Origin of the sequence: Psychrobacter celer, from assembly GCF_016107555.1 — a bacterium.
Taxonomy (GTDB): Bacteria; Pseudomonadota; Gammaproteobacteria; order Pseudomonadales; family Moraxellaceae; genus Psychrobacter; species Psychrobacter celer.
This window is the reverse complement of the sequence record NZ_JABASU010000001.1, coordinates 288,357-346,027: the sequence shown is the minus strand read 5'-3', so window position 1 is coordinate 346,027 and position 57,671 is coordinate 288,357. Positions and strand designations below refer to the sequence as shown.

Below are 57,671 nucleotides of genomic sequence, written 5' to 3'. Positions count from 1 at the left end.
CCGAATACATTGATCAAGACAACTTGTATCAATACGGTACCGTGTGCCGCATCGTCAGCACCATGCCGCATGATAGCGATGAAAACTGCATCAAGGTGCTGATCGAAGGCCAATATCGTGCCCGCGTCGATGCTATAGAAAACCATGCAGACAGCCAAGACGACGTCTTGATGGCGACTTTTGAGCGTGCTGATCTCGATGTCAGTATGGATGAGAGCCAGCAAAAAAATACCATTCAAGCCTTAACCACGTTGTTTGAAGGCTATGCTGATGCTCGTCTGCGTAATGCGCGTGAGCTAACTCGCGTGGCCAAACGCATCGATGATTTGCTTGAACTGGTCTATTTCATCTCAACCCGCGTGTCAATGGATCTTGAGGTTAAGCAATCGTTTTTAGAAGAAGACGATATCAAAACCCATATCAATACCTTGACCGAATATCTCGTCAAGCAAAGCGCGGAACAAAACATCGAGCAAGATATTCAAGATGCCGTGCGTCAGCAAATGGAAGACAATCAGCGCGAGTACTTCTTAAACGAGAAGATGAAAGCCATAAAGAACGAGCTGTCAGAGATGAATGATGGCGCGTTCGATGGTGAAGATGATGTCGCTGAGCTAGAGCAGCGTCTAGAAGATGCTGACTTGCCAGAAGATGTGCGCAAAAAAGCAGAGCAAGAGCTGAAAAAGCTAAAAATGATGCCGCCTGCATCGAGTGAATCATCAGTGGTGCGCAACTATATTGAGTGGATTTTGGACACGCCGTGGAATGCGACGACCAAAGTTTCGATTAATTTAGACAAAGCCAAAACCGTCTTAGACGAAGATCATTACGGCTTGCAAGATGTCAAAGATCGCATCTTAGAATATCTCGCCGTACAATCACGAGTGAAAAAACTTCGTGGTCCGATTCTTTGTTTAGTCGGTCCTCCGGGTGTTGGTAAAACCTCGTTGGGTGAGTCGATTGCGCGCGCAACGGGTCGTAAGTTTGTACGTATGGCGCTTGGCGGCGTCCGTGATGAGGCGGAAATCCGTGGTCATCGCCGTACTTATATCGGTGCGATGCCGGGTAAAATCGTGCAGTCACTGGCGAAAGTAGAAGTCAAAAACCCGCTATTCTTACTAGATGAAATTGATAAAATGGCGCAAGACTTCCGTGGTGATCCAGCTTCAGCCTTGCTTGAAGTGCTAGATCCATCACAGAACGATACCTTTAACGACCATTATCTCGATATGGACTTAGATTTATCGCAAGTGATGTTTATCTGTACTGCCAACAGCATGGATATCCCGCCTGCCCTGCTTGACCGGATGGAAGTCATTCGTCTGCCGGGCTATACCGAAGAAGAAAAGGTCAATATTGCGCAGAAATACCTTGTACCAAAAGCGATTAAAAATAATGGCCTTAAAGAAGGTGAAATTGAGATTGTAGAAGCAGCACTGCACAGCATCGTGCGTAGCTATACGCGTGAAGCGGGTGTACGTAACCTTGAACGCGAAGTCAATAAGATCTGCCGCAAAGTGGTACGCGGTTCGGTCGAAAATCATGGCGCCCGCGCACCGAAAAAAGCAGAGCGTGAGCTGGTGGTGGTCGATGACAAAAACATCGATGATTATCTAGGCGTCCATCAGTACGACTACGGTCTGGCAGAAGAAGAGCCTGAAATCGGCCGCGTGACTGGTCTTGCGTGGACACAAGTGGGCGGTGAGCTACTTACTATCGAAGCGGTGGCGATGAAAGGCAAAGGTGAGCTGAGCTTTACAGGCTCACTCGGCGATGTGATGAAAGAATCGATCCGTGCGGCCATGAGTGTGGTGCGGGCGCGTGGCGACAGTCTAGGTATCGACTACGAAACCGTCAAAACCACTGATATCCACGTCCATATGCCAGAAGGCGCGACGCCAAAAGATGGGCCATCGGCTGGTGGTGCGCTAACCACAGCGCTAGTCTCTGCCTTAACTGGCATTGCCATTCGTCCAGATATTGCGATGACAGGCGAGATTACCTTGCGCGGCAAAATCCTACGTATCGGCGGTCTCAAAGAAAAGCTGCTGGCTGCGCATCGCGGTGGCATCAAGCATGTCTTGATTCCAGAAAGTAATGAGCGTGATTTGGCCGATATCCCTGATAAGGTCAAAGAAGGCTTGACTATTCAGCCAGTGGCGACAATTGATGAGATATTAAAAGTAGCGCTGGTCAGTATGCCAGTGCCACTCAAGCCTGCCAAAGTAACGGTCGATAAAACCTCTGGTAAAGCGCTGCATAACTAATCTGATTCGTTACTAATCCCATCTTACAAATTAAAGAGCCGCTCATCGTCATGATGGGCGGCTTTTTTGCCTCATGCTTTTTAAACCCATACGATACTTACATTTATTAACTGATTGTTGCGCATTTGATGAATAACTATACCTAATGCTTGGCTATACTGATTGCGACATTAAGCAATGCTTGAGCAATTAAGCAGTGTTTGAGGACAGTTTTTGAGTACAGTGTTTAAGTACTCAGAAAACATGAGTACTTTGAGAAAACAGTAGACATTCATCACAACGAATAAATATAAATGGAGAGAATAATGAATAAGTTAATGCTTAGTGGTGCGCTATTATGTGGTTCGGCTCTTGCCATGACTGGCTGTCAAACGGTCGAAGGTCAAATGAAAACAGGCAATCCTGTCAATCAGCCAGCACTAAAATCTACCATCAAAGCCGTCGCTGGTAATCAAAACGAGGTCGGACAAGTATTCTTACGTCCAGTAGATGGCGGCGTACAGGTATATGGTAAGCTGATGAACTTGCAGCCTGGTAAGACCGTATCGCTTCATATCCACGAGACAGGCAGCTGTGCCAATATGGGTAAAGCGGCAGGCGGTCACTTTAATCCAGACAACAAACCGCACTCAAACCCTGATGACATGAATGGCCATGCAGGCGACCTGCCCAACTTGACAGCAAACGAAGATGGTGTCGCTACCATCAACTACGTCAACAAAAAAATCTCTGCGGCAGAAGCTGGCAAATACAGTGTCAACCGCTTAGCCTTTATCGTGCATAGTGGGGTTGATGATTATACCAGTCAGCCTGCGGGTAATGCAGGTGACCGTGTGGCATGTGGTATCATCGAAAAGACCTAATCGCAGTAGTTCGGTCGTAAAACATAGCTGTTTGCTAATAAAAAACCTCTTAGATCATCTAAGAGGTTTTTTTATAGGCATTAACATCGCAAGGTATGATCGAATCCAAATAAATCAGATACGCGACTATTAGGTCGCTCACTGTATCGGTATCGAAGATTGGCTATCGTTTGGACTGGTATTGATTACTCCTCAACCCACTCGCCATTGCGCCAGTACACACCCCAACGCGTGGCTTTGCCGTTTTTTTCAGAGCCGATGTATTGCTCTTTTTTCTTACGTGACCAGCGCAGTATCGTTGGATTGCCATCTGGATCTTCATCTGGCCCGTCAAACAGATACTGGAATTTATCTTCCATCTTATCCTTGATAGGTCGCAGCTCAGCCAGCTTGGGCGCACGAGTTTCGCGCACTTTTGGAAACTTTGAGGCGGCGAGGAACATGCCTGCAGCGCCTTCACGCAAGATAAAATAGTCATCATGCTTGGTTGATTTGAGCTCTGGCAGATGAATCGGATCCATACGCGGCGGTGCAGCTTCACCGGTTTTTAGCACTTTGCGGGTGTTGTCGCACTGCTGACAGGCAAAGTAAGGGCCAAAGCGTCCGGTCTTTAGCTCCATTTGTCCATCGCACTTATCACAATCAATGGTTGGCGCATCTGAGCCTGGGACTTCAAACTTACCTTCTTCTAAGATATAACCGTCGCAGTCAGGATTGTTACCGCAGATATGCAGTTTCAGGCCGCCATCGACGATATAGCCGTTCATCGCTGTACCACATTTGGGGCAGCGTTTTTTCTCCATCAGGTCTTTGACTTCCGCCACTTCATCGGCCGCGTCGCTTTCATCAAGATTGGCAAAAGCTTCGACTGGCATCAAGTTTTTGGTGCCTTTGCAGCGCTCTTTTGGCGGTAAGTTATAACCGGTGCAGCCTAAGAACACCCCCGTCGAGCCGGTACGCAGCTGCATTGGACGCGAGCATATATCGCAGTGCACGTCTGGCACATCGGTCGGGTCATTGGGGCGCATGCCGTCTTTTTCTTTGGCGCGCTCGAGCGTCTTTTTAAAGTCGCCATAAAAGTTATCTAGCACATCTTTCCAGTCTTGATCGCCTTCTGCGACGTGATCTAGTTTGTCCTCTAACGCGGCAGTAAAGGTATAGTCCATTAAGTCTGGGAAGCTTGCGGTCAATCTATCGGTGACGATATCGCCCATTTTTTCGGCAAACAAGCGCTTGTTTTCAAGCTTGACATAGCCGCGGTCTTGAATGGTGGAGATGATAGAGGCATATGTCGATGGACGGCCGATGCCTTTTTTCTCCAGCTCTTTGACAAGGCTGGCCTCAGTATAGCGCGGTGGTGGCTTGGTAAAGTGCTGGCTTGGGTCGAGCTTATCTAGGGTCAACTGATCGCCTTTTTTGACATCAGGCAGTAGCGTATCGTCAGTCTTGGCAGGCGGCATGACTTTTGTATAGCCATCAAACACCATGGTACGGCCGCGGGCTTTTAGCTCGACATCGCTTGCCGCCACAAATAAATTCACCGATAGATACTTTGCTGGCAGCATCTGACAGGCGACGAACTGACGCCAAATCAGCTCGTACAGACGTATGGCATCGCGCTCAACGCCTTTGAGCTGGGTGGATTTCATATGGACATTAGATGGGCGAATCGCCTCATGCGCCTCTTGTGCACCTTGTTTGTTGCCATAGAAATTTGGTTTTTCTGGCACATATTTATCGCCATAGCTGTCTTCGATATAGCCACGCACAGCTGCCAAAGCATCACCAGACAAAAAAGTCGAGTCGGTACGCATATAGGTAATGTGCCCCGCCTCATACAGGCGCTGCGCCAAAATCATGGTCTTCTTCACTGAAAACCCTAAGCGTGTGCTGGCCGCTTGCTGCAAGGTCGAGGTGATAAACGGCGCACTCGGACGCGACTGCGTGGGTTTTTCTTCACGTTCTTTGACGATAAAATCGCTGGTTTTGAGTACGGCTAAGACTTTATCGGTCTGCTCTTTATTGACCAGCTTAAGCGTTTTACCGCCTTGTTTGGTCGCCTCTAGGCGAATCGAGCTTTGCTCAGCATCTGTCGGTTTTTTGGCATTACTAGCAGTAACGTGGGTATCGGCATGAATTTGCCAGTATTCCTCTGGAATAAAAGCGCGAATCTCATGCTCACGCTCGACCACCAAGCGCATCGCAACCGACTGCACACGGCCCGCCGACAGACCACGTGCGATTTTTTGCCATAGCAGCGGCGATACCATAAAGCCGACGACACGGTCTAAAAAGCGCCGCGCTTGCTGGGCATTGACACGGTCGATATCGAGCTTTGATGGCTCTTTAAACGCATTTTGAATGGCGGATTTGGTAATCTCATTAAAAACCACACGCTGGTATTTGCTATCAGGGCCGCCGATGACTTCTTTTAGATGCCAAGCGATGGCTTCCCCTTCTCTATCCATATCCGTGGCCAGATAAATTTTGTCAGCGTCTTTGGCCAGTGCTTTTAGCTCTTTGATGACTTTGGTTTTGTTTGGCAGCACTTCATAGACGGCCGCCCAGTCATGCTCTGGATCGACACCCATACGGCGCACCAGTGCTTGCTGCGCTTTTTCTTCTTTGCTCAGCGTCTCATCTTTTTTGGCAGCGGTTGTCTTTTTTGCACTTTTACTGGCACTAACGGGCAAATCACGGACATGACCGATACTTGAGCGTACGATAAAGTCATCACCAAGATATTTATTAATGGTTTTTGCTTTGGCGGGTGACTCGACAATCACCAACGACTTGCCTTTTTTTGGGTTATCGGTCGTGGATGCTGGAGTTTTTTTGGTTGTGGTTTTTGCCATATGTGACGACACCATAATATAAGTAGATGAAAAGTAGGTTTAAATTCAGCAGCATGGCAATTTATAGTAGCTAAGTATATTCGCTCAGCGATTTATTGTAGTAATGGCTGCCAATAAAAACGGTTATGAAACAAACACTAACCATAATACAAAGCGCAGGTTATAAGGACGTTACACTGCTAAGTATTAAGCTGTCAACTGCAAATGACTGAGAGTTTGCCAAAAGTGCTTGCATATTGCTATTAAATGGAGACGAAAAATTGCTTTACCAGCTTTAGGGATTTTTTTGCATTTGTCGCGCCCATTTGTCTAGGTTTGCCTTTAGGACTAATAGATCAGTCTCAATCATTTTTTGTTGATAGGCGGGGTTGGTTGCTGGACGCACATAGGCGATATCTTCCCAGTAAATCACGATGCTATTGGCTTTGGTCAACAGTCCTTTGATAAAAGGCTCGATGCTCGCAGGCAAGTCCAGCGGCGCTCTGTCCAAAGCAAAGTTGGCCGGTTTGATGACAGGCTTGCTATGAGTCGAGCGAATCGCACTTGGCACCACAAGCTTGCTGTCATCTACACTTGTATCGACAAAGCTCCTATCTGGTCGCCACTGTCCATCAATCACTTGATAGCGCGCATGGGGCAGCTGGATATCGTCCAGTATGAGGCAGTACTGCCCAAGCATGCCGCGGCCATACTCGTTGTCACGGCCTTTGATCCAATCAGGGCAACTGACCAGCTTTGGGTTGAGCTGCAAGCGGCGCGCAGTCATGCGCAGCTTATCCAAACGCTGATCGATACCGTTAGGCTTGAGCGCCATCATACTCCCTAACACAAATAGTACAATGATAACGCCGATCAATATTCCCATGATGGTGTGGCCTTTTGACTGAAAACAATGATATGAAAAATATAACGCTCACGACTGGCGGCTAAAAAGCGCGCGGATAGACACTTATAATGCGTATCAACGCCTAAAAATCAAGCAAGTCATACACAGTAGCCGCAAACGCTTGTAGCTCGCCTCCGTGCTATCACTCTTATGGATTCACTGGTATATCAATTACTTATCGATATATAAAAACACCAATACTCACAAGATACAAAAAGCTGGCGGCTCTAAAAGGTGCTATGATAAACCATAATTTTAAACGCGCGCAGGTTTATTATGAATTATCTTCTTCAGCAAAACTCATCGAGCACCGCGTCACGCCGCAAAGTCGCCACGCTAGCAAGCGATATACAAACCAGCCGACACGGTATACAAAAAAGCCGAGCAGGCCTGAGCTTGGCGATGATAGGTACGGCCGTGCTACTATTATCAGGCTGCGCCACGACCCAGAGCCTAACGCCGCAGCAGTGCCAAGCCAGCAACTGGCAGGAGGTCGGCTACGCAGATGGTATCCGTGGCCGTTCAGGAGCGTACTTTGGACACTATACCAATCAATGCGCAAGCGTCGGCGGTGCGATGCCCAATCGCATCCAATGGGAGCAAGGGCGCCAGCAAGGCCTAAAAACCTACTGCACCGAGCTCAACGCCTATAAGCTGGGCCGTGAAGGCTACGACTGGCAGCCTGTTTGTCCGTTGGAAGGCATTGAAAAGCTAGAAGAGGCCTACTCGCAAGGGCGCTACTATTATATTCGTCAGCGCGACCTCGACTATCTGCGCACGCCTTATCCATTCGGCTATGGATTTGGACGCTTTGACTATGGTTATCGTCCTTTTGGTTACGCTTGGTAATAGGGTCTACCAAACCCAAAATACAAAATAAAGGAAACCTCGCAAGGTTACCCGAGCGAGGCTGGAGAAAGCATTTATTATTTTGATTTTTCTTATTGTTGTTTTGGTGGTTTTTCTGTCGATCGGCGCCCTGCTACTTTTTACCAATCTGCTGCTATAACTGCCCGCTTACTCGCACTTTATACTGCCTACTTTATATAGGCTACTCATTGACAAAGGCTATCTTGGTCAGTCCTGCTTGGCTAGCGGCGGCCAGTACTTGTGCCACGGTATCATACTTGCTGTCTTTGTCAGCACGTAGCTGTACCGAAGGATCCTCGCCTGTTGCACTTTGCTCTTGTAGCTTTGCCTCTAGCGCGTCCATACTAATCGGATCGCTGTCCCAAAATATGCCCGCGTCTTTATCAATACTGATTTGAATGGCTTTTGGTGGCGGCTCAGTGACTGCTGCGCTGGTTTTTGGCAAGTCCAATGGTACCGTTGGATTGAGCACCGTCGCCGTCAATAAAAATATAATCATCAAGACCAGCATGATATCAATCAGCGGAATGAGGTTCATCTCATTCATACTCTGACTATCATCATCACCCAGTTGAAATGCCATAACTATCCTCAATACGTTTGGTTATTGATGCACCGTTTGTACTCGTTTGGCGCCCTGCTGCCCATTTATGTCCCAACAGCGACTAGCCCTGCGATGGCGCTGAGTTGCGATAGTGAGCGGTGTGCTGTGCGTCTTTTTGAGTGTCCTGCTGATCTTTTGCCACCTGTGCGGCGGGTACGGTACTTGGACGGTTATTGGTCGCTACCTGCTTAGCAGATGTCGCCAACAAATCATGGGCGCGGTCATTGGCATGGTACATCACTCGGCGATTGATACGCACCGAGAGGTTATAAAACACCACCGCTGGGATGGCAACCGCGATGCCAAGGCCTGTCATAATCAGCGCCTCACCGACAGGCCCTGCCACTTGTCCGAGTCCTGCCTGTCCGGTCATGCCGATATTGTGCAGCGCATGAAAGATGCCCCATACCGTCCCAAATAGCCCGATAAAGGGCGCAATCGCAGCGGTCGTGCCAAGGATAGGCAGGCCGCGCTCGCTGGCAAAGCGGTAGCGGCCGATATGCTTGAGCAATGTCTGCTCGGTGACTAGGCGACGCTGCGCGGCATCACAGCCGGCCAGCTCAGGCTGCTTAGCGGTAATCTGCTGACTCAAATCGTCCGCGACAGTAGCGGCCAGTTTTCGGCTTTGTAGTACGCGAATAATCCCCGTCACCCAAGAGACGACAGACAAGATAAGTAGCAAAAAAAACAAGGTTTTGGTCACCATGTCGCTGATTTGCCAGTAGTGCATAAAGTCCATGCCAGACTCCTTAATGTTTAATATCATCCTATGATAGCGCGGCGTATATCACAGCTCGCCTTATCATAAAGAATCATAAAATTATAAATATCTTTTAAAATTAATGAGATGAATTCAATAAAATGCGCGCTAAGGTACAGCGTAGCTAACTGTTAGTGTTACATTGCCCACCACGGGCACGCCGTTTTGTGTAAAGGGTGTAAACTTGCCAGAGCGAACTTGACGCTGCGCTGCTTTATCCACACTTGGATTGCCGGACGGCTGCGACACTCGTACACTATCAATGCCGCCTTGCTTGTTGACCCTCAACACCAACACCACATTAAACGTATCACCTGATTGAGCATTTCGAGCAGCACGCTTAGGAAAGCTCAATCTCGGCGGCGATGCCCAATCAGCATTACTGGCAGTAAAGTTCACTGGCGTATTGCTTGCTGCAGCTTTTGCTTTGGCTTGTGCCGCAGCCTCAGCAGCTTCTTTAGCCGCTTGCTCTTTAGCCGCTTTCTCTGCTGCCAATCTCTCAGCCTCTTGCGCTGCTGCTCTATCACGGGCTTCTTGCTCGGCCTTCTGCTGTTCTTGCTCTCTTATACGACGCTCCTCGGCTCTGCGATGCTCCTCAGCTATGCGTTGTTCATCAGCCGCTTGGGTATCGACTTTAGGCTCAGCTGCCGGTATTTTTGGCGCTTCTGTTTTAATGATATCAGGCTGCTTTTCTATTACTTTTTTAGGCGGCGTTGCTTTCTTCGGTGGCGTTGCTTTAGGCGGTTTTTCTTTGATAACCGGCTCTTTGATCGGTTTTGGTTGAGCCTTGAAGGTAGGCGCGGCTTTAGGTTTTGGCGGCGCTGGCTGCACTTTTGGCGCCTCTTGCTCTTCCACGGCGACAGGCTCTTTTTGCGGCAATGTCACAAGCTCTATCTCAATGGGCGGCGTTTGGATTTTTGCTTCTACTGGTTTTTCAGGCGCTTTCATCGCCACTAGCGCAGCGACAGTCAAGGCATGAAGGCCGACGACGACCACGGCAGCGGCGAGCGTCTGTTTGGGAGATGGCGCGTCTAAAATCGTTGAACTCATAACACTCTAATATTCAGTGACCGAGGTAGAATGATGTAGATGATAGTGCAAACGATAATTATTATCAATAATAAATTGTGTTAATTTTATTAGGCCAAGCCTAAATCAGTCGCACCCGATAAAATAACGTGCTTGTTTTATTTGTAATTGGCAATACGTTAATAAAAACCATTATCATTTATATTGATAATAAGTCTCAATTAATTTATCATGACCGATTATCTATCCGATAAGACCGCTTGAGTACACTTAACTTACAATATCAACATCAACGAGCGCTTGGATAGTGAATGTACGAATGATAATAATACCGCTGAGCATCGTCCTGCCTATCACCCTATGTGATACATCCTGGAAGACCAGCTCTTTTTTTTATATGAGCCGTGTGGTGACTATGATGGTTTTCAGACCGTCGTTGATGTTTTACAAGCTGATTACTTTGTCTATACACCGCTCACCCAGCTGATTTACCGAGTTATTTATGTCTACTACTGTATTATCCAACCGCCTCTCTAGCACTTTTTTTAAACGTCCCTTATGGACGGCGATGGCCACCGCCCTTGCCGCGACGATCAGCGTGGCAGGCTGCAGCTCTCCTGAGTCCAACGACTCAGAGCCTGCGGACGCTCAGACCGAAAACCCAACCGCTGACCATGCCGAAAACGTCGCCAATAACGATGCTGTCTCGACGCATACCGTTACTGTCGATACCGCCAGAGGGGATATCGATCTGGCAATGAATCCATCGCCATTGGTCGTCTATGACATGACCTTGCTACAGGATTTGGCGGCGCTGGATGTGGCTGTCGATGGGGCGCCAAGTGACCTGCCTTTAGACAACTTGCATTCAGAGACGCAGCCTGATCCTGAAGAGGTGGGTACTTTATTTGAGCCTGATCTTGAGGCCCTAAACGCCATGCAGCCACAAGCGATTTTAGTCGGTTCGCGTATGGCGGAAAAATACGATGAGCTCGCAAACATCGCGCCAACCTTAGATATGACTATCGATACGGCTAATATCTATGAGTCCAGCAAACAGCGCCTGCATGATTTAGGTGCACTATTTGGTAAAAGCGCGGAAGCGGCCAAATTACAAAACGATATCGACAGCCTAATCACAGAGGCCAAAGCTGTCACCAAAGACAGTGGCACCGGTCTGGTGGTGATGGTCAATGGCAATAAAATGTCTGTCTATGGCGCTGACTCACGCTATGGCTTTATTCATAATGTCGTCAATGTGCCGATCGCTGACGATCAAATCAAAGACGGTCGTCATGGTCAGCCGATCTCTTTTGAATATCTACAAAAGACCAACCCTGATTGGCTATTCGTCGTCGATCGTAGCGCCGCTATCGGTGAAGACAGCGTGGGTGCCAAAGCAGTCTTAGACAATCCGCTGGTCGCCCAAACCACCGCGTGGCAAAAAGACCAAGTGGTTTATCTAAGTCCAGATTCTTATCTCGCCTTTGGTGGTTATTATCAATGGATACAAGATCTGACCACGATAAAAAATGCGTTTGCAAGCGCAAAATAAACGCGGCAACCATACCAGCTATTTTTTGACCTATTATTTAATGAGCCAGTAGCCGTTATGTCGTTATTTTCATCGCGTGCCCAGGCCCGCGCCAATAGTCTTGAGGCCAGTCCCGCTTTGTCCACATCATCACCTTGGCAAAGCGGCAGCAAGGCTCTGAGCCACACGCGTCGGCATGCGGCCCTACCGCCATGGCTTATCAACACAGCCAGCCTCATCATGATGGGGCTTTTGGTGTTATTAAGCTTGTCCATTGGGGTGGCGGATTTTTCATGGTCTGGTATTTTTCATAGCCTCATCAACCATAGCGCCAACTCAGACAGCTCGCTGATGTTGGTGAGCCGGTTGCCGCGTACTATCGCTATCATTCTCACTGGTATCGCCATGGCGGTGGCAGGGATGATCATGCAAGTGGTGCTAAAAAACCGCTTTGTTGAGCCATCAATGGTAGGGGCCACCCAAAGCGCAGCACTGGGATTGCTGGTCGTTAGCCTGCTGTTCCCTGCCAGTGCGCTACTGGTCAAAATGGGTGTCGCTACTGTCTCAGCTGTGTTTGGCATGATGTTATTTATGCTCCTTATCCGCCGCATACCGCCGACAGATTATTTGATGATTCCGCTCATCGGTATCGTCTTTGGCGGTATCATCGAGGCGGTGACGACCTTTATTGCCTATCAGACCGAGACGTTACAGATGCTCAGTGTCTGGCAATTTGGTGACTTCTCTGGCGTTTTGGCAGGGCGTTATGAGCTGCTATGGCTAACGGGCGCGCTGTGCGTGCTGGCTTATATCATCGCTGATAAGCTAACCATCGTTGGGCTAGGCGATAATATCGCGCTAAACTTAGGCATTAGTAAGCGGCAGGTCACTTGGCTTGGCGTCGGTATGGTGGCGATGATGAGCGCGGTTGTGGTGGTCACAGTCGGGATGATTCCCTTTATTGGCTTAGTGGTGCCCAACATTGTTAGCCGTATTATGGGCGATAAGCTGCGCCGTAGCTTGCCAGCTGTCGCGCTACTGGGTGCATCGGCAGTATTGCTCTGCGATATCATCGGGCGCTCTATCCGCTACCCCTTTGAAGTGCCGGTCGCCACGGTGTTTGGTGTGGTCGGCACGGTGCTGTTTTTATGGTTGTTATTGCGCGCGCCTGCTGAGCGATAAGGCGTTTTGTAAGTAATAAGGCACCTCATAACAATGTAACGCATAATAACGCATCTGGCCATCAAGCAGCTGACTCACCACCATCGACCCTTTTCTTTATTTACTCGTCCTGTTGTCTGCTTAGATAAGCGTGGCGTTGTTACTATTACAGGTAGCATAGTAGGATTTACGTATGTTTTCATCGTCTAAGCATGGCTCTATAACTGGCCGCTCTACAAAGACTGACTCAGCGAAGCGTCGTTTAGAAAATAATAATTTAAATAACGAGCACCACGCAGCCCCCTCTAGCCAGAATCGCTTGGCTCAGCTTTGGGCATGGATCAGCAACCATCCAAAATCGATTGCCGCTGTTATTTTGCTGGTCTCGATGACGCTATTTTTGACGCTCAATGTCAATGGTCATTGGGATTTTGCCCTACCACTAAGAGGTAAAAAACTGCTGGCGCTCATGGTGGTCGGCTATGCGATTGGCGTATCGACTCTGCTCTTTCAAACCTTAACACACAATCCTATTTTGACCCCTTCTCTACTGGGCTTTGACTCGCTTTATGTTCTACTCCAAAGCTTATTGGTGTTTTTTTTGGGGGCGATGAGCTTTACCAGCATCAATCCTATTGCCAAATTCACCCTTGAGATTGTCCTGATGTTTGGCGCGTCGTTATTATTGTTTCGAGTGCTGTTTTCAAAAAGCAGTCAGGATTTGACGCGGCTGATACTGGTGGGTGTTATCTTTGGGGTGTTGTTTCGCAGCTTATCAGCACTGATTGCGCGCCTGATTAACCCCGATGATTTTGTCGTGGTACAGTCGGCCAGTTACGCGCAGTTTAATACCGTCAACCCGCAGCTATTGGGGATTAGCTTCATTATTTGCACCATTAGTGCGCTGTGTATTTGGCGCTGGCGCTATCAATGCGATGTCTTGATGCTCGGTAAGGCGCAAGCGATTAATTTGGGCATTAATTATCAACGCCTCGCATTTGGGCTATTGACGGTCATTGCGGTATTGGTTGCGACGGCGACAGCACTGGTCGGGCCGGTGACTTTTTTTGGCTTACTAGTCTGCGCCTTGACCAATCGTATCGCACGGCATATGTATCATAGCGAGCGTTTGATATTGGTCAGTTTGGTGGCGATGATTTGTTTGGTCCTCGGTCAGACGCTGTTTGAGCAAGTATTGGGTATGGCGGGAGTGTTATCCGTGGTGATTGAACTGGCGGGCGGCTTGGTGTTTTTGCTACTGATATTTATGACCCAGCGACGTTGATGACATGTCATATTGACCTATATAAAAATCATAAACTATTTAAAACTGATTAAAATTTATCTAAAAAATAAGAATTATTATGATTAAACTCGATAATATCTCCCACCATATCGGCAAACAACAAATCCTGCATGACATCAGCTTGTCCTTACCAAGCGCCCAAGTGATTGCCCTAATCGGCCCCAACGGCGCGGGCAAATCCACCTTATTTTCGGTCATGGCGAGGCTACAACCGCTACAGTCTGGGAAGGTGATGTTTGGTGAGCATGATATTGTCAGCTGCCCTGCGCGCACTTTGGCTAAGACAGTGGCGATGCTCGGGCAAGACAACCAAGTGCAAGGTCGCCTGCGCGTGCATGAGCTGCTGATGTTTGGCCGCTACCCGTATCATCAAGGACAGCCAAGCGCACAGGACCAGCAAAAAGTACAAGAAGTGATCGCGCGTTTTGAGCTTGAGCCATTAGCCGAGCGTTTTTTATCGACGCTCTCTGGTGGTCAGCGGCAACGCGTGCTGATTGCGATGATTGTCTGCCAAGACACGCCGTATCTACTGCTCGATGAGCCGCTAAACAATCTGGATATGTACCATGCAGGGCGTCTGATGCGTGAGCTGCGCGAGCTTAGTTGCAGTCAGCAAAAAACCGTGGTCATCGTCCTACATGATATCAACCAAGCCGCGCAGTTTGCCGATACTGTGGTCATGATGAAAACTGGCCAAGTGATGGCGGTTGGGCAGCCTGTCGATGTCATCACTAAAGATACCATGAAAGACTTATATAACGTCGATGTGACGGTACTTAACCATCAAGGTCGGCCAGTGATTGTCGATACATTGTTATAGTTAAGCAGGACTGTGGCTACGTCTCCTTATAACCCTAATGCAGCATCTTCGCGTTTGACGATTTTATGCTCATCTTCATTGCTATCAAGTTTCCAGTAGCTAGAGATATAAAGATGACTCTTAGCCACTTCTTTTTGTTTGAAGTACTGGCGCAGCGCTCGCATACTATTGAACTCGCACGCCGCCCACACTGCCACCTCACCAGCCGGCCAGCCTAGCGTCTTAATACGCTCAAGAATGGGGTAATGACTGCTGCTTGCTTCGGCATTGATTACCCACTCAAGCATTATATTCTTCGGCTTTTGTAGCGGCTGGATATCATCCTCACTCAGCACCTCGATGACGGCATAGCCCTCGGCATCCTCGGGCAGCTGTGCTAAGTTTACCGTGATGGCGGGCAGCGCGGTCATGTCTCCCGCCAATAAAAACCAATCCGCCTCGTGATTGATAAGCTTTTTGGCACCAGGCCCACCGATCAAAATAGTATCACCGATTTGTGTGGTTTTGGCCCAATGTGAGGCAGGGCCTTCAGCGCCTTTGTAATTGAGACCATGCAACACAAAATCGACATCGATTTCATCGTCACGTTGCTGGATAATGGTATAAGTGCGCATGATGGGCTTTTTTCCTGCCTCCCCTGCAAACATCAATTTGATATAGGCGCTTTCTTGCTCGATTGGGAAGTCTTGCATGCCCGCTCCACCAAGTGTAATGCGGCGCATGTTTGGGGTGATATCGGCAATGCCTTTTACTTCTAATAATCTTGGATTAGGTTTGGTCATTTTTTATCCTTTTAGCTGTCTAGTTAACCCACTTTAAAAATGATACAGTGCTACTGGGATGAATTTTGTGCAGCCTCTGTGTAAGCAGCACGCAAAGAAAATTTATACCAGTAGCACAGTCATACAACCATCTTGGTGAGGTCTAAAATTACGATAAGAAAAGCCAGCTCTCCTCGTCAGACAGCTGGCTTTTTATTTTTCATCAGTCACACTACGATTATGCAGTCAGAGCTGATAGATTTTAGAGTTAACGACTTTTAGAATTGATAGGTCAAAGAGGTTTTGATATTACGACCCATCTCAAAATCTGTAGCCGTAGCATCAGCCGTATTTAAGCGCGATGCGTGACTGGCATAAGTCTCATCAAATAAGTTATAAACCCCAACGGTGGCTTTGACATTCTCAAGCTGACGGGGCGCATAATTCATATAGATATCGTGCACATCATAGCTTGGCTTAGTCTCACCTTGATTATCAGTAATAGATGCTACATAAGTACTGCGCCAGCCTAAATCAACCATATCATTAGCTGCATAATCTAAGTTCACCATGTAGCGATCGCCTGAGTCAGCACCACTGCCACTTACTGATGGGATACTATTGCCTGTCTTATCGCCTTCGCTACGAGCACGTGAGTAGCTCAGCCCCATACCAAAGTCACGAGTAGTGTAGTTAGCAGCCAGCTCAACACCATCTATTTTATAGTCTTCATCACTGTTGAACATACCTTGACAGTCACCGCCTATCGCGCCGGTCTCACAGTCAATCCCAAATCTACCAGGGCGACTACCTGTACGCATAAACTGCTGATAGTTCTCGATATTGGATCTAAAGTATTTTGCACTCAATTGTAGCGCATCATCAGCAATGGTTAGATCGCGTAGCGTGGTGGTCACACCTACCTCAGAGTTATAGCCTTCTTCTGGCTTGAGATCATCATTGACATAAATACCCTCGCCATTGCTGTTAAAGACAGTTTGGCCTAAATCTGGACCATTAAACAGCTGGGTATAGCTGGCAAACACTTGGGTACGCGGCGCAACCTCGTAGCTTGCAGCAAACGCGCCAACCACATTGTCATAAGTAGAACCGCCCGCCACAAATTCAGGAGACTCATAGCGGTCGTAGCGTACACCTGGTGTCAGCGTTAGTTTGCCCATTTGCCATTGGTCTTCTAGATAGACTGAGGTGTTATTGGCATCATCATTCGCAGTTGCAGAACCATCACGTGCCATCTCAGATTCTTTTTCGTAGTGCTCAGCGCCTGCGATTAGCTTATGACGACCGCTATTTGTGTCAATAACACTGGTATTTTCAATCTTAACACCTGTGGTTTTTACTTTTGCATCAAAATCAAAGTTGCCTACGTCTTTAGAATCACGCAGAATCTGCGTTTCTGTTTGATAAACAGTGGTATCAACGTCAATGAGTGAGTTTGCTGGATTAAAGTTATGATCGAGCGTATAAGTATCGCGCTTTATTTCTTGTGGGATGACATCAGGACCACGACTGTTAGGAAAACTTGGAAAATCTGGTCGATAAGGGAAAACACCTTCTTTTTCGGTACGGCTAAAGCTTGCACCGACACGATGATCGTCACCAATATACGCGCCTGCTTTTAATAAGATGTTTTCGCTCTCACTGTCCTCATAAAGCTCACGGCCGTCGCCATCTTCGCCAGAGTCGGTATCGCGCTTGCCATAATAAGCCAATAGGTCAATATTGTCTGTTGGCGCACCATACACAGTCGCTGACGTAAGTAGCTCATCATTATTACTGGCATAACCTGCCTTTAGTTTTGCGCCGATCTTTTGACCGGGCTTTAATAAATCTGCAGCATCGACCGTTTCAAACGCGACCGCGCCGCCTAAGGCATCGTTACCCAGCGTGACTGAGTTATTACCGACCGCTACCTCAGCTTGTTTTAGCAAGTCAGGATCAAGAGTGACATCGCCCATATGATAAAAGAGGGCACCCTCTTGACGCGCGCCATCGACGGTGACTTTAAGATTGGTATCGTCAAGACCACGCACTCTGATACGCTGATTCACCGTTGAAGTACCACCGACCTCGACTCCAGGTATCACATCTAAAAAATCGCTTAAGTGGCTTGCCTGCGCTGCGGGCGTATAGTTGTCGATATAGACTGAGTCTTCTTGTACATTTTCACGTGCTGAGGTGTTTGCCGTTACCGTAATCGTTTGTAGCGTCGTGCTAGGCATCGCCTCTGCAGCATTAGCCGCCTGCGTCCACAATATGGCTACCACGCCCATAGATAATACGGTTAATTGATTGGATGAGATTGGTAACTTTACTTCACGCATAACACACTCACTTTGATGACGATCAATATTAAATTTTAGCTGTGACTGTAGCCTGTCCGGCATTTATCAATGCATTGCTATATCGCCACATTGATAAACACCAAGACGCTACAGCATGGCTCACATACGAATAACATTACGAGTATTAATGATAATTATTAGCATTTAAATAATGACAGGCATCATAACCAAGTATTAACAATTTGGCAATAATGAATGTGAGAAATTAAGCGTTTTAATGATAATTTGTAAAGGCCGTCGAAAAACCTAAGGGAGGAGGATGTCGGTTGACGTATCAACATCATAAACCAATATCATAAAAAGATAGTCGGATACCTTGTTTTTCTTGTACTACTGTACTAGAATACTGAAACAAGAGCCATTGTTCTGTTATTTATTATCTGACTGATTATTATAAGACGACATACTATGAGCACCAACCCTTATCACAGCTTATTACAGCATTTGGCAAACTGTCCTGATAGTGCGGATATCGAGGCGTTGTTTCGCGCGCTGCTGACAGAAAAAGAGCAGCAAGAGATTGCCAATCGTATACGCATCTTTGATTTGCTGGCGCGCGGCGTGACCCAGCGTGAGATATCTGAGCAATTAGGGGTTGGTATCGCCACTGTCTCGCGCGGCGCTAAAGCGATGCAGGCGCATGACGTCAGCGCTTTATTGGCGACGCATAGAGAAAATGCGTAAGCGATTAGCCATTATATCAATTTTACTTAGTATTAATTTTACTTAGTATTAATTTTACTTAGTATTAATTTTGCTTAGTATTAATTCTGCCTATCTCTATCTGACACCTATCTAACTCACTTTGGACATCACTATGACACCTACCCTACAGCACAATCCGCCTGCGGCGATTGAGATTCCCAGCAAACCGAAACGCATCAAACTCACCCAAGATATCGATTTTTTTGCGTTATTTAAACGTATTGAGCGTGCTTTTGAGACCTGCTATCTGCTTGAATCACTGGGCGAAGATGGGCATATGGCGCGCCACCATGCCATTGGTTTTGACCCTGTGATGACCATTGCCGCTATTGACCGCACGACTTTGGCAATTACTGATAATCAAACCGCCAAAACCCAGCACTATCAAACGGACAACCCTTATGAGCTTCTACGCAGCATCACCCCGCAGCACGTCATCGCTCGTGATCAGACAGGCGGACTGGTCGGCTACTTAGGTTATGACAGTGTCAATTTTTTTGAGCCAAGTCTCAATGCAAAGGCAAGCGACGATTTTGAACCCTTTAAATTTGGCGTCTATCTCGATGGCCTAACGCTTGATAAAATGACCGGTGAGATTTTTTATTTTTATTACCCGACTGCTCAGCAAGACAATCGTATCGAGCAAATCAAAGCCTTACTTGATGAGCCAACGCCTAGCTATGAGCCGCCCTCGGTTGAGTTTTTGGCTGATGGCATGAGCCAAGATGAGCATGCGCGCGCCGTCATGCAAGTCAAAGAAGACATCATCTCTGGGCGTATCTTTCAGTGCGAGGTGGGTTTTAAATCCAAATATCGTATCGCCGGTGATAAGATGCCGATTTATGAAAAGCTGCGCGCGGTCAACCCGTCACCGCACATGTACTTTATGAAATTTGCTGAGCAGTGCATCATTGGTGCCTCCCCCGAGCTGCTGTTTCGCCTGCGACAAGGTGAGATGGAAACCTATCCACTGGCTGGCACCGCCAAACGCGGCGTCGATGTCGCAGAAGACCGTCAACTTGCCCGCGCGTTGCTAAATGATGCCAAAGAGATCGCCGAGCACAATATGCTGGTCGACTTACATCGTAACGATATCGGCCGTGTCGCGCGCTTTGGTACGGTAAAGGTGCGCAGCCTGATGGACATCAAACGCTTCTCACATGTGCAGCACATTTCCTCTGAAATCGTTGGGATTTTGCACCCTGATGAAGATATGTTTAGCGCGCTTGCCAGCAACTTCCCTGCCGGTACTTTATCAGGTGCGCCAAAAGTCGAGGCAATCAAAGTCATCAACGAGCTAGAGCCTGATGGCCGCGGTGCGTATGGCGGCGCGCTTGGCTCGTTTAATTTTAATGGCGATTGTATTTTTGCCATTCCTATTCGTAGTCTATTTATCAATGGTGAGTCCGCCTACGCGCAAACCTGCGGCGGCAATGTCTACGACTCCAACCCTGCTGATGAATACTTAGAAATCCAGCGTAAGCTCTCTGCCATGAAAGTGGTGTTAGACAGCTTTATGACCGCCTAAACCCCTCTCTACTTCAGCAAAGAGTGATGACTTATGAATGTTTTGATTATCGACAACTACGACTCGTTTACCTTTAACTTATATCAATATATCGGCGAGATCTTGCAAACCATGGAGGATGATAAAGACGGCGCTAGCGCTGCAAACGTCATCGTCAAACGCAACAACGAGATCACCTTGGCTGACATACAAGCGATGAATCTGGACCGCATTATCATCTCACCTGGCCCAGGCGCACCTGATGATCCTGCTTACTTTGGTATTTGTGCAGAAGTCATCAAAATCATGGGAAAAACCACGCCGATATTGGGCGTCTGCCTAGGCATGCAAGGTATCGCCCACGTATTCGGCGGCGATGTGATACGAGCTCGCGTACCGATGCATGGCAAAGTCTCTGCCATTCGCCATGACGATGCAGGTGTTTATCAAGGCTTGCCGCAAGAGGTAGAAATCATGCGCTATCACTCGCTTATGGTAAAGGCGGATACGCTACCTGACTGCTTAACCGTCACTGCTGTCGTTGCCAATGACGCCCATCATCACTTGAGCCTGACAGAGGCGGCGCTCGCAGGCGATGAGATAATGGGACTTGCCCACACCGACTATCCGATTCAGGGCGTGCAATTTCATCCAGAGTCATTTGCCACAGAAGGCGCCAAACGCTTGCTAAGCAATTTTTTACTGCAAGTTTAAATCATGCAGCCCAAGTAAATCGACTTTTAAGTTTAGTGGACTTGTGTTAGTCCTTCATTAACGCTTTAATGTTAGACTGAAAACAACAAACAAAAGGCAGCCTTTAACAAGGTTGTCTTTTGTTATTTCAGCATAGTAATGAGTGATGAGCAATAGGCAACGAGCACCAAGTCAAAAAAAGCGCCATTAGCTTAAAGACTGATACAGCTTATTGTTTGAATTTTCTAGAAAGTAAAATAGAGAGCGATATGGCACACACCGAGAGCGCGATGACAGCGCGGCAGTCATGGATAGGCACCATTCAAATCATTAGCGCTGCGGTCTGTTGGGGCACGCTTGGGATATTTTCCACCTATCTAAACCAGAGCGGCTTTAGTGGCTGGCAGATTACTATTTTGCGCATCGTGAGCGCCGCTTTTTTGGTGCTGGTCATGCTACCAACGCTCTGGCCCCATTTGATTAAGCTACGTCCAAAGCAGTGGCTGGGGCTGGCGCTGCAGTCCTTGATAGGCGTGCTTGGTATGTCGCTCTGTTATTTTTTTGCCGTCATCTATGTCGGCGCTGGCCCTGCGGTTGCTTTGCTATATACCGCACCAGTGTTTAGCCTACTGTTTTCTGCGGTGTTATTGCAGGAGCCTATCACTCGTCAGTCAGCGCTACTGGCACTCATGGCGGTGTTTGGTGTGGGTTTGACGATGCTGGGTGATGAGGCAAAAGTCAACTGGGGTATCGCGCTTGGGCTGCTATCTGGCGTGTGTTATTCGCTCTACGGTGTCCTTGGCAAACGCGCAATGCATTATGCCCACCCTGCACCGTTGGTGTTTTTTACCTCAATTATCATCAGTGCTGGCGTACTGCTGTTGTTGCCTGAGACGTATCGTACTTACGGGCAGTTATCTACCTTACCGCTGGCCACCTGGGGCTACGCACTGGGGCTTTCCTTGATTGGTACGGTGGTGCCATTTGCGCTGTATATGAAAGCATTAGAGAAACTGCCTGCCACGCGCGCATCGGTCTTTACTATCTTTGAGCCATTGACCGCCATTGCTTTGGCGCTACTGCTCCTGCATCAAGCGCTTTCATGGATACAATATGTGGGCGTGGTGCTAATTTTACTGGCAGCTTTATTAAATGCTATGTTAAATGGTACGACTACGCGCGTACCACGCTGGCTCAGACGGCAACCAAAACCTTTTTAGCAAAACAAAAGCCCCAGTGAAAAAATAGCTTAAAAACAAATAAAGCCCCAACCATGATGTCATCGTTGGGGCTATTTTTTGCATAAAGGCTTATTTAAAAGTAGTGAATTTGCGCCAGACAGTATCTATTGCGCCCCATTACTGCTCGATACGCTGCAAAAACGCTTGCGTACGCGGGTGAGTGGATAGCTCAAACAGCTGCTTGGCGCTGCCCTCTTCAACCACATGGCCATCCTCAATTAATACCACATGATCGGCGACATCGCGCGCAAAGTTTATCTCATGGGTCACCACCACCATCGTCCAGCCCTCACTTGCCAGTTGCTTCATGGTCTCAAGCACATCTTGTACCAGCTCCGGATCAAGCGCTGAGGTTGGCTCATCGAATAATAACAGCGACGGCTCAATGGCCAAAGCGCGGGCAATGCCGATGCGCTGCTGCTGACCACCTGATAGCTGAAACGGATACAGATCGGCTTTGTCCGCAAGCCCCACCTTATCAAGCAAGGCCAGCGCCTGCGTACGCGCTTGGGCTTTGCTTTGCCCTTGTACCACCGTCGGCCCAAGCATTAGGTTCTCTATCGCTGTTTTATGCGGAAATAAATTGTAAGACTGAAACACCATGCCCGACTTACGCTGCAAGGCCAATAGCTTTTTTTTATTTGGCTTAGCGCTAAAATCTACACTTAAACTATTATCATCAAAAGCAATAATGCCTTGATCGGGTATCTCCAGCGCATTTAAGCAGCGCAAAAACGTGGTTTTTCCCGACCCTGACGGCCCAAGTATCACCACCACCTTGCCTTTTTCGATGGTCAAGTCGATGCCCTTTAGCACTTGATTGTCACCAAAGGCTTTGTGAATATTACTGACTTGAATCATAGAGGTTTCCGCTGACAAATAAAGAATAATAACAAAACACGAGTAAACAAATAGCTACTACCATACTTGGCTCGTCGCTTAAGTGAAATGGCGGCAGTGGTCAATAATTGTCGGTTATTTGGCCACATAACGATCGAGTCTGGTCTCAAGTTTGCCTTGGATAAAGGTCAAAAACAGACAAATGGCCCAATAAATAAAAGCCGCTTCGGTATAGACCAGCATAAACTCATAGTTGCGGGCGGTAATGATCTGCGCTTGCTTAAACAGCTCTGTGACCAATACCAGCGACGCCAATGACGTGTCCTTGACCAGACTGATAAAGGTATTGGACAACGGCGGTACCGATACCCGTAACGCTTGCGGCAAAATGACATGGCGAAAAGTCTGCAGATACGTCAAACCGACCGTCGAGCCTGCTTCCCACTGGCCTTTTGGAATCGACAAAATCGAGGCACGTACCGTCTCTGAGGCATAAGCACCGATATTGAGCGAAAACGCAATAATCGCTGAGGGAAAGGGGTCAAGCTTGACCCCCACACTTGGCAGACCATAAAAGATAATAAACAGCTGCACCAGCATCGGCGTGCCACGAATCGCCGACACATAAATACGTGCAAGTCTATAAATCACCTCATGAAACCAGCCTGTCCGCGGTACGATACGAATCAGCGCCACGACCAGCGCAATCATCATACCGATGGCAAACGAAATCAAAGCCAGCGGTATCGAATAATAGATACCGCCTTTGAGCATCGGCCAAAACGAGTCGATAACGATTTGCGCCCGATCAGGACTCATAAAGGGCAGCAGTGCCAATAAATCGGTTAACGCTGAGGTAAGAGACGCTAGCATTATTTTTGTTGACTTATATCAGCACCAAAGAATTCTTCGCTAAGCTTGGTCAGCGTGCCGTCGGCATGCAACTCGCTCATGGCTTCATTTAACTTCGTCACGACAGCGTCATTGCCTTTTAATAGTACCAAACCTGAACCGCGCTGCTCGTCGGCCGGAGCAACCAGCTTGATCTCAAGGCCACTATCTGGGAATTTTTTTAGATAATCAAGTACGGCCAAATTGTCATTCATGGTAAAGTCAGCGCGGTCTTGCTTGACCAACTGAATCGCTTGCGCCATACCATCGACAGGGACGATTTCGGCTTGATAGCGTTCGGCCAGCTCACCATAGTTACTGCTTAACGACTGGGCGCTACGTAGACCTTTTAGGTTATCCCACGAGCCATAACGATTGTCATCGGTGGGCGCTAGTACCACAGCGCCAGACCAGCTATAAGGCTGCGCGAGGTCGTACTTTGCTTGGCGCTCAGGCGTCGTTAGGCTGACTTGGTTGGCTACCATATCAAAACGCTTCGAGTCGAGACCAGCTAGCATCGCATCCCACTGGGTTTCTTTAAACTCAACATCGACGCCGAGCTTATCCGCCACCGCACGGGTGACTTCCACGTCGTAGCCGGTCAGCTTGCCGCTTTCATCGTGATAGGTAAACGGCGGATAGGTACCCTCAGTACCCACATTGATCGTGCCGCCATCGTTGATGCGTTGCAGCATATCAGAGCCACCGCTCGCGGCGTTATCAGTCGCATTGCTATCGGCGTCATTGGTAGTAGACTGACCACAAGCAGCGAGCAGGACTGTGCTGGCGGCGAGGGCTAAAAGAGTACGACGTTTCATAAGGCGTCCTTATAAGATGAATGAATAAGTCTAAAAGTGTCTAGCAAAAATATAGGGTACCCATGCTGTAGGCCAAAGCTGTATAAGAAAACAGTATGATAAAACCATGCAGGCAAACACCTTTACAAACAAATCGTATTTGGACAGTGTCCGCACAGCGCGCATCGGCTTTAGCTGCCCGATTTGAGGACTGCAGATAAGTTTTTCAATACTGCATTGGCTACTTTCTGCATTTTCTTATCACAGCCTGTCCCTATCTTTTAAACAAAGGGTTTAAAACAAAAAAACTCCATTGTTTCTATACTAGCGCACTTAGGTAAGAATAAACGTACAAAAACAGTGAGCAACAGCCAGCTCTGTCCGTTTATGGTCACAGCTCGCCTGAGAACTGATAGCGCTCCCCTGCGTGCCACATTTTGACAAAGGTCAACACCTTCCCTGCTGAATAGGTCTGACGGCTCAGCACCAATGTGGGAGACTGCGGGGCAATCTGTAGCAGCGCGGCGATCTCATCTGGTGCTGCTAGCGCCTGAATGGTATAGCTACCGCGCTCCAGTGGACTTTTGGCAATCAAGTACTCACTGGTGTTGATAATGCTAAAGTCTTGTTCGATAAACTCAGGCAGCTTTTTTGCATCGACCCAGCGCTCTTCAAACTGTATGGGCTGAGCATCCGCAAAATGAATGATTTTTACTTCGTATAAGACCGCCGCACTACTATCCGCCGAGCTCCTCTCGCCTGTGATTGCCGCACTGTCGATAGCAAACTTACGGCGCAGCTCATCATCTAGCATACTTGCGGTGATCACACGTTTGCTCACCACCTGCGCTTGATAATCGCGGTTAGCCGAGCGCAAGTCTTGGGCGATATTGCGCACCTCTACAAAGGTATGATTAAACTGCTGCTGGGCGACAAAGGTCCCTGAGCCTTGCCGGCGCTCCAGCACCCGCTCCTCGCTCAGCTCTTTTAGCGCGCGGTTGACCGTCATGCGCGATACATCAAACTCCTCAGCCAGCGCCATCTCTGTAGAGATGGCCTCACCTGCTTGCCACTTCCCTGAGTGAATATTGTCCAAGATTGCGTTTTTGATCCGCTGATAAGCGGGAACTTGTTTTGTCATGTCCGTGTTTTACCGTCAGTTTTAGCAAAATAATAGCCTCATAATACCATGACCATCCGTCGCCGCGGCAGCCCTCATCCATTCATCACTATCTGCGTTGGATCACCGACCACAGAAGACAAAGAAAAGCCGGTACTAAGACAGACGTACGCCAAAGATCTTACCCCATACAAAAAATGCTTGCATGAAAAATAAATCTTTGATAATTTGTATATACAACTTATTAGGTACTTTCAATATTATCGCTAAATGCCGCGCAAATAGACCACGTAAATACACGGCGTAAATAAGCGACGCACACTCAAAAGGATCTGTTCATGACTACTGCCAAGGAAACCACCACAAACAACACCCTTAAGGCAAACACCTTTACCCGCCGTGATGACAGCCGTGAAGTCGCTGCGCCCACTGGCAGTACGCTACATTGTAAAAGTTGGCTGACCGAAGCGCCTTATCGTATGATTCAAAATAATCTACATCCTGACGTGGCCGAAAACCCAAAGAGCCTAGTCGTCTATGGCGGTATCGGACGCGCTGCCCGTAATTGGGAGAGCTATGATCAAATCCTCGCCTCTCTTAAAGAGTTAGAAGACGATGAGACCTTACTCGTACAATCTGGCAAACCCGTTGGCGTCTTTCAAACTCATGAAAATGCACCGCGCGTGCTCATTGCCAACTCTAACCTTGTCCCGCGCTGGGCAACGTGGGAGCATTTTAACGAGCTGGATCGTAAAGACTTGTTTATGTATGGGCAGATGACCGCTGGGAGCTGGATTTATATCGGCACCCAAGGCATCGTCCAAGGCACTTATGAGACCTTTGTCGAGGCAGGCCGCCAGCATTATGATGGCGATTGGAGCGGACGCTGGATATTGACCGCTGGTCTTGGCGGTATGGGCGGCGCGCAGCCATTGGCCGCAAGCTTTGCTGGTGCGACTTCTTTGAACATCGAATGTCAGCAATCCAGCATCGATTTTCGTTTGCGCACCGGTTACGTCGATAAGCAAGCGGACGATCTCGATCATGCTTATGAGCTGATCAAGCAGCATACCGCCGCTGGTGAAGCCGTCTCTATCGCCCTACTTGGTAACGCCGCCGATATCTTGCCTGAGATGGTCAAGCGCGCCAATGCAGGTGAAATCAAACCTGATCTAGTCACTGATCAAACCTCTGCTCATGACTTAATCAATGGCTATTTGCCAAGTGGCTGGAGCGTTGATGAGTGGAAAGCAGCACAAGAAAACCCAGAGCAACACGCGGCGTTGAGCAAAGCTGCTGCCGTCTCTTGTGCCGTACACGTACAGGCCATGCTGGATCTACAAGACATGGGTATCCCTGCCACTGATTATGGTAATAACATCCGCCAAGTGGCCTTTGATGAAGGGGTAAAAGACGCCTTTAATTTCCCAGGTTTTGTCCCCGCTTATGTACGACCACTGTTTTGTCAAGGTAAAGGGCCGTTTCGTTGGGTGGCGCTATCAGGCGACCCAGAAGATATCTACAAAACTGATCAAAAAATCAAAGAGCTGTTCCCTGAAAACGCCCATGTGCATCGCTGGCTGGATATGGCAAAAGAGCGTATTCAATTTCAAGGTCTACCTGCCCGCATTTGCTGGTTAGGTCTGGGCGAGCGTGATAAAGCAGGCTTGGCATTTAACGAGATGGTCAAAAACGGTGAGCTCAAAGGCCCCATCGTCATCGGCCGTGACCATTTGGATACAGGCTCTGTCGCCAGCCCAAACCGTGAAACTGAGAGCATGAAAGACGGCTCAGATGCGGTGTCGGATTGGGCGCTATTAAATGGTATGCTCAATGTCGCAGGCGGCGCCACTTGGGTATCATTGCATCATGGCGGCGGCGTGGGCATGGGCTACTCGCAGCACTCTGGCATGGTCATCGTCGCCGATGGTACAGAGAGCGCAGCCAAGCGCTTGGCGCGCGTACTGGTCAATGATTGCGGCTCAGGGGTGATGCGTCATGCCGATGCCGGCTACGAGCTGGCGATCAAAACCGCCAAGGACTATGGTTTACATCTGCCGATGATTAAATAGCTTGCTACTGTCCTTATATGCTCGGATGATATAAGGACATCATCAACACTTTATCAAGGACGATAATATGTCTGAACGTGATATTTTGCCTCCAGGCAGCTCTGTGCCTAGAACGCCTCTAGACAGTCCAGCACCTGCTAGCCTACGGTCTGAAAAGCTGCTATCTAAACCCATCGCACTAATACAGCTAATCGTATGTAGCGCTATTGGCTTGGTGATGTTTTTTGTACCCTTTACCATCGGTGACAAAAGCACGATTTTGTTTGATCATGGGGCCACTTATCTGGTCACTCAGCAACACACTTTATCTGTGACCTTGTTGTTTTTGCTGATGATATTTGGTGTTGGCAAGCCATTCATAGACGGTTCATGGCGCAAGAACCTCACCCACAAGACCCTGACCGTGTTTAAGATAATCGGTTTGGTTTTGGCGGTGATGTATATGACTGGCACCGCCCCTGCCTATATGATGGAAGCTGATATGCTGCCATTTTTGTTTGAAAAGCTGGCATTACCCGTGGGTATGATTGTACCTATTGGGGCATTAATCTTGGCTTTTTTGGTGGGTTTTGGTTTGCTTGAGATGGTCGGTGTGCTGATGCAGCCGATTATGAAACCGATTTGGAGAACGCCTGGCTCATCAGCTATTGATGCCGTTGCGTCTTTTGTGGGTAGTTACTCTATTGGTTTATTGATTACCAATCGTGTGTACCTACAAAAACAATACTCAGCGCGTGAAGCCGTCATTATTGCGACTGGGTTTTCTACGGTATCGGCAGCGTTTATGGTGATTGTTGCCAAAACCTTAAACTTGATGGAGTTTTGGAATATATTTTTTTGGTCAACACTGGTGATTACCTTTATCGTCACCGCTATTACCGCTCGTATTCCGCCCGTCAGCCTTTTTGACAATGACGTTGAACGCCCGCCACTCGATCATACCCGTGGCAAACGGCTGGCCGCCGCTTTTGATTTAGGCTTAGCGACGTCGCGTCAGGCAACTGACCTAAAACAGATTTTATGGTCCAATTTTCGCGATGGTCTTATGATGGCTGCTGCCATTGTGCCCTCGATTATTGCTGTCGGGCTGACCGGTCTTTTGTTAGCCAAATACACCCCGGTGTTTGATGTATTGGGTCTGCTTTTGTATCCATTTACGTGGCTCGGCGGCTTGCCAGAGCCTTTAGTGGCTGCTAAAGGTATGTCTGCTGGGCTCGCTGAAATGTTTTTGCCAGCCCTACTACTCAGTGAGGCAGATATCCTAACACGCTACGTCGCTGGGGTGATATCGATTAGCAGCGTGCTGTTTTTTTCTGCCATGATTCCGTGTGTACTCGCAACAGAAATTCCATTATCGGTTGGCAAAATGATCGTCATATGGTTTGAGCGTGTGGCCCTTAGCATCCTACTCGCAGCCGCGTTCGGACATTTTGCTATGTATGTAGGCTGGATGGCTTAAATCGCGTCATCTGCCAGCATCAGCGCCGAGCCGATACCATTAAGTAAATCAGAACACTAAAGCATATTATTCATATTTTTTTTAACTTTGGGACTCTCCTATGACCGCTATCAAAACCCTGACTCTCCATCCACGTAAGCTAAGCTTTGAGATGCTACGTGATATCTATAATCACCCTGTCCACCTCACCTTACCCGCCAGCGCTTATGAGGCAATCGATGCCTCACATGACGATGTACGTACCATCATCGCACGTGATAAGAGCGCTTATGGTATCAATACTGGTTTTGGTCTATTAGCCAAGACCCGTATCAGTGATGACCAGCTTGAGTTGCTTCAACGCAACCTGATCGTCTCGCACTCAGTCGGTACTGGTGAGGCACTGCCAGACAACGTGGTCAGGCTAATTATGGTGATGAAAGTAGCCAGCCTTGCTCAAGGCGTCTCTGGCGTCCGCCGCGAGGTCGTCGATAGCTTACTTGGCTTAATTAATCATCAAATTACCCCAAACATTCCGGCCAAAGGCTCCGTTGGGGCTTCTGGTGACCTTGCGCCTTTATCGCATATGACGCTGGCGATGATGGGCGAAGGTGACGTCTACGTTGACGGCAAAAAAGTCCCTGCCACTGAGGCACTAGCGCAGCATGGTCTTAAGCCTATCACCCTAGCGGCCAAAGAAGGCCTTGCCCTAATCAATGGTACACAGGTCTCAACGGCACTGGCATTGCGCGGTTATTTCTTAGCAAGAGATTTACTTGAGACCGCCACCATCGTCGGCTCCATGTCTATCGATGCTGCCAAAGGCTCGGATGCGCCATTTGATGCCCGTATTCATGAGGTGCGTGGTCATCACGGTCAGATAGAGATCGCCAAAGCGCATCGTCAGCTGATTAAAGGCAGTGCTATTCGTGCTTCGCACAATGACGAGCAAGATGATCGCGTGCAGGATCCGTACTGCTTACGCTGCCAGCCACAAGTGATGGGCGCTTGCCTTGATATCATCAACCAAGCAGGCAAGACGTTATTAATAGAATCCAATGCAGTAACGGATAATCCCCTTATTTTTAACAATGAAGATGGTCCAGTGGCTATCTCAGGGGGTAACTTCCATGCCGAGCCAGTGGCCTTTGCCGCAGATATGCTCGCTTTAGCAATCGCTGAGATTGGTTCTATGTCTGAGCGCCGTGTGGCGTTATTGATTGATGCAACCTTATCAGGTGGCCTGCCACCATTTTTGGTAGAAAATGCGGGGGTAAACTCCGGCTTTATGATCGCTCACGTGACGGCCGCAGCGCTGGCTTCAGAAAATAAGTCTATGGCTCACCCAGGCAGTGTCGATAGCATCCCAACCTCTGCCAACCAAGAAGACCATGTGTCGATGGCCACCTATAGCGCCCGCCGCCTATATGAGATGGCGCAAAATACCGCTACCATCGTTGGTATTGAGCTATTGGCTGCTGGTCAAGGGATTGACTTCCATCATAACCTTGCTACTTCCGAAGCATTACAGGCTGCGCATCAAAAGCTGCGTGAACAGGTGACTTTTTATGACAAAGATCGCTACCTAGCCCCTGATATCGAAGCGGCAAAACAGCTGGTATTAGATGGCGCACTGACAAAGCATTGGCAGGCACTGCGTAGTGATTGGTACGAGTCTAAATAAACAGCATCCTTCTATATAGTCAATTCACTTTAAAAATGACATAGCGTTGCTGGGATGAATTTTACGCAGCCTCTGGAGTGACGAAGTCACACAGCAAGCAAAGAAAATTTATACCAGTCGCACTGTACTTATTTTATAGCGGATCGACTATACACAAGCAATACGGATTAAAGGAAATCAGCAATGAGCCTACCAATGCCTGACACAGCCGTGAGCCACAGCGCCGCTGATATGAGCCGCTGGACTGGACGTGCCGAGCCGTTTGAAACTGCGCGCGCCCGCTATTGGTATCAAATAGCGCAGCCTTATACCTTTGATAGCAGCAGTCAACAAAACAACCAGCAAAACGGCCAGCGCGTTGGACTGGTTGGGTTCGCTTGTGACCAAGGTGTCAGACGTAATCAAGGACGCGTGGGTGCACGAGCTGCTCCGCCTTTGATTCGTCAGGCATTTGCTGCGCTGCCCGTCATCGCCGAGTTACAACAACGCTTTGATGGGCAACTATCAACGCTACTGGGTGATGCTGGTGACATACATTGTCATGATAATGATGATTTTGCCGAGCGTAGCCTTGAGCAAGCTCAATTAACCTATGCTGATAAAGTCAGTCACATTATCCAGCAAGGCGGCCTGCCCGTCGGACTTGGTGGTGGTCATGCCATCGCTTATGGTAGCTTTTTGGGATTGTGGCAGGCGCTACAGCAGGCAAATGCTACCAGTAACAACGATGCGCCGCTGCGTATTGGCATTATTAACTTTGATGCGCATCTGGACATTCGTCAGTCTGATGTCGCCACCTCTGGTACACCCTTTCGCCAAATAGCCGAGCACCTTGAAGCGCAAGATCAGCCATTTCACTATTGCTGTATCGGTGTCAGCCGGTTTTCCAACACTGCCGCGCTTTTCGACCGTGCTGAGCAGTTAGGCGTGCATATTATCAATGACGAAGATTGCGCCAATAAGAAATGGAAAAAACTTGCGGCGCAAATAGAGACCTTTATCAATGACGTTGATGTCATCTACTTAACCATTGACATGGATTGCTTGCCAGCAAGCGTGGTACCGGGTGTTAGTGCGCCCGCCGCTTATGGTATTAATTTGGCATTCGTTGAGCGCGCGGTCAAACATATCATGGCATCAGGCAAAGTCAAAATGACTGATATCGCTGAGATTAACCCGACCTTTGATATTGATGCACGCAGCTGTAAAGTCGCCGCTCGCCTCTTAGCGACTATTATCGAGCAGCATTTACTTTTAGTATAAATAAATCGACATAGAATCAAAATGTGGTTGCTATTGATATAAGTGACTGGGATAAATTTTGCGAAGCCTTTGTCTCGCTTGCGCACAACAAGCGAGTAAAATTATTTGTACCAGTCACGCTATAACATTTTTAAAATAAACCAACCATACAAGGTTACTGAAGTAAATTTTGCACACCCTCTGTCAGCAGCACCACAGCAAGAAGCGTTTTTACCAACGACACACTGTCCATTTTAAAATAAACGGACTATGGATGGCTGCACTAAATCTATACTAATAAGCAGGAGCACACCATGACTCATACAACAAATCCTACAGATCAAATGCATATAAACGACTCCATCCTGACTTCATTTGATCACCTCATTATCAATGCCCATCTTGCCACCTTTTCAGCGCAATACGGCTTTGATATTTACAGTGACAATCAGAGCAACAATCAAAGCAATGATCAAAACAAAAGCACCCCTTATGGTCAGTTAGAAAACGCCGCTATCGGTATCAAAGACGGCCAAATCGCATGGGTTGGTACGTATGAGCAAATCAAGCCGCATCTGACTCATTATAAAAGCGATCAAATCAAAGACGTACATGGCAACTGGATCACGCCTGGACTCATCGATTGTCATACCCATATCGTGTATGGCGGCAATCGCAGCAATGAGTTCGAAGCACGCTTGCAAGGTGCCAGTTATCAAGATATCGCCGCGCAAGGTGGCGGCATCGTCTCAACTGTTAGCGCCACCCGCGCAGCGAATGAGGAAGAACTATTTACCCAAAGTGAAAAACGTCTGCTCGCCCTCATGCGCGAGGGCGTGACCAGTATCGAGATCAAATCAGGCTATGGGCTGGACTTAGACACTGAGCGTAAAATGCTAAAAGTCGCCCGTGCGCTCGGCGACAAACACCACATTCATGTTAGCACCACGTATTTGGCCGCCCATGCGCTACCGCTAGAGTATAAAGACCGTGCCGATGACTATATCGAGCAAGTTTGCCAGTGGTTGCCCATCTTACATAGCGAGGGCTTAATCGATGCGGTCGATGGTTTTTGTGAAAACATCGCCTTTAGTAGTGACCAGATTAAGCGCGTCTTTGATGTTGCTCGCTCATTAGACTTACCTGTAAAGCTGCATTCTGAGCAGCTCTCAAACATAGGTGCCAGCGCTTTGGTAGCAGAATACCAAGGATTATCAAGCGACCATCTTGAGCACTTGGCAGAAGATGATATCAAAAAAATGGCCACAAGCAACACGGTAGCCGTGCTATTGCCAGGGGCTTTTTATACGCTGCGTGATACCAAGCTGCCACCGATTGAAGCATTGCGCAAGCATCAGGTGCCGATGGCTATCTCAACCGATTGCAACCCCGGCACCTCGCCGCTCACCTCGCTATTATTGACGATGAATATGGGCTGTACCTTATTTTATCTCACTACTGAAGAAGTGTTGGCAGGGGCGACCGTACATGCAGCGCAAGCATTAGGCCTCGCCAAAAAAGGCAAGATAGAAGTGGGCTGTGATGCTGACTTGGTATTATGGGACATCGCCCGTCCTGCTGACCTTGCTTATCAAATGGGATTAAACCCTATCGCAGGTATCATGGTACAAGGCAGATGGCGTGAAGCGGTATAACAAACCACTATAAAAACCTATTCATAACAAAAAATCTGGCAATACCTTATTGCCAGATTTTTTCTATTTTCAAAACTCAAACAAGCCTAGGCACCTTCTTCTTTATACTATAATGAGCACATGACAAAAACCTAACCCACCGTCTATACCTTAACTACATTGATATGCCAGATATGCCTGAGCAACCATTATCAAACACCAGTAGTAGCCATCTTGCCGCAGAAGCATTTGCTGCGCTACCGCCTATCATGCAGGCGCGGCTAATACAAAGCCAGCGTGTGATATTGATCGCCAACAACCCGTCGATAGACACAGCGATCTTAAAGACGTTATTGCAGCCTACTGATATGTTGGTGTTATTTAATGACTTTATTCATGCAGACTTCTTTGCCCATCATCCGCTCGCCAAAGATTTGCCAAAGCTACTATTTTTTAGACAAATCGGTGACAGTAAACTGCATTTTGGCCTACCGCCTCGCAGCAATAGTGTGACAGCAATACTCGATATGACTAAGCAAGCACCGCTTGGCATCTTGTTTGGGAATGCTGCCTATCAGTTTCCCATGCCATGCGATGATCCAAACCCCGCTGATGATCCCATAACGGATAACCGAGTGCTAGAGATTCCAGAACCGCTTGAGAAACTATTACGTAGCGATGAGCATTGCGCTGTGCTATCAGAGCAGCATAAAGTAGTGGCGGATTATCCTATCTTTACTAATATTCATTCCTCTGCGCCGACGTCAGGGTTTTTATTATATCGGTTACTGTTATCTGCCCGCCTGCATATTCAGCAAAAACAGAAAGCTGAGACGCTGCTATCAATAGTGATGTTGGGTTTTAATAATGATGATAAAACCGCGCATTTTTGGGAAGGTCATAATTGGGCGTTTGAGCGACAAGCGCTTGCAACGCCGCCGACAGGTGTGGAGATTATCCGTCAGTATTAGTTGCCCATCAAAACTCACTACTCATTGATACTAACTACTCATTGATACTAGTGACGCATCGGGATTAGCAGAACTAAGAGCCGTCTACACATAAGGCGCATCTGAATAATGTGCGGCGTCAATCTCAGCGCTACTTGGCTGACGAAGAATCTCAATAGGCACTGTCTGCGCCTCTTGCCAGTCAATCAAACCTAGCTGCGTAAACGCTGCCAGCCAGCCTGCCATCGGCCAATGCTGCCATTTGTCATAAAAGCGATTGGCATTAATCACTATGCTATCGAGATGATTGAGTGGCGGCCGGTAGACGCTGTGCTGCTGATGGTAAACCACGTCGTTGGTCAAATAAAAATCAATGTCTAAAGCACGTGCCATAAAAGCAAAATCTGTGTCTTCAGCGCCGTAGCCGACATAATCGGTATCAAAGCCGCCAATCCGCTCAAACTGATGGCGCATTATCGCAAAGCAAAGACTCCAAAATGCGCCATAGTCTTGCGTTTTTTTAATATTAGCATCGACATTGTCATTGCGATGTTGGGTAAAGTTATCACGATAAGGGTTAAATACCGATAGCTTGTCCAAGGCGTCGGCGGCCATTCGACCTTGCTGTAGTTGACTACCTTCATCATCCGTCAAAGGGCGCGTTAAATAACGTGGCTGGCCCATCAGTAGCGCATCAGGATGCGTTTGCAATTTATCATATAACCCGTCGATAAAGTCATAGGCGACGATACAATCCACGTCCAAAAAAACCATAGCCTCATAGCTAGCACGTGCAGCGCCAAGATTACGGTTACGACCGATATCAAACGAGGCGCTACTCGTCAATCCATGCTCAGTCGCTGTAGTCGTTGCTATCTGAATAATATTTAAATCGTAGTCTGCCAGACGTTCAGCCTCGGCGTCATCATTAACGATAACCACCTCGCGCGGCCTGACGCTGCCCTGCGCCAGACTAGCAAGTAGATTGTAAAGATGTCGATTGCGCCCATAGCAAGTCGTTATTACACTCACGGGAATGGTGTTATGTGCGGCGTCTTGAACTCTGGTTGTCGTTGTCATGGAAATATTTGCTCTTATTATTATAAATTTCTTTGTTATTTCTTATTTCTTAAGTTTTAAGTCCAACTGCGGCAACAACCATTCTGCAAACCAATCTTTTACAGAAATATAGTCAGCAATGCTATTCATAAAGCGTTGCGCCGCCAAATTGGCTTGCCTATCTGTCAAAGCAGCCTGCTCATGGTCAATTGACTTATTATTCGTGGAGAGAGAAGACAATAGGTTCTGACTATCCATACTAGAGGCTGTGGCGATAAACTGTGGCCAACTAAGCGCACGACCTTGTTCGATTAACGCTTCTGCCATCACTTCTTGCTCATGGTGCGGGCGCACATCAGGCAATACAATAAGCGGCGTGGCATAATCATAGGCCTGCGCAATTGCGTTCAAGCCACACGCCATCAATAGCAGATGACTATAGGCGATAAATGGCGTCACATCATCGACGTGGGCGGCAATATCGACACAATGCCGTACTTCATCATCGATAGGGCCAAGAGAGACGATTATAGCGTCTGGTAGTATTTGGCGTAGCTTTGGCAACTTGGCATCAATCGCTTCGTGTCCGCCATAGCCTTTAATCACAGTAACGATAAAAGACTTATCGACGCTGGCGACCAGTTGTTTATGAATAGCATCATCATGAGTCAATGTCATAAGCTCGTCCATAAACTCACAAAAGCTAAGCAAACCTTGGGCTTTGCTTGGCAAAAAATCCAGATATAGCGTTTTTTGTCGTACCCAGTCCGGCGTGGCTGCCGCCTCCAATGCTTTAGGATAAGGAGCTAACAATCCAAGCGCGCCCGCAAAGGCGTTTAAGTGCGGCGCATCATCGCGCTCGCCTGCCAGCCGTACATAGAGATAAGGCACACTAGCGGTACGGCATAGCATAGCCACTTCGGCGCTAACATCAATAATCATCAGGTCAATCTGGCGCTGATGTATCTCATCAAGCAGCTGCCAACTGCGTCTTTGAATGTCTTTGTTGCCCACTGGCGAGTAGTGCAAACAGCTTGGCTGCCAATACTCACCTGCTCGCCCCGCTAGCACATCATCTGGTCGCTCATCCTCAGCGTCTAAACGTACGATGTGCTCATTATTTATACTGCTAAAACGATAACCATCAGCCGGTAAGCTGGTAAACACCGTCATTTGCGAACGCAGCTCTGGTGGTAATAAGGCGGCCAGTTTGTCTGCTTGGCGGCAGTGCCCCGAGCCGTGGTGATGAGCATAGTAGCCGATACGCATGGTAAAAAAGCTCCTAAGAGATGAAGGCAGTCATTGATAGTCACGACATAAAGAAAAAAGGAGAGAATGCTAGGGCGTGTCTTGGATGCTATCGCTGTCATCGACCGCTACTGCCTGCTCATATAAACGCAGATAACCATCGACCATCGCAGCGACTGAACAAAACTGCTCAGCGCGAGCACGACAGGCTGCTCGTGAAATATGCTGAATGTCAGCAAACGCTTGTATAAATGCCTTTTTATCCTTTTTGGGTACGATAATGCCCGTCTGATGCGTGATAATCTCAGCACTGGCACCGACATCGAAGCCAATCACAGGTGTACCGCAAGCGAGGCTCTCAGCGAGCGTCAGACCATAAGGCTCATCCCAAGTACTGGTAAATAGCATGGCGGTGACTTGGCTTAACTGCTTGTTGATTTGATCCTTATTTAAATGACCAACATAATCAAATAACGGCATATCGCTATTCCTATCTACCTCTAACAGCGGTGCCACATAGTCATCGAAGTATTCCTCATTACTTTTGGGACCTGCAATAATTAGGCGCTTACCTGCCGCTTTGCAATATTCCATCGCCAAATGCGTACCCTTTTCAGGACAGATACGCCCGTACCAAAAATACACTTCATCAGCAATTGGGTTTGTATTGGCAGTAAATGAGTGAACATCGATGCCGTTATAGACCACATGCGAGGGCACAAACTCAGCAAATAGCTGCTGCTGATGACCACTGATCGCTGTAAATTGGGTTTGAGTGCCTTGCCGTAGCGTCAGTAGTGCCAGACGCAGCTGCGGAAAAATCGGCGTATGAAACGTGGTAAAAAACCGCGCGGCAAACGCCTGCCCCATCATCATCGGCACATGGTGCAAGCTATGATTGTGTACCACATCTATCATTCCTTGCTCATCACGGCTAATGATATCGCGCAGCGCCTGCTGGTAGATCAAATACTGATACAGCTCCTCGCGGCTCATCTCTACTGACTCATGCTCATCGGCATAAACTGTTTTTTCAAATTCATCACGGGTCATAAAGGGTACTAGTGTGGCATGGGTTTGACTGTCCGCATGAGCGTAGAGCAACACCTGATGGCCTTGCGCCACCAGCTCATCACAGATCAGCTGAGTGATCATCTCAAGACCACCTGCATAAGGCTGGGCAATGGGATATAACGAGTGCGCGATGATGGCAATACGCAGTGGTCTTCTTACTTTAGCGCTTGCCCCATCGGTTGTCTCACACGCCGCCGGTGACTCAGGCAAGTCATATATTTTATCCATAACGATGTTAGGGGTTTTAGCTTTTATATGACTATTTGGGTTGGTTTTGATAGAAGTCAACATACGTCATCCATTTATTATTTTATTCAGCCATATATTTTTTTATTGGATCGGTGTTATTTGGGCGCTTATTTTTAGTAATATTATCTCTAGCGGTATTGTTATTTTTAGCGATATTATTTTTAATCACACAACTTTGGTTTACAGTGTTATTGATCTCGTCATACGTATCATGCTCATTAGCATAGCGGTCATCCACCTCAGGTGGATACCCATAATTATCAAAAGCCACTTTTGCTGACCATAGCTTGAGGACAGTGACCACAAGCGCACTGACAAATAACAAAGGCGAATACAGCGCTGATAGCGGTGAGGTCACGGCTAAGGTAATGACATTAAGTATGAGTAGCAGTTTTGGTAAGGCACAAACATTGGCCTGCCATACGCTGCGGCGGCTACTAATCACCGCCTGTTTGGGCGTACACACAAATGGCTTGTCGCGGCCCCACAGCACAGGCCACCATGACAACGCGCCGATTTCCCAAAAGTTTAGGTGCATTGCCCACGCTCGTAGCTTATTGGTAAAGGTTGGCGTAACGTGCTGAGCTACCTGCTGATTAAGCGGTGAGTGGTCTTGCGCATAGGCCCACAGCCGTCGCAACAAAAACACGCCATAAGCGGCATAAACCACATATAAGGGCGTAAGCAACATCGCCATATCCACCTGTGCGCCTATTATCAAAGCCGCCAGCACGATAAGCAGCGTACAGACATGCAGCACGATAAAAATCCCCGTGAAATTAATCCAGGCACTCAGCTGCGAAAAATGCGCACGCATATACTGCAAACGCTCGCCCATCGTCTGGCTTACATTTGTATTTGCGCTGCTATCAGCGGTTAGAGATGACGGCGTAACAAAGTAACGGTTGAGCACCTGTACATTGCCATATACCCAGCGCTGCCGCTGAGCGATCAGATCACACAGCGTGGTGGGCAATATACCGGTAGCAATCACCTTGGGTATAAAACGACTGTACAAACCCATACGATGGAGCAGCACCCCCATCTGCGCATCTTCAGTAATGGACTCTCCTGACCAGCCGCCTAAACCCACTAAAGCATCTCGGCGTATCACCGCGTAAGTACCGGTAGATAACGCCCGCTGACGATTAAAAGATCGATATAAGTGATGGTTAAAATAATGGTTTAATTCGCTATGGACATCCGCTTTATCTGCATCACGATAAAACTGCGGAAACTGCAATAAAGCATGCTCAGGATACTCGTGGATCGCGCTGATAATGGCATCACGAGCATGTGGCAACGCCTGATAATCACTATCGACCACCACCACATGACTGGCGCTAGGGTTCATCAGTCCTAGCGCCAAGTTGAGCGCACCAGACTTAAACCCTACCACCGCATCGATATGATAAAAATGCACATTGAAATGCGGCTCTAAGCCATGACAAAAATCTGCCAAAGGCTTATAAAGCTCACGCTTAGTATGGTTGTTATCTATGATTAAAATCTCATCGTCGGCCGCTTTGATGGCTAGTAGCGATTGTATGGTCGCAATCACCATTGTGGTAGGCTCAGCACGGGTCATCAACTGAAAGCTCAAGCGTATCGGCTGCGCGCCCTCTAAATGAGTCATCGCCTGATCGATAGTACTGAACGCATCGCCTGCTAGACGCTCCATCCGCTCAAACTTACCGACAGGTTGCATGCCATTGTTTGTGTCATTTTCTATACCCTTTTGGGTGTTTTGGCGGTAGGGCTTTAGGCAATCATTGCTACGTAGATGGCTGGTTACTTGCTTGTTTATATGGTTGTTTATGTTTAATGCAGGGTCTTTATAACAGCTGGTCTGCGCGCGTTTGGAGGCTGGTGGATAAGCACCAAAGACATGCGCCGCTCGATTGTTCATATCTTCACGGCCATTATCGTTATGATTCTGACCAACGCTGCAAGCAAACCGCTCAGCATTTGGCGTATCCTGTATCATTGGATATAAGCCCGACATACCTGAGCGGCCATCAGAATAGACCTCCTTATTGACTGTCATGATTCATCCTTTGATAAATATATCGACATTGTCAGCGGCATCGTTTGCCCGCGATATGAATGATTGATGATATAAACCCGTGCGATAAACACTGAGATAATTGATGATAGTCAAAAAGATCGGTGATAATTACTTATAAACTGTCTAAAAAAATAGATTAATGTAACTTCAAGTAAAATATGTAAAAACTTTTATAAATTAATACTTTATAACCCAAAAAACTTTAGCCGGCGTCTACTACCTCGAGTTTACAACCAGTCTTTGCACTCATAAATATTTTATACAGACAAAAAAATACCGCACTTATATATGATAAGTGCGGTATTTGACAGTGCCTCAGCAGACAGAAGGTGTTAGTTTAAGATACCATAAGCGCACAGTGCGTCCGCCACCCGTTTAAAGCCAACGATATTGGCCCCTGCCATATAGTCGATATAGCCGTTGTCCGTTTGACCATAGTTTGCTGATGCTTCAGCCGCGCCGTCATGGATGTTTTTCATGATGCGCTTTAGGCGCTCATCTATTTCTTCAAAGGTTTTGTATTGACGTACCGAGTTTTGTGACATCTCAAGACCTGAGACTGCCACGCCGCCTGCGTTTGCTGCCTTACCTGGCGCATAGTGCACACGGTGCAAACGGATATGATCGACTGCCTCTGCTGTCAGCGGCATGTTCGCGCCTTCGACGATATATCTGATGCCGTTTTCGACCATATGTTTGGCATCGTCTTCGTTGACTTCATTTTGTGTGGCTGATGGAATGGCGATATCACCTTTGATGTGCCAAGGCTTTTGCTGCGCGAACCACTCACCACCATAGACATCGACATAATCGCACAGCGGCTTACTCTGGGCTTTTTGCGCTTTTAGCCAATCGATTTTTTCTTGATTTAGGCCATTTGCATCATAGAGCGTCCCTTGTGAGTCGGAGACCGTCAGAACTGTCGCGCCTAGCATGCAGGCTTTTTCGGCGGCATGGAGCGAGACGTTGCCTGCCCCTGAGACCAGTACTTTTTTGCCTTCGATACTTTCGTTTTGAGCAGCGAGCATGTTTTCTAAGAAGTACACCGCACCGTAGCCTGTCGCTTCTGTACGCATCAAGCTACCACCGAATCCCACCCCCTTACCTGTCAACACGCCACCGTATTCGCGCGTTAAGTTTTTGTACATGGCAAACATATAGCTGACCTCACGACCGCCGACACCGATATCACCAGCTGGCACATCGATGTCTTTATTGACATAGTGGTGCAGCTCACGCATAAACGCATAGCAAAAGCGGCGAATTTCGCTGTCTGTTTTGCCTTTAGGATCAAAATCAGCGCCCCCTTTACCGCCGCCCATCGGCAGACCCGTCAAAGCGTTTTTGAATATTTGCTCAAAGCCCAAAAACTTAAGCACTGACTGGTTGACGGTTGGATGAAACCGTACGCCGCCTTTGTAAGGGCCAAGAGCGTTGCTGAACTGGACACGCCAGCCGCGGTTGACTTGTACCTCACCTTTATCGTTTTCCCAGTTGACGCGAAAGCAGATAATACGATCTGGTTCAACCAAACGCTCGAATATCTTCATTTTTTGAAATTCAGGATGGGCATCGTATAAAGGCGCGATAGTCAGTGCCACTTCTTTGACGGCTTGGACAAATTCAGGTTGATGGGCGTAACGCGCTTCGACTTTTTCGATGGCCTGACTGATACTCATATAGGTTCCTTAGGGTAAAAATGGTGGACGTGTTTATTTACATCGATGTCGCGTCGTATGGCAACAAACGAAGGGGATTATGGACATTGATGTAAGACTACAATCGCCCCTATACACTGCGGTATATAGAGGCTCATGGGAGTAGAAAAGCGGGATAATGTGACGCCTGAACAAGACGCTCAGTAGCAATGACCGTTTCTATCCTATAACTATATATCATTTTTTTGGGGTATAAGTCTAGTGAATATCACTATCATGAAAAGTTATGGTCAACGTTTTTTGTATAAATCATTCGTTTGTCTGGCCGCTACGCAGGCTGCTAGGCATTGAGAACATAAAGTAAAGCGCTGGGTAAATGAAACAAAAATTGCTACAGGCCTACTGTCTGATTGCAAGTGGCTGAGCCAAATAGAAAAAATAAACCCTATCGCCAACTTTAGTTCGTCTTAAAATTAAAAACAGCAGATAAAAGGTTGATAATGACAACTAGATGGTCAAAAAATAGCAGAACCCAACCATTTGTTTGCTGTAACATATATCAATATAAGTAGTAAGGGTTTATAATGATCGGCGTTTGCTTCAGCCCTTTTTAGTGTCGCTGATAGTGATCTCATCCATTCAATAACCCGTCATAGAGAAAGTGATATGCGTACAGATTCGTTCCAGCAAATCTTGGAAGACCTAAACAGCTCATCTGCCGATGTCGAAGCATCTGCCCTAATTTCTAACGATGGTCTAATGATCGCATCAGCCCTACCGTTAGGCGTTGATGAAGACCGTGTTGGCGCTATGTCAGCCGCTTTATTGTCATTGGGTGACCGTGCAGGTCGCGAGCTGGCGCGTGGTAGTATCGATCGTATTATGATCCAAGGCGAAAAAGGCTATGTCATCATGACCTCAGCAGGCGATGAAGCGGTATTGACTATCATGGCCAAGTCAAACGCCAAGCTCGGTTTGATCTTTTTGGACATCAAACGCGCCTCAGAAGCCCTAGCAAAACTTATTTAATCGATCATTATTTGCCAGTCAATCACGACGAATACAACGATAGATAAATACAACGATAAATAAAGGAGATTACTATGGGTTCTCCAATCCCTGATGCACCAAAGCCGGATATGCCAGCTGAGCAGATGACGCTAACTTACTATGATGGCACCTCTCGGACTGTCTATGATACAGGTGTAGAGCGTCCCTACCCAGATGGTAAGCTCATTGTCTCGCGTACCGATTTAGACGGCATTATCACTCACGTCAACGACGCCTTTGTCGAGATTAGTGGCTACCACGTCGATGAGCTCATCGGTCAACAGCACTATATTCTGCGTCATCCTGATATGCCAAAAGCGGCTTATCAAGACTTGTGGGACACAGCAAAAGCTGGAAAGAAGTGGCATGGCTATGTCAAAAATTTATGTAAAGACGGCAGTCACTACTGGGTATATGCCACGGTCGTGCCCAATGTTCGCCGCGGTGAAACTGTAGGATACACTTCAGTACGCCGCAAGCCATCACGCAGCAAAATCGAAGCGGCAATGGCTCAGTACGCCCAAATGAAACAAGATGAGGAAGGCTAAATCATGACGACACACAATATGTTAATCGCCCCTGATTTTTCGCCTGAGCGTTTTGCAGGTTGGCATATGTTTAACACCTTGATTCAAAAGCGTGCCAACTTAAACATGCACCTAAATACGCCAGCCTCACACGCAGAGCAACAACAAATCATCACGGCTGGGGACATTCAGGTCATCTATGCCAATCCTTTTGATGCGGTAACTTTGATCCGTGAACAAGGCTACAAAGCGGTCGCACGTCCTATCGGCAAATCTGACGAAATGGTCATCGCCGCTGGTGCCAACAGCGACATCAACGCCTTAGAAGATATCAAAGCTGGTGCCACCATCGCGATGGCAAACAACCGCGATGTCAAGCTGATCGGTTTGCGCCTGCTTGAGGCTGTCGATATAGCAGAGTCTGATCTGAGCTGGGATGTCACCGAAACATATCAAGCTGCGGCGCGTAAAGTCATCAAAGGCGATGCGCAGGCAGCGTTCTTTTTGGCAGAGGTATTTCACAGTTTTTCTCGTCTGACCAAAGCTCAGCTATCGGTACTGATCGAAAGTGATTTGGCTGATATCAGTCATGTGCTGCTGATCAAAGACGATTTTCCAGATACCGATATCTTTATGAATGCCATACTCAACCTGCACAACGACCCAGACGGTCAAGAAGCATTGGCCGAGCTGGGTATGCCGCAAGGATTTGAGGCCATGGATGAAGAAGACGCCGAGTTTATGATTGATTTGATGGAAACCTTGCTTGATTAGTCGTTACTTGCTATCTTGCTTTGGCTGATTTTATTTTTTCATGGTCGATGACAGTCGTCATCGCCGTGATTATTGGGTCATGTCCATACAACACCACACCATAGGCGCAGCCGCTATCCAGGCAAGAATAACCGCAACGAAGATGTGACCTAAAGGATCCTGTTATGTCTGATGTAGATCTGATCAAAGAAGCCGAAACCGAGGCGCGCCGTGCGTTTCGCTTTTACTCACGCAAAGTATTTTTGGCACCTGCCAATCGTCACTTTCATGAGCAGCGTATCAACGCTGCCCTACTGCTGAGCGAAAAAGAACCGCTACAGGGCGCGGTGGCAGATTTTTTTTATGGCTGCTGGTACGATATTCCTTACGATGTCAATAACCTATTTACCCGTATTAAAGACCGTCTGTACCCTCATGTTGCACAAGGCTTTCGCGACTGCATTGACAAAAAACGCTACATCCAGCGCAACAGTATGCTGGCGACGCGTTGGAGTGTATTGATATCGCCGTCGCTCAATGAGCAAAAACAGCGACTGCGCATCAGTAGCGACGATGCCAAAGAAATCTCCAAAGACATCACCGCCGAGCTGATGCAAGCACGTGCCGAGGAGGACTGGGGCACGATTGAACAAATCGAAAACGAGTTTTTTGCCCACTGTATCGCTCGCAATGACCGTCTGGCTTTTTCTTTGGTTTGGTTTCGCTTAGGCAAAAGCGACTGGCACTTTGACGAGCGCTGGAACAACTGCCAACAACGTCTTGACCAAACCAAAAACATCAAAACTTAACTTATCACCTATTTTATAATTTCATCACAATGGTAGCCGCTATGTCCTCTTACTTAAATGCTGATAAAACCTATCTTACCCTAACCCCAGCCGGTATTTTTGAGGCATTTTCCCAAAGCGAACCTACAGAGGAGCAGCTATCGTTACAAGACCTACTCTCTTATGAGCAAACCCTACTCGCCGCTGATTGGCTAGAGCGCTACTCTGAGACGTGGTTACAGCGCTTTATAGAGGCCGGCTGGATCGAAAAGTTGTCCCTGTTTTTGCCCGCGCCCAACTTACCATTGGATCAGTTTTTGCCTTATGTCGTCGCAAGCCTATCTGGTAAGCGCCGTGCCGCTATCGGCTCTGATGAGGGCTTTTGTCTGGCGCGCATCGGCTATAACCAAGAAGAAGCGGATATGCTGAGTGTGGCGGCGGCTGACTTTTCAGGCTTTATGCTGCGCCAAAAACAACGCGGCTGGGCAGTAGAAAGCCAAGCAATTTCGTTTTTTCAGCAGGTTGACTTGTTGATTCCTGAGACCAGTTTTGTGTTTTTGTGGATTGATGGCTCAGGATATGTGCTGATCATCGATGGCGAGCCGCTCACCAATAGCCGCGCTTTTGTAGAGCTGGTTTGGGCACTCAAAACCTCTGGACTCCGATTTTTAAATTAAGCATCTATGGCGTACTTGCTCATAACTCGTGACGGTCATGACTTTTATAAACATAAACATAAAAATAGACATGACTGACGTATCATATTCTCATTAAGAGGCACGCACCCCACTTCTATGTTTGTGTTTATAGCAGACAACTTGGTGCGGTGCGCGCTATTTTTATCCACAACGCCCTCCTTTATCTTTATACCATACCGCCATGCTTTTATATAAGCAACGAGATAGCTGACGGCGGCACACTTCGCAACGATACTACCCTCATACGTAACAGTAGCTAGCACCGTATTGCGTCATACTGACCTTTGACGTATGCCAACCTTTACTTGTCTGTTTTTATTGATTTTATTGAACTGACATATAGGCCGTGTTGAATATTTACCAATAACCACTGCTGTGTATGACCCACCATTTATATCAACCAGCTCCCTACACGTTACGTCATTGCACAAAAACCCAGCCTTTGAACGTGGCACTCCTTGCCAAACCTTGCACTCTTGCTTATTTTTTAAGACAGTTTATGACTTCGCTGACGACTGTGCGCGTGCGTTATCAAACGATTGAAATCGGCAATACCGACATCCGTATTTGTACGCTACGTGACAATCAACAATTTTAAGCTGACCAATAAAATGCTGGAGTTTGGTTTTAGCAGTCAGCACGTAAGGCCAGAGGATACCTCTTATCTTGAGCTGCCTTTTAAGGGTCATATTTTGACCTTTGCACGCAAGGCTATGGCATCCCCCTCCTGTATGATGAACGCCTGATGTGATGGCCGCATCTTGCCACTGCTGGCGCGTGATCCAGTGAGCCATTAGGGGTTTGTAAACCCGCTGTGACATTGCTTGGTCAAAAAAAACAAACCAAAGTTTATTTAATAATATGATTGCAATCGCAATATCATTCTTCTAGCATGAATTGATAGATAGCAATTGCGCATAAACCTCAAATAACTTTAAACAATATCAATTATATAAATAATATCAGGCAGATAGATATGAAAAATACCAACACTCCCCTACGTATCGACATCGTCTCAGACGTGGTGTGCCCTTGGTGCGTCGTTGGCTACCGCCAACTGGCCGCAGCGCTTGAGCAAAGCAATACAGACCATGAGATACATTGGCATCCTTTTGAATTAAACCCAAAAATGCCAAAAGAAGGACAAAATATGCGTGAGCACATCATGGAAAAGTATGGCTCAAGTAAGGCAGAATCGGATGCCAGCCGCGCCAGAATAACAGAGGCGGGAAATGAGGTCGGCTTTCAGTTTCACTTCAACGACGACACATGGATGCACAATACCTTTAATGCGCACCAGCTCTTACACTGGGCCGAAAAACAAGGCCACAGACATGAGTTAAAGCAAGCGCTTTTTGCAGCGCACTTCACGGACAACCGCGATATATCGGATAACGCGGTACTGGCCGATATCGCAGCAGAGGTCGGCTTAGATCGAAGCGAGGCACTGGCGGTCTTAGCAGACCAGCGTTTTGCTCGAGAGATACGCGCAGAAGAGCAGCACTGGCAGCAGCAAGGCATTCAAAGTGTGCCAGCGATGATTTTTAATGAGCGTCATTTGGTAAGCGGCGCGCAAGGGGTAGACAATTACCTCAATATCTTAGGGCAATTGGCCCATATGCCAGACTAAACCCTAAGCGTTGTCGATGAAAGGATATCTTATGCACGCTCACCTAACACCCGCGGTTATCGTCTTTGACGTCAACGAGACGCTACTCGACATAACCACTTTAGCGCCGTTATTTGCACGCCTATTCGGTGACAAAAACATGCTCAGAGAGTGGTTTGCCCAGCTAGTGCTATACTCGCAAACCATGACGTTATCAGGACTGTACACGCCTTTTGGTGAGCTGGGTATCGGCGCATTACAGATGAGCGCTGATATCCACCAAATCATGCTGACAGAGGACGATATCGATGAGTTAAAAGCGCATATGAGCAATATGCCTGCGCACTCTGACGCTGTCCCAGCATTGACCAAACTACGTGAGGCAGGGTTTCGTCTGGTGACGCTGACCAATTCAGCACCCAGCGCCGCCCCTACGCCACTAGAACAGGCAGGATTGAGCGTATTTTTTGAGCAGTCTTTTAGCGTTGAGCAGGTTGCAATGTTCAAGCCGGCGCCTGAAACCTATGAGCTGGTCGCTAATAAACTGGCCGTCCAGACGTCAGATTTATGCCTAGTCGCCTGTCATCTTTGGGATACCATCGGCGCGCAAGCTGCTGGCTGCCAAGGAGCGTTTCTCAAACGTCCTTATAATGCCTTGTTATCCGCCCCCAATGTGCCAACACCGGACTTTATGGCCACAGACTTGACTACGCTTGCAGAGCAAATCATTCATCGCGCGCAAGGCTAATCGCTATGGTTTGTCTTGAGCATAAAAAAATACCGCCCCATAATAGGCGCGGTATTTTCAGCTTATCGTTTGCTGCTTAACTTAATGTTTACTCAGAAAAGTGCACCACCGAACGAATACTCTCACCTTTATGCATCAAATCAAAGGCATCGTTGATGTCTTCTAACGGCATGGTGTGAGTGATGAAGTCTTGTAGCGGAATTTCACCTGCTAGGTAGCGCTCGACGTAGCCGGGCAACTCACTGCGGCCTTTGACCCCGCCAAATGCTGAACCTTTCCAAACACGGCCTGTCACTAGCTGGAATGGACGGGTTGAGATTTCTTGGCCTGCGCCTGCGACCCCGATGATGACCGACTCGCCCCAGCCTTTGTGGCAGCACTCTAGTGCTGAGCGCATGACATCGACATTACCGATACATTCAAACGAATAATCCACGCCGCCGTCGGTCAATTCGACGATGACATCCTGAATGGGCTTGTCATAATTTTTTGGGTTGATGCAATCTGTCGCGCCAAGCTTTTTGGCCAACTCAAACTTGCTCTCGTTGATATCGATAGCGATGATACGGCTGGCTTTGGCCATTTGCGCGCCGATGATAGCAGACAGTCCGATGCCGCCCAGCCCAAAGATAGCAACCGTTGCGCCCTCCTCGACTTTGGCAGTATTCATCACAGCGCCCATGCCCGTGGTCACGCCGCAGCCCAGCAAGCAGACTTCTTCTAATGGCGCTTCTTTATTGACTTTGGCCAATGAAATCTCTGGCAACACCGTGTATTCAGAAAAAGTCGAGCAGCCCATATAATGGTAAATCGGCTTACCATCTTTGTAAAAACGCGTGGTACCATCTGGCATCAGGCCTTTACCTTGGGTTTCGCGTACTGCCGAGCATAGGTTGGTTTTACCTGAACGACACATTTTACAGACGCCGCACTCTGCGGTGTACAACGGAATGACATGGTCGCCGACTTGCACGCTGGTCACGCCTTCACCGACTTGCTCGACGATACCGCCACCTTCGTGACCCAAAATCGTAGGAAACACGCCTTCTGGGTCTTCACCAGATAAGGTGAACGCATCGGTATGGCAAACGCCGCTGGCGACAACCTTTACCAGCACTTCACCTTTTTTGGGCAGCATCACATCGACTTCTTCGATAGATAGCGGCTCATTTGGCCCCCACGCAATGGCGGCTTTGGACTTAATAAAATTATCTGACATAGTATTCCCTCTTGTAATCATAAATAAGTGATGGCGTTAATCACGCTCAGACCAATTTAGCTTATAGCGCTTACACTGTAGAAGCAAGCGCTAGTTTGAGTCGTCTATAGGCGTTGATTTTATATTGTCCATTATAGTTGTTTCTGCTGTGATAACAATGTGTTATATTTGCAAATATCTTTTTCACAGTGGTAATAATCATGCGCTGGGATGGCATTAGTGAGTTTGTCTACGTGGCTGAATACGAGAGCTTTACCCGAGCGGCAAAGGAGCTAGGCATCTCCACCGCGCAGGTCAGTCGGCAGATCAGCGCGTTAGAAAAACGCCTGAATATTAAATTGCTCTATCGTACGACACGGAGGGTATCGCTCACAGAAGAAGGGCGGGTGTTTTATCAGCATTGCCGCGGCGTGCTCGATGGCTTGGATGCCGCTGAGCAAGCGGTGAGTAACTTACAATCTAAGCCGCAAGGCAGAATCAAACTCACCGCCCCTGTCACCTATGGCGAGCAGCAACTCTTGCCCCTGATCAATGACTTTATGGTGCAATACCGCGATATCGAAGTGACGGCCTTTTTGAGCAATCAAAAAATAGATCTAATAGAGGGCGGCTATGATCTAGCGGTGCGTATTGGCAAATTAAGCGACTCAACCATGATGGCAAAAAAACTCAGTCGCCGTACCAACTTTGTCTGCGCTGCACCTGCTTACCTCAAAAGATATGGTACACCGCACACACTGTCTGATCTGCACAAACATAACTGCCTACTTGGTACACGTGATTATTGGCACTTTATCGAAAATAATAAACAAGCTAACAAGGCAGTGGGTCAGCAAGCGCACAAAACAACGGACACAGAAAAAAACCTACGCGTCTCAGGCAGCGTGCAATACAACAGCGGCCACAGCTTAGTGGATGCAGCATTAAAGGGTCTAGGTATCGTGCAGCTGCCTGATTATTATGTGCAGCAATATCTGGCCTCAGGGGCATTGATCAGCGTACTGGATAACTATAGAGAGCCTGAAGAAAGCATTTGGGCGATTTATCCGCACAATCGTCATTTATCGCCAAAGATTCGCTTGCTGGTGGATTATCTGGCAGCGCGCCTGGCATAGTTGGCGCTCTTACATCATCGCTGATAAGATCTAGTTGTCACGCGCGCCTTTACTATGCATGGTTTATTACGCACAATGCTATAAAGCATCGCGCTTTGATATACAAAGAGTACTTATATAGTGAGTTCAGTATAAAAACGATACAGTGAGACTGGGATAAATTTTACGCAGCATCGAGCGGCGCAGGCACAGCACGCAAGGAAAATTTATACCAGTTCCACGTTGACATATAAGGTAGGCTGCAAACGCATGACCCACCTTTTTTCTGCTTTGAAAGAATGCGCTTATTCGCAGCCCTCAGCGCGTGCGATTTGCTCATGTAATTCTATTTTTAGCTTCTTTGCACATTCAATAATCTTTTTTCGATTGGCAGGTATAGCGCCATATTCAATCGCCTTTTTGCGCATTTGTACTGTCACATCATAGTGCGGATAGCTGGCGTCTCGGTGAAACAACCGCGTATCTATCTCAATCAAGGCGGCAAACTCATGGAGCTCTTGCAGGTTATCTGCCAGCATGTGGCACCATTTATAGCCTTTAAATTCTATCTGCATAAAATCGACATATATCGCCATAGAGTCGCCTCCTTTATTATCAATAGCTATTTTATCATGTGCTAAACAACGCTTTCACAAAACAGCCATTAGAACAATTCACGTGCATCTTTCTTAAGCTGCTTTAGGATAGTTTGGTACTCGCTATCATTGGTTTCAAGGCTGCTTAGACGTCCATAACGCAGCTGCCGATAGTTCTGCCTCATTTGCAAGATTTTTGCTTGTACAATCTCTGAATGCCCGCTATCTGTTAACTTACTCACTTTACTGCTCTTATTACTACTTTTAGCATTGGTATCGGCGTTGATATCAGCGTCGATATCAGTATTTGAATCATTTTCTCGGCCATCAACCGCTATTGCCAAGCGCTCAAGCCAAGCCAGCTGCCCTTCACTCTCTTGACGAGCCAACTCTTTATCACTTTTACCAATACGTTTTGATAACTGTGCAAGTGGTAGGTCTGCTGGATGCCAACGCTTACGGCGACGTTGCCAAATGATTAAGATGACTATAGCCATCACCATGATAGCACTGACCGTCAGCCATATAATTTGCTGCATGATTGAGCGGATATTAAACCATTTGAGTAGCGAGTCGGCTTGCTTGTCCTGATCGTAACCAACGACATCTTTTTGCCAATAATAGCTGGCTTGATCGGAGAGGCGGCGTAAGGTTTGTAGCAGCTGATACTGCTGATAGCTGACTTGGGCGGCAGCACCGTCGCCAAACATCGCCGCGCCTTGCGATTGCGTCAGTGCCTCCATACCCTGCTCGACACGCTCAGGCGCGACAAAAGCCGTCGGATCGACACGTAGCCAGCCTTGACCGTCAAGCCAAACCTCCGTCCAAGCGTGCGCATCCTTTTGCCGCACTTCCCAGACATTGCCGCCACGGCTGGGCTCGCCGCCTTGATAGCCCGCCACGACACGTGCTGGAATGCCAGCGGCGCGCATCATAAAGGTGAAGCTGGAAGCATAATGCTCACAGAACCCCGCTTTGGTCTCAAATAAAAACTCATCAATACGGTTATTATTCAGTTGTGGCGGAGACAGTGTATAACGAAAGTCCGTTTGGTTAATCCAGCGCTCCAGCGCCTGCATATAACGCACAGGGTCTGAACCTGACTGAGCGAATAACTGCTGCGCCAAAGTTCGCGCTTGCAGATTGCCGTCAGCTGGCAGTGTAAGATTGAGACGGCGTGATTCATCAGAGAGAATCGGGTCGATACGCATCGGTGCAAACTGCAATACCTCGTAGCGCAGCTGCTGAGTCACCGGCTGGTCTTTTAATAAAGTAAAGTCTGAGGTGATTTTGACGTCTTGGCGCTGCGTAAACGGATAATCAAGCCCAAACAGCCAGCTTTGCTGCGTTGGCTCTAGGATAATCTCATAGTTGGTCGGCGCAACTTTCGCTTCATCAGGGATAGTTGCAAAGGCATTCTCAATCCAAGCAGGTGTTTGCAGTGCAGGCCGCCACTCTTGTTGCTGAGGGCTAGGACGCCACGTGACCCCATCAAACTCACTAAAGACCAAGCCGCGCCAATATAGCTGCTGCTGTGGGGGACGGTTATCTACAAACTCTACCCGAAATGCAAGCTCGGTCGATTGTCCCAAATTGGCAAAATCACCGGGTGACATGCTATCAGAGACACCCGTGGTCGCTTGCTGACCTGAGAGCTGCACTGACCATAGCGGTGGCAGGCGCGGGAAAAACAAAAACAGCACGACCAATAATGGCAATGCGCCAATACCCAGTACACCTAAAGTACGCAAGCGACCATCACCGCGCGTATTACCGTCGTCATTTAGCGCAATAAAGGCCAGCAGCACCGTCACTGCCCCCACGATTACCTCAAACGTCGTGACCAAGCCCTGATCCATCAAAAACAGCGCAGCGAGGACAAATAGCGATAAATTTAATACCACATAGGCATCACGGCGCTTATAGAGCTCCCACAGCTTGCTAATCAAGCATAGCACCAAAAACGCCACACCCATATCGAGGCCGAAAGCGGTGTGATAAGTCAGCCATAGTCCTGCCAGCCCTAACAAAAACCCGAGCATCTGCATGCCCTGATAGACTCGTTTTAGATGCGCTGTTTTTCTAAATCGCGCTTTCACACGCGGCAGCTGAGCAATAATACTGACCACCGCAAACCCCATTAGCCATAATGGCAGATGGGCTGCATGCGGTAAGATAATGACCACTTGGGCGATCAACACCCAATAGTAGGCAGGCAAAGCAAAAAATTTGGCATATCCGCTTGGCTTTTCGCCATGTACTATCTGTGCACTGCGATGATCACCCAAGGCCAGCTGCTCAAAGCTGGCAGTTTTTATAACGTCTGCTTTATCAAAGCGACTCGATGACGCTATCGTTTTTTTTGATAAAGGCTGTGTAGAGTTATTCATGGCGCTTTTGCCAACCTTAGCAAGCACGTTTGTACAAAGCTGTCACCTACCCCCATCGCCGCGCCGGCAGATTTATCTTGCGGTAGTTGCATCGTAAAGGGTACGCCCAGCTCACCCAAGGTCTGTACACCATAAGCCAGCTGTGCCAGTTTTTGTTCATGATGCGCGGCTGGCATATCGGCATAATCCAACGTTTGCTCATGACCGACTGGATCGGCAAAATGCTTGGTAAACATGCCTTGACCTCGTGCCACATGCCCCCACGACACACGGGCCAGCGACTCACCTTCGATATAGTTGTCGAGCCGCTCAAAATCATCTTGACCTTGCTGATATTGCCCACCTGTTGGCAGATCTTTTTCATTGGCTAGCGCATACTGTGCTTGCCAATCAAAAACCTCAGGTTTGGGATACACCCAAGCGCGACGGGCAAAATACACATAAGACCATGCGCGCATAATGCCGAGCGGGTAGACGGTTTTGATGGTGAGTCTGGGGAGTACCAGCTGGCCGCGGCTGTGCGTTTGTACTGGCAGGCGAATCGTTTGTTCGCCTTGTAGCCGTGTCACCAGTAGGGAGGTTTGAGGCTCAGCGCCAGCGTTTGCTCGGGCGTCGGTTTTTTTATCGGTCTTTTTAATCTTTTTGCGTGGCCCTTGGCCGTCAGCCTGATCAAAGCCAAATAATAGCTGCCGTCTTGGTTGGCGGCTCTCACTAATCAGCTTTAAGGTCACCCAAACAGGCGCACCTGCCTCTGCCATAGTGACATCTATCAACTGTACTTTAAGACCTGAAATATGGGCAAAGGTCACATGAAAGCTGATCAGCCAAACGCTAACCAAATAAAAGCACAAACCCAGCACCAAGTTGTTGCCATAATTGATGCCAGCGATAAAAGTGATGATTAACAAAACAGCAAACAGCAGGCCTTCACGACTAAAAAAAATATAGACATTACGCAGCGTGAGGGTGGCGCTATCGCTTTTGGGCGCACGCGCGGCAAACCAGCGGCGTAGTGCAGAGTCCGCTGGTACAGTAAAGGCATTTGGCAACAGACTCATAACGACCCTATCCTCAAAATTAATCGTCTTATCGCTAATAAACGAGCAGCTTTAGAAGTGAGCCTATTATGAGTAAACAGACGGTCAAACAATAACAGCCACCTCGGCCAAAATACGTTGGGCGATGGTCTGCATCGCTTGTCCACCAGTCACATGCGCGGGCAAAAAACGCTGGCCGAGGCGATGATCGGTGACGGCAGCAAACACCGCTTGGATGTCCTCTGGTGCCACCTCCTGATGCCCCGATACATACGCATAAGCCTGCGCCGCTCGCTGGAGCGACAGCACACCACGTGGTGAAAGGCCATGATACTCCGAGCTGGCGCGTGTCTTTGCGACCAGCCGCTGTAGATAGTCCAAGACCAAATCAGCCACATACACGTGCTTAACACCCTGCTGCGCCAATAATACCGCCTCGGTATCAAGTACAGCAGACAAGCCTTTGAGCAGCTCGCGGCGATCTTGACCTTGCAAAAGCTCACGCTCAGCGGCAGGCGATGGATAGCCAAGCGAGATACACAATAAAAACCTGTCGAGCTGCGACTCAGGCAGTGGATAGACGCCTGCTTGCTGCAATGGGTTTTGGGTGGCAATGACAAAAAACGGCTTCGGCAGCGCATAGGTTTGCCCATCTTGCGTCACTTGCCGCTCCTCCATGGCCTCTAGCAGTGCGCTTTGGGTTTTGGGGCTAGAGCGGTTGATTTCATCCGCAAGTAACAACTGCGTAAAGATCGGCCCTGGCCGAAACTCAAAGCGCTGGTTTTTTTGCTCAAAGATACTCATGCCCAAAATATCAGCGGGCAGCATGTCATTGGTAAACTGCACACGATTAAAGCTTAGGCCAAGCAGCTGGGCTAGCCCTTGTGCCAATGTGGTCTTACCCATACCAGGCAAGTCTTGTAGCAATAAATGACCACCCGCCAATATACCACTAAGCGCCAGCTTAATCGCCTGCGGCTTATCTAAAACGATGTGGTTTAGTTGCTCAAGCAGCTGAGCTATTTTTTGCTGATTGTGCTGATAGTCAGCGGCACTCAAGGCCGCCGTATCTGCCAGCTGCGTGGCTGGCTGAGAGGTGATGGGAGAAGCGGGGTCAATCGCGGCATGGCTCATAGTCAGTTATTGGCTCATTTTGGAAGAATAAACATAATAAGTCTGCGATCAAATACCGTCATCGGTCGCAGGCGGCGCCGCCCTTAGGGTTGCCAGATAAGCAATCACATCTGCTCGCTCTTTTGCATCCGGCATCGGGTCTGAGAGCATTTTTGAGTCTGGCATACTCTTTTGCGCATCGGCGATATAAGGGTCTAGTGTCTGTGCATCCCATACCCAGCCTGACACCTTTAATCCTTCACTATAAGTATAATCCTCGAGGGCGGCGGCAGGCGCGCCGTAGATATTCATCAGCTGCGGACCTTTTTTGTTCAGCCCTGCATTTAGCTGGTGGCACTGACCGCAGGCATCTTGATAAATAATCGCACCGTTGTCGGCATCGCCCTCAGTATATAGCGGCAATGTCACAGGGTCACGGTGATCAGCAGGCACTTGCTCTCCGCACGCACTGAGCAATAAAACAGCGGCAACAAGGCCGCACAAACGATACTGACGAATCATAAACATGTTTGACAATCTTCAGTTAAAAGGTATGACAGTTAAAAACAGGATGAGGCATGGCGTTATGAGACTTTTATGGTCGCGCTGGGCGCTTCTAGATAGTATCCTTGCAAATAACGGGCGCCCACACTCCACGCCACCGACATCGTCGCGGCATCCTCGATATATGGCATGAGTACGTCAGCATGGACCTCAGACGTACGCACAATCAAAGACTTAACCGTGTTGAGATTATCCGCAGAATTGATATCTTGGATATAGCTTCGCGCTAAACGCACCATATCTGGCTGTACAAAGCTGGCGATTTCGATAGACTTAGCAGATGAGCCAAAGTTATTGATACCTAACTGACAGCTGACTTGTGTCAACGCCGAAAACTGGGTTTTGGCAACGGTCAGATAGTCTAAGATGTCTTTTTCATTAAACTGCAGTGTCAAGACTCCAGCGGCACCGCCGACTGCCTTGATCAACTGACTGGCCACATTTGGCAGTTTTTTGTCGACCAGCGACGCCCCGGTGAGCTGCACCAACAGTCTGGCCTCAGGATGGGTCTTACGGACTTCGTTTATTTTTTTGCAGGCATTGATTAGTACCCAGCGGTCGATTTTTTCTAATAAATTATGCGTCTTGGCGACAGCCATGAACTGATCAGGGGTGAGTACGGTATTGTCAGCATCTGCCAGCGGTAAGCGCAGATACACCTCAAAAAAGTCGCTACGGTCTTTGTTGATGTCATATATAGGCTGAAATGACAGCTCAAAACGATTGTTGGTAATGGCATCGACCAAAGACTCAGCCAGTGCATGATCATCACTATTGGCATGCTCACTTGGGTCATACAAGTGGTACGTCCCACCATTATTGGAAGTCTCTATCATGATTTGATTGATGGCATCGATAGCACGCTCGAGCAGTACATTGGGCTCTGCAGCATTTTTCTCTATCTTCACGATACCAATACTGACGGTGGTACTGGTGGTACGCTTATCAACTTCGATAAACATCTCACTAATGCGTGTGACAAGGTGCTGTGCCAAATCTTTTAGCTCGCTGGCGCTTTTGTCTTCGACAAGCACCGTAAACACCGTATCACTAAAGCGGCTTACATGCCCGTCTTCTATCAGTTCATCTAACATATAGGCGACTTGCTTGACTGTCGCATCGACCCCTTGTAGGCCCAAACTGCTTTTTATTTTACCCACATTATCGAGCTGAATATACAAAAGCCCTGCTGTCAGTAGCCCTTGTCGTGCCTGCTCGTACACCAGCGCCATT

General features: G+C 48.0%; 48 protein-coding genes (2 of these 48 cut by a window edge). 25 read left to right on the top strand and 23 right to left on the bottom strand.

All coding sequences use genetic code 11. The annotated features are described in order from the left end of the window. A protein-coding gene (gene lon, locus JFC05_RS01425) for an endopeptidase La (protein WP_420850542.1) crosses the window boundary here: on the top strand, positions 1-2,267 show its 3' portion. It extends 109 nt beyond the left edge of the window; the window shows 2,267 of its 2,376 coding nt (coding positions 110-2,376); the start codon falls outside the window, past its left edge; its stop codon occupies positions 2,265-2,267. Between the two features lie 305 nt (positions 2,268-2,572). Then, the gene (locus JFC05_RS01420) at positions 2,573-3,130 is read left to right on the top strand and encodes a superoxide dismutase family protein (protein ID WP_105243964.1); all 558 of its coding nucleotides are present in this window, start codon (positions 2,573-2,575) and stop codon (positions 3,128-3,130) included. 185 nt (positions 3,131-3,315) lie between these two features. On the opposite strand, the gene topA is transcribed toward JFC05_RS01420, so the two are convergent. Both topA and JFC05_RS01410 read right to left on the bottom strand, forming a co-directional pair. Beyond that, positions 3,316-5,985 (bottom strand): type I DNA topoisomerase, encoded by a 2,670-nt coding sequence (gene topA, locus JFC05_RS01415; RefSeq protein ID WP_198335444.1) that lies wholly within the window; start codon positions 5,983-5,985, stop codon positions 3,316-3,318. A 274-nt stretch (positions 5,986-6,259) separates the two neighbouring features. Continuing rightward, positions 6,260-6,850 carry a hypothetical protein gene (locus tag JFC05_RS01410; protein WP_198335442.1) on the bottom strand — a complete coding sequence of 197 codons (591 nt, stop codon included), beginning with the start codon at positions 6,848-6,850 and terminating at the stop codon, positions 6,260-6,262. A 297-nt stretch (positions 6,851-7,147) separates the two neighbouring features. Here JFC05_RS01410 and JFC05_RS01405 point away from each other — a divergent pair, with 297 nt between their 5' ends. Further along, on the top strand, positions 7,148-7,720 hold the full coding sequence (locus tag JFC05_RS01405) for a DUF2799 domain-containing protein (RefSeq protein ID WP_227697344.1): 573 nt from the start codon (positions 7,148-7,150) through the stop codon (positions 7,718-7,720). Between the two features lie 202 nt (positions 7,721-7,922). On the opposite strand, the gene JFC05_RS01400 is transcribed toward JFC05_RS01405, so the two are convergent. The 3 genes from JFC05_RS01400 to JFC05_RS01390 all read right to left on the bottom strand — a co-directional run bounded on the left by JFC05_RS01400 (position 7,923) and on the right by JFC05_RS01390 (position 10,155). Further along, a complete protein-coding gene (locus JFC05_RS01400; protein WP_105243967.1) occupies positions 7,923-8,324 on the bottom strand; it encodes an ExbD/TolR family protein in 402 nt (133 codons plus the stop codon). Positions 8,325-8,406: 82 nt separating this feature from the next. Beyond that, positions 8,407-9,084, bottom strand: a complete 678-nt coding sequence (locus JFC05_RS01395) for a MotA/TolQ/ExbB proton channel family protein (RefSeq protein WP_198335441.1) — start codon at positions 9,082-9,084, stop codon at positions 8,407-8,409. A 129-nt stretch (positions 9,085-9,213) separates the two neighbouring features. Beyond that, positions 9,214-10,155 carry an energy transducer TonB gene (locus JFC05_RS01390; RefSeq protein WP_198335440.1) on the bottom strand — a complete coding sequence of 314 codons (942 nt, stop codon included), beginning with the start codon at positions 10,153-10,155 and terminating at the stop codon, positions 9,214-9,216. Between the two features lie 481 nt (positions 10,156-10,636). Here JFC05_RS01390 and JFC05_RS01385 point away from each other — a divergent pair, with 481 nt between their 5' ends. From JFC05_RS01385 to JFC05_RS01370, 4 genes are all read left to right on the top strand, one after another. After that, on the top strand, positions 10,637-11,689 hold the full coding sequence (locus JFC05_RS01385) for a siderophore ABC transporter substrate-binding protein (protein WP_105243970.1): 1,053 nt from the start codon (positions 10,637-10,639) through the stop codon (positions 11,687-11,689). Positions 11,690-11,908: 219 nt separating this feature from the next. After that, positions 11,909-12,850: an ABC transporter permease gene (locus JFC05_RS01380; RefSeq protein ID WP_227697360.1), complete on the top strand. Its 942-nt coding sequence runs from the start codon at positions 11,909-11,911 to the stop codon at positions 12,848-12,850. A gap of 172 nt (positions 12,851-13,022) precedes the next feature. Continuing rightward, on the top strand, positions 13,023-14,114 hold the full coding sequence (locus JFC05_RS01375; RefSeq protein WP_198335439.1) for an iron chelate uptake ABC transporter family permease subunit: 1,092 nt from the start codon (positions 13,023-13,025) through the stop codon (positions 14,112-14,114). A 79-nt stretch (positions 14,115-14,193) separates the two neighbouring features. Further along, on the top strand, positions 14,194-14,955 hold the full coding sequence (locus tag JFC05_RS01370; protein WP_198335438.1) for an iron ABC transporter ATP-binding protein: 762 nt from the start codon (positions 14,194-14,196) through the stop codon (positions 14,953-14,955). Between the two features lie 26 nt (positions 14,956-14,981). Here the strand turns inward: JFC05_RS01370 and JFC05_RS01365 are convergent, their stop codons facing one another. Together JFC05_RS01365 and JFC05_RS01360 are read right to left on the bottom strand one after the other, a co-directional pair. After that, positions 14,982-15,737 carry a siderophore-interacting protein gene (locus JFC05_RS01365; protein ID WP_198335436.1) on the bottom strand — a complete coding sequence of 252 codons (756 nt, stop codon included), beginning with the start codon at positions 15,735-15,737 and terminating at the stop codon, positions 14,982-14,984. Between the two features lie 257 nt (positions 15,738-15,994). Next, complete coding sequence (locus JFC05_RS01360) at positions 15,995-18,061, bottom strand: TonB-dependent receptor domain-containing protein (RefSeq protein WP_198335435.1); 2,067 nt, start codon at positions 18,059-18,061, stop codon at positions 15,995-15,997. A 429-nt stretch (positions 18,062-18,490) separates the two neighbouring features. Here JFC05_RS01360 and JFC05_RS01355 point away from each other — a divergent pair, with 429 nt between their 5' ends. The 4 genes from JFC05_RS01355 (at position 18,491) to JFC05_RS01340 (ending at position 22,207) form a co-directional block, all read left to right on the top strand. Then, positions 18,491-18,766, top strand: coding sequence for a Trp family transcriptional regulator (locus tag JFC05_RS01355; RefSeq protein ID WP_100749829.1), 276 nt, complete (start codon positions 18,491-18,493; stop codon positions 18,764-18,766). A 133-nt stretch (positions 18,767-18,899) separates the two neighbouring features. Next, on the top strand, positions 18,900-20,315 hold the full coding sequence (locus tag JFC05_RS01350; protein ID WP_198335434.1) for an anthranilate synthase component I family protein: 1,416 nt from the start codon (positions 18,900-18,902) through the stop codon (positions 20,313-20,315). 33 nt (positions 20,316-20,348) lie between these two features. Next, positions 20,349-21,008 (top strand): anthranilate synthase component II, encoded by a 660-nt coding sequence (locus JFC05_RS01345; RefSeq protein ID WP_198335433.1) that lies wholly within the window; start codon positions 20,349-20,351, stop codon positions 21,006-21,008. 248 nt (positions 21,009-21,256) lie between these two features. Further along, positions 21,257-22,207, top strand: coding sequence for a DMT family transporter (locus tag JFC05_RS01340; protein ID WP_198335432.1), 951 nt, complete (start codon positions 21,257-21,259; stop codon positions 22,205-22,207). Positions 22,208-22,345: 138 nt separating this feature from the next. Here JFC05_RS01340 and JFC05_RS01335 read toward each other — a convergent pair whose 3' ends face one another. From JFC05_RS01335 to JFC05_RS01320, 4 genes are all read right to left on the bottom strand, one after another. Further along, positions 22,346-23,089 (bottom strand): amino acid ABC transporter ATP-binding protein, encoded by a 744-nt coding sequence (locus JFC05_RS01335; protein ID WP_198335431.1) that lies wholly within the window; start codon positions 23,087-23,089, stop codon positions 22,346-22,348. Positions 23,090-23,203: 114 nt separating this feature from the next. Further along, positions 23,204-23,941: an amino acid ABC transporter permease gene (locus JFC05_RS01330; protein ID WP_276511251.1), complete on the bottom strand. Its 738-nt coding sequence runs from the start codon at positions 23,939-23,941 to the stop codon at positions 23,204-23,206. After that, positions 23,941-24,777, bottom strand: coding sequence for an amino acid ABC transporter substrate-binding protein (locus JFC05_RS01325; protein ID WP_192995551.1), 837 nt, complete (start codon positions 24,775-24,777; stop codon positions 23,941-23,943). Before JFC05_RS01325 ends, JFC05_RS01330 begins: the two co-directional genes overlap by 1 nt. A 370-nt stretch (positions 24,778-25,147) precedes the next feature. Next, complete coding sequence (locus JFC05_RS01320) at positions 25,148-25,897, bottom strand: UTRA domain-containing protein (RefSeq protein ID WP_198335430.1); 750 nt, start codon at positions 25,895-25,897, stop codon at positions 25,148-25,150. 317 nt (positions 25,898-26,214) lie between these two features. Here JFC05_RS01320 and hutU point away from each other — a divergent pair, with 317 nt between their 5' ends. The 6 genes from hutU (at position 26,215) to JFC05_RS01290 (ending at position 34,917) form a co-directional block, all read left to right on the top strand. Beyond that, positions 26,215-27,948, top strand: a complete 1,734-nt coding sequence (gene hutU / locus JFC05_RS01315; protein ID WP_198335429.1) for a urocanate hydratase — start codon at positions 26,215-26,217, stop codon at positions 27,946-27,948. Between the two features lie 67 nt (positions 27,949-28,015). Beyond that, positions 28,016-29,407 carry a YjiH family protein gene (locus tag JFC05_RS01310; protein ID WP_198335428.1) on the top strand — a complete coding sequence of 464 codons (1,392 nt, stop codon included), beginning with the start codon at positions 28,016-28,018 and terminating at the stop codon, positions 29,405-29,407. Between the two features lie 100 nt (positions 29,408-29,507). After that, positions 29,508-31,070, top strand: coding sequence for a histidine ammonia-lyase (hutH, locus tag JFC05_RS01305; RefSeq protein WP_198335427.1), 1,563 nt, complete (start codon positions 29,508-29,510; stop codon positions 31,068-31,070). Positions 31,071-31,253: 183 nt separating this feature from the next. After that, positions 31,254-32,333 (top strand): formimidoylglutamase, encoded by a 1,080-nt coding sequence (gene hutG / locus JFC05_RS01300; RefSeq protein WP_227697343.1) that lies wholly within the window; start codon positions 31,254-31,256, stop codon positions 32,331-32,333. A 293-nt stretch (positions 32,334-32,626) separates the two neighbouring features. After that, on the top strand, positions 32,627-33,967 hold the full coding sequence (gene hutI, locus JFC05_RS01295) for an imidazolonepropionase (RefSeq protein ID WP_198335426.1): 1,341 nt from the start codon (positions 32,627-32,629) through the stop codon (positions 33,965-33,967). Between the two features lie 164 nt (positions 33,968-34,131). Next, entirely contained in the window at positions 34,132-34,917 is a 786-nt protein-coding gene (locus tag JFC05_RS01290; RefSeq protein ID WP_198335425.1) for a hypothetical protein, read from the top strand. Between the two features lie 84 nt (positions 34,918-35,001). Here JFC05_RS01290 and JFC05_RS01285 read toward each other — a convergent pair whose 3' ends face one another. The 5 genes from JFC05_RS01285 to gdhA form a co-directional block, all read right to left on the bottom strand. After that, on the bottom strand, positions 35,002-35,976 hold the full coding sequence (locus JFC05_RS01285; RefSeq protein WP_198335424.1) for a glycosyltransferase family 2 protein: 975 nt from the start codon (positions 35,974-35,976) through the stop codon (positions 35,002-35,004). A gap of 42 nt (positions 35,977-36,018) precedes the next feature. Continuing rightward, on the bottom strand, positions 36,019-37,224 hold the full coding sequence (locus JFC05_RS01280) for a hypothetical protein (protein WP_198335423.1): 1,206 nt from the start codon (positions 37,222-37,224) through the stop codon (positions 36,019-36,021). A 69-nt stretch (positions 37,225-37,293) separates the two neighbouring features. Next, positions 37,294-38,568 (bottom strand): glycosyltransferase, encoded by a 1,275-nt coding sequence (locus JFC05_RS01275; RefSeq protein WP_198335422.1) that lies wholly within the window; start codon positions 38,566-38,568, stop codon positions 37,294-37,296. A 19-nt stretch (positions 38,569-38,587) separates the two neighbouring features. After that, the gene (locus JFC05_RS01270) at positions 38,588-40,573 is read right to left on the bottom strand and encodes a glycosyltransferase family 2 protein (RefSeq protein ID WP_198335421.1); all 1,986 of its coding nucleotides are present in this window, start codon (positions 40,571-40,573) and stop codon (positions 38,588-38,590) included. Between the two features lie 353 nt (positions 40,574-40,926). After that, on the bottom strand, positions 40,927-42,273 hold the full coding sequence (gdhA, locus tag JFC05_RS01265; RefSeq protein ID WP_198335420.1) for an NADP-specific glutamate dehydrogenase: 1,347 nt from the start codon (positions 42,271-42,273) through the stop codon (positions 40,927-40,929). A gap of 645 nt (positions 42,274-42,918) precedes the next feature. On the opposite strand from gdhA, the gene JFC05_RS01260 reads away from it, so the two are divergent. The 7 genes from JFC05_RS01260 to JFC05_RS01230 all read left to right on the top strand — a co-directional run bounded on the left by JFC05_RS01260 (position 42,919) and on the right by JFC05_RS01230 (position 48,425). After that, complete coding sequence (locus JFC05_RS01260) at positions 42,919-43,281, top strand: roadblock/LC7 domain-containing protein (RefSeq protein ID WP_192995985.1); 363 nt, start codon at positions 42,919-42,921, stop codon at positions 43,279-43,281. 74 nt (positions 43,282-43,355) lie between these two features. After that, positions 43,356-43,850, top strand: coding sequence for a PAS domain-containing protein (locus JFC05_RS01255; protein ID WP_192995986.1), 495 nt, complete (start codon positions 43,356-43,358; stop codon positions 43,848-43,850). 3 nt (positions 43,851-43,853) lie between these two features. Beyond that, positions 43,854-44,603: a PhnD/SsuA/transferrin family substrate-binding protein gene (locus JFC05_RS01250; protein WP_198335419.1), complete on the top strand. Its 750-nt coding sequence runs from the start codon at positions 43,854-43,856 to the stop codon at positions 44,601-44,603. A 164-nt stretch (positions 44,604-44,767) separates the two neighbouring features. Beyond that, positions 44,768-45,391 carry a hypothetical protein gene (locus JFC05_RS01245; RefSeq protein ID WP_198335418.1) on the top strand — a complete coding sequence of 208 codons (624 nt, stop codon included), beginning with the start codon at positions 44,768-44,770 and terminating at the stop codon, positions 45,389-45,391. A gap of 41 nt (positions 45,392-45,432) precedes the next feature. Beyond that, positions 45,433-46,047, top strand: a complete 615-nt coding sequence (locus tag JFC05_RS01240) for a hypothetical protein (RefSeq protein ID WP_105243993.1) — start codon at positions 45,433-45,435, stop codon at positions 46,045-46,047. Positions 46,048-47,044: 997 nt separating this feature from the next. Beyond that, positions 47,045-47,698: a DsbA family oxidoreductase gene (locus tag JFC05_RS01235; protein ID WP_198335417.1), complete on the top strand. Its 654-nt coding sequence runs from the start codon at positions 47,045-47,047 to the stop codon at positions 47,696-47,698. A gap of 31 nt (positions 47,699-47,729) precedes the next feature. Then, positions 47,730-48,425, top strand: coding sequence for a haloacid dehalogenase type II (locus JFC05_RS01230; RefSeq protein ID WP_198335416.1), 696 nt, complete (start codon positions 47,730-47,732; stop codon positions 48,423-48,425). Positions 48,426-48,513: 88 nt separating this feature from the next. On the opposite strand, the gene JFC05_RS01225 is transcribed toward JFC05_RS01230, so the two are convergent. Then, positions 48,514-49,644: an S-(hydroxymethyl)glutathione dehydrogenase/class III alcohol dehydrogenase gene (locus JFC05_RS01225; protein WP_198335415.1), complete on the bottom strand. Its 1,131-nt coding sequence runs from the start codon at positions 49,642-49,644 to the stop codon at positions 48,514-48,516. A gap of 200 nt (positions 49,645-49,844) precedes the next feature. On the opposite strand from JFC05_RS01225, the gene JFC05_RS01220 reads away from it, so the two are divergent. Then, on the top strand, positions 49,845-50,759 hold the full coding sequence (locus JFC05_RS01220) for a LysR family transcriptional regulator (protein WP_198335414.1): 915 nt from the start codon (positions 49,845-49,847) through the stop codon (positions 50,757-50,759). A 284-nt stretch (positions 50,760-51,043) separates the two neighbouring features. Here JFC05_RS01220 and JFC05_RS01215 read toward each other — a convergent pair whose 3' ends face one another. The 6 genes from JFC05_RS01215 to JFC05_RS01190 form a co-directional block, all read right to left on the bottom strand. Continuing rightward, a complete protein-coding gene (locus tag JFC05_RS01215; RefSeq protein WP_198335413.1) occupies positions 51,044-51,334 on the bottom strand; it encodes a DUF4031 domain-containing protein in 291 nt (96 codons plus the stop codon). A 68-nt stretch (positions 51,335-51,402) separates the two neighbouring features. Then, the gene (locus JFC05_RS01210; protein WP_198335412.1) at positions 51,403-53,724 is read right to left on the bottom strand and encodes a transglutaminase TgpA family protein; all 2,322 of its coding nucleotides are present in this window, start codon (positions 53,722-53,724) and stop codon (positions 51,403-51,405) included. Further along, positions 53,721-54,782, bottom strand: coding sequence for a hypothetical protein (locus tag JFC05_RS01205; RefSeq protein WP_198335411.1), 1,062 nt, complete (start codon positions 54,780-54,782; stop codon positions 53,721-53,723). The genes JFC05_RS01210 and JFC05_RS01205 overlap by 4 nt, the downstream gene beginning before the upstream one ends. Positions 54,783-54,866: 84 nt before the next feature. Next, positions 54,867-55,895: an AAA family ATPase gene (locus tag JFC05_RS01200; RefSeq protein WP_198335410.1), complete on the bottom strand. Its 1,029-nt coding sequence runs from the start codon at positions 55,893-55,895 to the stop codon at positions 54,867-54,869. A gap of 48 nt (positions 55,896-55,943) precedes the next feature. After that, positions 55,944-56,402, bottom strand: coding sequence for a c-type cytochrome (locus tag JFC05_RS01195; protein WP_198335409.1), 459 nt, complete (start codon positions 56,400-56,402; stop codon positions 55,944-55,946). 56 nt (positions 56,403-56,458) lie between these two features. Then, positions 56,459-57,671 carry the 3' portion of an EAL domain-containing protein gene (locus JFC05_RS01190; RefSeq protein WP_198335408.1) on the bottom strand. The gene runs 872 nt beyond the window's last position, so 1,213 of the gene's 2,085 nt are visible here — the last part of the coding sequence; the start codon falls outside the window, past its right edge; its stop codon occupies positions 56,459-56,461.

Bases quoted from the DNA above. Each gene is read 5' to 3' on its own strand.
- JFC05_RS01410 (WP_198335442.1), bottom strand. From the start codon at position 6,850: ATGGGAATATTGATCGGCGTTATCATTGTACTATTTGTGTTAGGGAGT.
- JFC05_RS01215 (WP_198335413.1), bottom strand. From the start codon at position 51,334: ATGGCGATATATGTCGATTTTATGCAGATAGAATTTAAAGGCTATAAA.
- JFC05_RS01345 (WP_198335433.1), top strand. From the start codon at position 20,349: ATGAATGTTTTGATTATCGACAACTACGACTCGTTTACCTTTAACTTA.
- JFC05_RS01330 (WP_276511251.1), bottom strand. From the start codon at position 23,941: ATGCTAGCGTCTCTTACCTCAGCGTTAACCGATTTATTGGCACTGCTG.
- JFC05_RS01420 (WP_105243964.1), top strand. From the start codon at position 2,573: ATGAATAAGTTAATGCTTAGTGGTGCGCTATTATGTGGTTCGGCTCTT.
- JFC05_RS01395 (WP_198335441.1), bottom strand. From the start codon at position 9,084: ATGGACTTTATGCACTACTGGCAAATCAGCGACATGGTGACCAAAACC.
- JFC05_RS01335 (WP_198335431.1), bottom strand. From the start codon at position 23,089: ATGATTCAAGTCAGTAATATTCACAAAGCCTTTGGTGACAATCAAGTG.
- hutG (WP_227697343.1), top strand. From the start codon at position 31,254: ATGAGCCTACCAATGCCTGACACAGCCGTGAGCCACAGCGCCGCTGAT.
- JFC05_RS01370 (WP_198335438.1), top strand. From the start codon at position 14,194: ATGATTAAACTCGATAATATCTCCCACCATATCGGCAAACAACAAATC.
- JFC05_RS01205 (WP_198335411.1), bottom strand. From the start codon at position 54,782: ATGAGTCTGTTGCCAAATGCCTTTACTGTACCAGCGGACTCTGCACTA.
- JFC05_RS01350 (WP_198335434.1), top strand. From the start codon at position 18,900: ATGACACCTACCCTACAGCACAATCCGCCTGCGGCGATTGAGATTCCC.
- JFC05_RS01325 (WP_192995551.1), bottom strand. From the start codon at position 24,777: ATGAAACGTCGTACTCTTTTAGCCCTCGCCGCCAGCACAGTCCTGCTC.
- hutH (WP_198335427.1), top strand. From the start codon at position 29,508: ATGACCGCTATCAAAACCCTGACTCTCCATCCACGTAAGCTAAGCTTT.
- JFC05_RS01250 (WP_198335419.1), top strand. From the start codon at position 43,854: ATGACGACACACAATATGTTAATCGCCCCTGATTTTTCGCCTGAGCGT.
- JFC05_RS01245 (WP_198335418.1), top strand. From the start codon at position 44,768: ATGTCTGATGTAGATCTGATCAAAGAAGCCGAAACCGAGGCGCGCCGT.
- JFC05_RS01280 (WP_198335423.1), bottom strand. From the start codon at position 37,224: ATGCGTATCGGCTACTATGCTCATCACCACGGCTCGGGGCACTGCCGC.
- hutI (WP_198335426.1), top strand. From the start codon at position 32,627: ATGACTCATACAACAAATCCTACAGATCAAATGCATATAAACGACTCC.
- JFC05_RS01210 (WP_198335412.1), bottom strand. From the start codon at position 53,724: ATGAATAACTCTACACAGCCTTTATCAAAAAAAACGATAGCGTCATCG.
- JFC05_RS01220 (WP_198335414.1), top strand. From the start codon at position 49,845: ATGCGCTGGGATGGCATTAGTGAGTTTGTCTACGTGGCTGAATACGAG.
- JFC05_RS01360 (WP_198335435.1), bottom strand. From the start codon at position 18,061: ATGCGTGAAGTAAAGTTACCAATCTCATCCAATCAATTAACCGTATTA.
- JFC05_RS01365 (WP_198335436.1), bottom strand. From the start codon at position 15,737: ATGACCAAACCTAATCCAAGATTATTAGAAGTAAAAGGCATTGCCGAT.
- JFC05_RS01405 (WP_227697344.1), top strand. From the start codon at position 7,148: ATGAATTATCTTCTTCAGCAAAACTCATCGAGCACCGCGTCACGCCGC.
- JFC05_RS01385 (WP_105243970.1), top strand. From the start codon at position 10,637: ATGTCTACTACTGTATTATCCAACCGCCTCTCTAGCACTTTTTTTAAA.
- JFC05_RS01390 (WP_198335440.1), bottom strand. From the start codon at position 10,155: ATGAGTTCAACGATTTTAGACGCGCCATCTCCCAAACAGACGCTCGCC.
- JFC05_RS01380 (WP_227697360.1), top strand. From the start codon at position 11,909: ATGATGGGGCTTTTGGTGTTATTAAGCTTGTCCATTGGGGTGGCGGAT.
- JFC05_RS01200 (WP_198335410.1), bottom strand. From the start codon at position 55,895: ATGAGCCATGCCGCGATTGACCCCGCTTCTCCCATCACCTCTCAGCCA.
- JFC05_RS01275 (WP_198335422.1), bottom strand. From the start codon at position 38,568: ATGTTGACTTCTATCAAAACCAACCCAAATAGTCATATAAAAGCTAAA.
- JFC05_RS01255 (WP_192995986.1), top strand. From the start codon at position 43,356: ATGGGTTCTCCAATCCCTGATGCACCAAAGCCGGATATGCCAGCTGAG.
- JFC05_RS01235 (WP_198335417.1), top strand. From the start codon at position 47,045: ATGAAAAATACCAACACTCCCCTACGTATCGACATCGTCTCAGACGTG.
- JFC05_RS01270 (WP_198335421.1), bottom strand. From the start codon at position 40,573: ATGACAGTCAATAAGGAGGTCTATTCTGATGGCCGCTCAGGTATGTCG.
- topA (WP_198335444.1), bottom strand. From the start codon at position 5,985: ATGGCAAAAACCACAACCAAAAAAACTCCAGCATCCACGACCGATAAC.
- JFC05_RS01285 (WP_198335424.1), bottom strand. From the start codon at position 35,976: ATGACAACGACAACCAGAGTTCAAGACGCCGCACATAACACCATTCCC.
- JFC05_RS01240 (WP_105243993.1), top strand. From the start codon at position 45,433: ATGTCCTCTTACTTAAATGCTGATAAAACCTATCTTACCCTAACCCCA.
- JFC05_RS01310 (WP_198335428.1), top strand. From the start codon at position 28,016: ATGTCTGAACGTGATATTTTGCCTCCAGGCAGCTCTGTGCCTAGAACG.
- JFC05_RS01340 (WP_198335432.1), top strand. From the start codon at position 21,257: ATGGCACACACCGAGAGCGCGATGACAGCGCGGCAGTCATGGATAGGC.
- JFC05_RS01400 (WP_105243967.1), bottom strand. From the start codon at position 8,324: ATGGCATTTCAACTGGGTGATGATGATAGTCAGAGTATGAATGAGATG.
- JFC05_RS01355 (WP_100749829.1), top strand. From the start codon at position 18,491: ATGAGCACCAACCCTTATCACAGCTTATTACAGCATTTGGCAAACTGT.
- JFC05_RS01225 (WP_198335415.1), bottom strand. From the start codon at position 49,644: ATGTCAGATAATTTTATTAAGTCCAAAGCCGCCATTGCGTGGGGGCCA.
- JFC05_RS01320 (WP_198335430.1), bottom strand. From the start codon at position 25,897: ATGACAAAACAAGTTCCCGCTTATCAGCGGATCAAAAACGCAATCTTG.
- JFC05_RS01375 (WP_198335439.1), top strand. From the start codon at position 13,023: ATGTTTTCATCGTCTAAGCATGGCTCTATAACTGGCCGCTCTACAAAG.
- JFC05_RS01195 (WP_198335409.1), bottom strand. From the start codon at position 56,402: ATGTTTATGATTCGTCAGTATCGTTTGTGCGGCCTTGTTGCCGCTGTT.
- JFC05_RS01290 (WP_198335425.1), top strand. From the start codon at position 34,132: ATGCCAGATATGCCTGAGCAACCATTATCAAACACCAGTAGTAGCCAT.
- JFC05_RS01260 (WP_192995985.1), top strand. From the start codon at position 42,919: ATGCGTACAGATTCGTTCCAGCAAATCTTGGAAGACCTAAACAGCTCA.
- JFC05_RS01230 (WP_198335416.1), top strand. From the start codon at position 47,730: ATGCACGCTCACCTAACACCCGCGGTTATCGTCTTTGACGTCAACGAG.
- hutU (WP_198335429.1), top strand. From the start codon at position 26,215: ATGACTACTGCCAAGGAAACCACCACAAACAACACCCTTAAGGCAAAC.
- gdhA (WP_198335420.1), bottom strand. From the start codon at position 42,273: ATGAGTATCAGTCAGGCCATCGAAAAAGTCGAAGCGCGTTACGCCCAT.